At 66.5% G+C, this 56408-nt stretch carries 52 protein-coding genes and 1 riboswitch (2 of these 53 cut by a window edge); of the genes, 30 read left to right on the top strand and 22 right to left on the bottom strand.

The window, feature by feature from the left end:
• Nucleotides 1-542, top strand: the 3' portion of a protein-coding gene (locus ASD28_RS29970) for a glycoside hydrolase family 31 protein (RefSeq protein WP_056137201.1). It extends 1732 nt beyond the left edge of the window; only the last 542 of its 2274 coding nucleotides appear in the window; its start codon lies off the left edge, out of view; its stop codon occupies nt 540-542.
• Nucleotides 543-550: 8 nt separating this feature from the next.
• On the opposite strand, the gene ASD28_RS29965 is transcribed toward ASD28_RS29970, so the two are convergent.
• Complete coding sequence (locus ASD28_RS29965) at nt 551-1354, bottom strand: YoaK family protein (protein WP_056137200.1); 804 nt, start codon at nt 1352-1354, stop codon at nt 551-553.
• A 106-nt stretch (nt 1355-1460) separates the two neighbouring features.
• On the opposite strand from ASD28_RS29965, the gene dapC reads away from it, so the two are divergent.
• The 8 genes from dapC (at nt 1461) to ASD28_RS29925 (ending at nt 10328) form a co-directional block, all read left to right on the top strand.
• Nucleotides 1461-2681, top strand: coding sequence for a succinyldiaminopimelate transaminase (dapC, locus tag ASD28_RS29960; RefSeq protein WP_056137199.1), 1221 nt, complete (start codon nt 1461-1463; stop codon nt 2679-2681).
• A 25-nt stretch (nt 2682-2706) separates the two neighbouring features.
• A complete protein-coding gene (gene dapD / locus ASD28_RS29955; protein ID WP_056137198.1) occupies nt 2707-3531 on the top strand; it encodes a 2,3,4,5-tetrahydropyridine-2,6-dicarboxylate N-succinyltransferase in 825 nt (274 codons plus the stop codon).
• A 163-nt stretch (nt 3532-3694) separates the two neighbouring features.
• Nucleotides 3695-4837 carry a PilT/PilU family type 4a pilus ATPase gene (locus ASD28_RS29950; RefSeq protein WP_056137197.1) on the top strand — a complete coding sequence of 381 codons (1143 nt, stop codon included), beginning with the start codon at nt 3695-3697 and terminating at the stop codon, nt 4835-4837.
• A gap of 1 nt (nt 4838) precedes the next feature.
• Nucleotides 4839-5519 (top strand): hypothetical protein, encoded by a 681-nt coding sequence (locus tag ASD28_RS29945; protein ID WP_156404011.1) that lies wholly within the window; start codon nt 4839-4841, stop codon nt 5517-5519.
• 303 nt (nt 5520-5822) lie between these two features.
• Complete coding sequence (locus tag ASD28_RS29940; protein WP_056137195.1) at nt 5823-6185, top strand: ArsC family reductase; 363 nt, start codon at nt 5823-5825, stop codon at nt 6183-6185.
• Nucleotides 6182-7333 carry a succinyl-diaminopimelate desuccinylase gene (gene dapE / locus ASD28_RS29935; RefSeq protein WP_056137194.1) on the top strand — a complete coding sequence of 384 codons (1152 nt, stop codon included), beginning with the start codon at nt 6182-6184 and terminating at the stop codon, nt 7331-7333. The genes ASD28_RS29940 and dapE overlap by 4 nt, the downstream gene beginning before the upstream one ends.
• Nucleotides 7334-7348: 15 nt before the next feature.
• Complete coding sequence (gene prmB / locus ASD28_RS29930) at nt 7349-8236, top strand: 50S ribosomal protein L3 N(5)-glutamine methyltransferase (RefSeq protein WP_056137193.1); 888 nt, start codon at nt 7349-7351, stop codon at nt 8234-8236.
• Between the two features lie 124 nt (nt 8237-8360).
• Nucleotides 8361-10328, top strand: coding sequence for an ATP-binding cassette domain-containing protein (locus ASD28_RS29925; protein ID WP_056137192.1), 1968 nt, complete (start codon nt 8361-8363; stop codon nt 10326-10328).
• A gap of 124 nt (nt 10329-10452) precedes the next feature.
• Here ASD28_RS29925 and ASD28_RS29920 read toward each other — a convergent pair whose 3' ends face one another.
• On the bottom strand, nt 10453-10917 hold the full coding sequence (locus tag ASD28_RS29920) for a chemotaxis protein CheW (protein ID WP_056137447.1): 465 nt from the start codon (nt 10915-10917) through the stop codon (nt 10453-10455).
• A gap of 152 nt (nt 10918-11069) precedes the next feature.
• On the opposite strand from ASD28_RS29920, the gene ASD28_RS29915 reads away from it, so the two are divergent.
• Entirely contained in the window at nt 11070-12101 is a 1032-nt protein-coding gene (locus ASD28_RS29915; protein WP_056137445.1) for an HDOD domain-containing protein, read from the top strand.
• Here the strand turns inward: ASD28_RS29915 and ASD28_RS29910 are convergent.
• The 3 genes from ASD28_RS29910 to ASD28_RS29900 form a co-directional block, all read right to left on the bottom strand.
• On the bottom strand, nt 12098-13966 hold the full coding sequence (locus ASD28_RS29910) for a M2 family metallopeptidase (RefSeq protein ID WP_082577670.1): 1869 nt from the start codon (nt 13964-13966) through the stop codon (nt 12098-12100). The two genes, ASD28_RS29915 and ASD28_RS29910, sit on opposite strands and share 4 nt — an antisense overlap.
• Nucleotides 13967-14041: 75 nt before the next feature.
• A complete protein-coding gene (locus ASD28_RS29905; RefSeq protein ID WP_229412324.1) occupies nt 14042-15925 on the bottom strand; it encodes a flagellar assembly protein A in 1884 nt (627 codons plus the stop codon).
• Nucleotides 15926-16042: 117 nt separating this feature from the next.
• A complete protein-coding gene (locus ASD28_RS29900) occupies nt 16043-16423 on the bottom strand; it encodes a hypothetical protein (RefSeq protein ID WP_156404009.1) in 381 nt (126 codons plus the stop codon).
• Between the two features lie 219 nt (nt 16424-16642).
• On the opposite strand from ASD28_RS29900, the gene ompR reads away from it, so the two are divergent.
• The 5 genes from ompR to ASD28_RS29875 all read left to right on the top strand — a co-directional run bounded on the left by ompR (nt 16643) and on the right by ASD28_RS29875 (nt 20674).
• A complete protein-coding gene (gene ompR, locus ASD28_RS29895; protein ID WP_056137191.1) occupies nt 16643-17407 on the top strand; it encodes a two-component system response regulator OmpR in 765 nt (254 codons plus the stop codon).
• 29 nt (nt 17408-17436) lie between these two features.
• The gene (locus ASD28_RS29890; RefSeq protein ID WP_056137190.1) at nt 17437-18783 is read left to right on the top strand and encodes an ATP-binding protein; all 1347 of its coding nucleotides are present in this window, start codon (nt 17437-17439) and stop codon (nt 18781-18783) included.
• 107 nt (nt 18784-18890) lie between these two features.
• Nucleotides 18891-19250, top strand: a complete 360-nt coding sequence (locus ASD28_RS29885) for a YXWGXW repeat-containing protein (protein ID WP_056137188.1) — start codon at nt 18891-18893, stop codon at nt 19248-19250.
• 250 nt (nt 19251-19500) lie between these two features.
• A complete protein-coding gene (locus ASD28_RS29880) occupies nt 19501-20229 on the top strand; it encodes an AraC family transcriptional regulator (protein WP_056137186.1) in 729 nt (242 codons plus the stop codon).
• 61 nt (nt 20230-20290) lie between these two features.
• Nucleotides 20291-20674 carry a hypothetical protein gene (locus ASD28_RS29875; protein ID WP_156404008.1) on the top strand — a complete coding sequence of 128 codons (384 nt, stop codon included), beginning with the start codon at nt 20291-20293 and terminating at the stop codon, nt 20672-20674.
• A 71-nt stretch (nt 20675-20745) separates the two neighbouring features.
• Here the strand turns inward: ASD28_RS29875 and ASD28_RS29870 are convergent, their stop codons facing one another.
• From ASD28_RS29870 to ASD28_RS32230, 4 genes are all read right to left on the bottom strand, one after another.
• Entirely contained in the window at nt 20746-21306 is a 561-nt protein-coding gene (locus ASD28_RS29870) for a TadE family protein (protein WP_160410054.1), read from the bottom strand.
• 49 nt (nt 21307-21355) lie between these two features.
• Entirely contained in the window at nt 21356-21850 is a 495-nt protein-coding gene (locus tag ASD28_RS29865) for a TadE/TadG family type IV pilus assembly protein (RefSeq protein ID WP_082577669.1), read from the bottom strand.
• Entirely contained in the window at nt 21847-23364 is a 1518-nt protein-coding gene (locus ASD28_RS29860) for a TadE/TadG family type IV pilus assembly protein (RefSeq protein ID WP_056137176.1), read from the bottom strand. The genes ASD28_RS29865 and ASD28_RS29860 overlap by 4 nt, the downstream gene beginning before the upstream one ends.
• Before the next feature lie 232 nt (nt 23365-23596).
• Entirely contained in the window at nt 23597-24064 is a 468-nt protein-coding gene (locus ASD28_RS32230) for a hypothetical protein (protein ID WP_156404007.1), read from the bottom strand.
• Nucleotides 24065-24345: 281 nt separating this feature from the next.
• On the opposite strand from ASD28_RS32230, the gene ASD28_RS29850 reads away from it, so the two are divergent.
• The 3 genes from ASD28_RS29850 (at nt 24346) to ASD28_RS29840 (ending at nt 26452) form a co-directional block, all read left to right on the top strand.
• Entirely contained in the window at nt 24346-24987 is a 642-nt protein-coding gene (locus ASD28_RS29850; protein WP_156404006.1) for a hypothetical protein, read from the top strand.
• Nucleotides 24988-25094: 107 nt separating this feature from the next.
• Nucleotides 25095-26048: a DMT family transporter gene (locus ASD28_RS29845; RefSeq protein ID WP_056137170.1), complete on the top strand. Its 954-nt coding sequence runs from the start codon at nt 25095-25097 to the stop codon at nt 26046-26048.
• Nucleotides 26049-26110: 62 nt separating this feature from the next.
• Nucleotides 26111-26452: a DUF4124 domain-containing protein gene (locus ASD28_RS29840; RefSeq protein WP_082577668.1), complete on the top strand. Its 342-nt coding sequence runs from the start codon at nt 26111-26113 to the stop codon at nt 26450-26452.
• On the opposite strand, the gene ASD28_RS29835 is transcribed toward ASD28_RS29840, so the two are convergent.
• From ASD28_RS29835 to ASD28_RS29820, 4 genes are all read right to left on the bottom strand, one after another.
• Nucleotides 26449-29409, bottom strand: a complete 2961-nt coding sequence (locus ASD28_RS29835; protein WP_229412323.1) for an EAL domain-containing protein — start codon at nt 29407-29409, stop codon at nt 26449-26451. The two genes, ASD28_RS29840 and ASD28_RS29835, sit on opposite strands and share 4 nt — an antisense overlap.
• Before the next feature lie 100 nt (nt 29410-29509).
• A complete protein-coding gene (locus ASD28_RS29830) occupies nt 29510-30283 on the bottom strand; it encodes a hypothetical protein (RefSeq protein ID WP_056137164.1) in 774 nt (257 codons plus the stop codon).
• A 129-nt stretch (nt 30284-30412) separates the two neighbouring features.
• Nucleotides 30413-31264 carry a PhzF family phenazine biosynthesis protein gene (locus ASD28_RS29825; protein WP_056137163.1) on the bottom strand — a complete coding sequence of 284 codons (852 nt, stop codon included), beginning with the start codon at nt 31262-31264 and terminating at the stop codon, nt 30413-30415.
• 25 nt (nt 31265-31289) lie between these two features.
• Nucleotides 31290-32186 (bottom strand): LysR family transcriptional regulator, encoded by an 897-nt coding sequence (locus ASD28_RS29820; RefSeq protein WP_056137161.1) that lies wholly within the window; start codon nt 32184-32186, stop codon nt 31290-31292.
• Between the two features lie 229 nt (nt 32187-32415).
• Here ASD28_RS29820 and ASD28_RS29815 point away from each other — a divergent pair, with 229 nt between their 5' ends.
• Entirely contained in the window at nt 32416-33624 is a 1209-nt protein-coding gene (locus tag ASD28_RS29815; protein WP_056137159.1) for an MFS transporter, read from the top strand.
• A 16-nt stretch (nt 33625-33640) separates the two neighbouring features.
• Complete coding sequence (dkgB, locus tag ASD28_RS29810) at nt 33641-34447, top strand: 2,5-didehydrogluconate reductase DkgB (RefSeq protein WP_056137157.1); 807 nt, start codon at nt 33641-33643, stop codon at nt 34445-34447.
• A gap of 1 nt (nt 34448) precedes the next feature.
• Here dkgB and ASD28_RS29805 read toward each other — a convergent pair whose 3' ends face one another.
• Nucleotides 34449-35156 (bottom strand): glutathione S-transferase, encoded by a 708-nt coding sequence (locus ASD28_RS29805; RefSeq protein WP_056137155.1) that lies wholly within the window; start codon nt 35154-35156, stop codon nt 34449-34451.
• A gap of 250 nt (nt 35157-35406) precedes the next feature.
• On the opposite strand from ASD28_RS29805, the gene ASD28_RS29800 reads away from it, so the two are divergent.
• From ASD28_RS29800 to ASD28_RS29790, 3 genes are all read left to right on the top strand, one after another.
• Complete coding sequence (locus ASD28_RS29800; protein WP_082577667.1) at nt 35407-36363, top strand: DUF535 family protein; 957 nt, start codon at nt 35407-35409, stop codon at nt 36361-36363.
• A 75-nt stretch (nt 36364-36438) separates the two neighbouring features.
• Entirely contained in the window at nt 36439-37596 is a 1158-nt protein-coding gene (locus ASD28_RS29795) for an iron-containing alcohol dehydrogenase (protein ID WP_056137153.1), read from the top strand.
• A gap of 72 nt (nt 37597-37668) precedes the next feature.
• A riboswitch (TPP riboswitch) is annotated at nt 37669-37768 on the top strand.
• Between the two features lie 85 nt (nt 37769-37853).
• Nucleotides 37854-39986 carry a TonB-dependent siderophore receptor gene (locus ASD28_RS29790; RefSeq protein ID WP_056137151.1) on the top strand — a complete coding sequence of 711 codons (2133 nt, stop codon included), beginning with the start codon at nt 37854-37856 and terminating at the stop codon, nt 39984-39986.
• 55 nt (nt 39987-40041) lie between these two features.
• Here ASD28_RS29790 and ASD28_RS29785 read toward each other — a convergent pair whose 3' ends face one another.
• Nucleotides 40042-40650 (bottom strand): ATP-binding protein, encoded by a 609-nt coding sequence (locus tag ASD28_RS29785; protein WP_082579214.1) that lies wholly within the window; start codon nt 40648-40650, stop codon nt 40042-40044.
• Nucleotides 40647-41264, bottom strand: a complete 618-nt coding sequence (gene pnuC, locus ASD28_RS29780) for a nicotinamide riboside transporter PnuC (RefSeq protein WP_056137149.1) — start codon at nt 41262-41264, stop codon at nt 40647-40649. The genes ASD28_RS29785 and pnuC overlap by 4 nt, the downstream gene beginning before the upstream one ends.
• A gap of 170 nt (nt 41265-41434) precedes the next feature.
• On the opposite strand from pnuC, the gene ASD28_RS29775 reads away from it, so the two are divergent.
• The 6 genes from ASD28_RS29775 to ASD28_RS29750 are packed head-to-tail and all read left to right on the top strand — an operon-like array spanning nt 41435 to nt 48613.
• Nucleotides 41435-42697 (top strand): efflux RND transporter periplasmic adaptor subunit, encoded by a 1263-nt coding sequence (locus ASD28_RS29775; protein ID WP_229412438.1) that lies wholly within the window; start codon nt 41435-41437, stop codon nt 42695-42697.
• Between the two features lie 19 nt (nt 42698-42716).
• Nucleotides 42717-43400 carry an ABC transporter ATP-binding protein gene (locus ASD28_RS29770; protein ID WP_056137148.1) on the top strand — a complete coding sequence of 228 codons (684 nt, stop codon included), beginning with the start codon at nt 42717-42719 and terminating at the stop codon, nt 43398-43400.
• On the top strand, nt 43390-44643 hold the full coding sequence (locus ASD28_RS29765) for an ABC transporter permease (RefSeq protein ID WP_056137145.1): 1254 nt from the start codon (nt 43390-43392) through the stop codon (nt 44641-44643). Before ASD28_RS29770 ends, ASD28_RS29765 begins: the two co-directional genes overlap by 11 nt.
• On the top strand, nt 44643-45839 hold the full coding sequence (locus tag ASD28_RS29760) for an ABC transporter permease (protein WP_056137141.1): 1197 nt from the start codon (nt 44643-44645) through the stop codon (nt 45837-45839). The genes ASD28_RS29765 and ASD28_RS29760 overlap by 1 nt, the downstream gene beginning before the upstream one ends.
• A 9-nt stretch (nt 45840-45848) precedes the next feature.
• Entirely contained in the window at nt 45849-47240 is a 1392-nt protein-coding gene (locus ASD28_RS29755; RefSeq protein ID WP_056137139.1) for a sigma-54 dependent transcriptional regulator, read from the top strand.
• Nucleotides 47237-48613, top strand: a complete 1377-nt coding sequence (locus ASD28_RS29750) for a PAS domain-containing sensor histidine kinase (RefSeq protein ID WP_229412321.1) — start codon at nt 47237-47239, stop codon at nt 48611-48613. The genes ASD28_RS29755 and ASD28_RS29750 overlap by 4 nt, the downstream gene beginning before the upstream one ends.
• Before the next feature lie 4 nt (nt 48614-48617).
• On the opposite strand, the gene ASD28_RS29745 is transcribed toward ASD28_RS29750, so the two are convergent.
• The 3 genes from ASD28_RS29745 to ASD28_RS29735 form a co-directional block, all read right to left on the bottom strand.
• Nucleotides 48618-50756 (bottom strand): S46 family peptidase, encoded by a 2139-nt coding sequence (locus ASD28_RS29745; protein WP_056137137.1) that lies wholly within the window; start codon nt 50754-50756, stop codon nt 48618-48620.
• A gap of 145 nt (nt 50757-50901) precedes the next feature.
• Nucleotides 50902-51558, bottom strand: a complete 657-nt coding sequence (locus ASD28_RS29740; RefSeq protein WP_056137135.1) for a hypothetical protein — start codon at nt 51556-51558, stop codon at nt 50902-50904.
• Between the two features lie 11 nt (nt 51559-51569).
• Nucleotides 51570-53288, bottom strand: coding sequence for a rhamnogalacturonan lyase B N-terminal domain-containing protein (locus tag ASD28_RS29735; protein WP_082579213.1), 1719 nt, complete (start codon nt 53286-53288; stop codon nt 51570-51572).
• Nucleotides 53289-53504: 216 nt separating this feature from the next.
• Between ASD28_RS29735 and ASD28_RS29730 the strand changes: the two genes are divergently transcribed.
• Nucleotides 53505-54497 carry a bile acid:sodium symporter family protein gene (locus ASD28_RS29730; RefSeq protein ID WP_056137133.1) on the top strand — a complete coding sequence of 331 codons (993 nt, stop codon included), beginning with the start codon at nt 53505-53507 and terminating at the stop codon, nt 54495-54497.
• 6 nt (nt 54498-54503) lie between these two features.
• Here the strand turns inward: ASD28_RS29730 and ASD28_RS29725 are convergent, their stop codons facing one another.
• The 3 genes in view from ASD28_RS29725 to ASD28_RS29715 are tightly spaced (at most 8 nt apart) and all read right to left on the bottom strand, a layout consistent with a single transcriptional unit that may run on beyond the window.
• Complete coding sequence (locus tag ASD28_RS29725) at nt 54504-54893, bottom strand: hypothetical protein (protein WP_056137131.1); 390 nt, start codon at nt 54891-54893, stop codon at nt 54504-54506.
• 4 nt (nt 54894-54897) lie between these two features.
• Complete coding sequence (locus ASD28_RS29720; protein ID WP_229412437.1) at nt 54898-56343, bottom strand: efflux transporter outer membrane subunit; 1446 nt, start codon at nt 56341-56343, stop codon at nt 54898-54900.
• 8 nt (nt 56344-56351) lie between these two features.
• Nucleotides 56352-56408 carry the 3' end of an efflux RND transporter permease subunit gene (locus ASD28_RS29715; RefSeq protein ID WP_056137126.1) on the bottom strand. Its footprint extends 3183 nt past the window's final position, so only the last 57 of its 3240 coding nucleotides appear in the window; its start codon lies beyond the right edge, outside the window; the stop codon is at nt 56352-56354.

Below are 56408 nucleotides of genomic sequence, written 5' to 3'. Positions count from 1 at the left end.
ACGCGCTCCACATCCCGGACCAGTACATGTTCGGCAAGGCCCTGCTCGTGGCGCCTGTCGTGCAGGCGAAGGCGCGGGCGCGCGACGTCTACCTGCCCGGCAAGGACGCATGGTACGACTTCTGGAGCGGCGCGCGGCTGGCGGCCGGCCAGGTCGTGACGGCGAAGGCCGACATCGCGACCATTCCCCTCTACGTCCGCGCCGGCAGCATCCTGCCGCTGGGCCCCGTGAAGCAGTTCGCGGACGAGAAATCGGATGCGCCTGTGGATCTCGTCGTCTATCCGGGCAAGGATGGCGCTTATGAACTGTACGACGACGGCGGCGACGGTTACGCCTACGAGAAAGGCGAGTATGCGGTCGTGCGGATGACGTGGAACGACGGCGCCAGGCGCCTCGACATCGCGCCGCGCCAGGGCCGCTACGACGGCATGCCGGCCCGCCAGGCGTTCGCGGTGCGTTGCGGTCCCAAGCCCGGCGCCATCGTCAAGGTCGTCTATGACGGCAAGGCGGCTTCCGTCGCGCTGCCGCACTGCGGCGGCTGACGCGCCGCTCAGCGCGCGCGCCTGCCGGCACGGAGGCGTGCGCGCAGGCGCGCGCGGGCGCCGGCCCGCAAATCGTCCAGCGCCGGCACGATGGCGAGGCCGCACAGCAGCAGCGCCAGCGGCACCGTCACCACGTAGCCGAAGATCTTGAAGCCGAGCGCGCCCGCGACGCCGCCGCAGAAGAAGGCCCCCAGCAGGCCGCACAGCAGGACGAGGCGCCCGCGGTTCGCGGTCACGCGCGGGTGCGGAGGGCTGGTCAAGCCATCGTCCACGTTCCAGTACATCATCTTGCCGAGTTCGATGCCGATGTCGGTGACGATGCCCGTCATGTGCGTCGTGCGGATCTCCGCATGCGAGATCTTCGTCACGAGCGCGTTCTGCAGGCCCATCGTAAAGCACAGCAGCATCACCGTGGCCGGCACGAACAGGCCCCGCACGCTGGACAGCTGGGCGCCCAGCACGCCGAAGGCGAGCAGCAGCATGGCTTCGCACAGCAGCGGCAACGCGTATTCGCTGGCCAGCGCACGGCGCCGGCCGTAGTTGACGAGGATCGCCGTGGTGGCCGCGCCCAGCAGGAACGAGACGATGGCGCCGAGCGCGTCGAGCACGAGGTCGAAGGCGCCCAGCGCGAGATTGTCGGCGGCCGACGACACGATGCCCGTCATGTGCGACGTGTACTGTTGCACGGCGAGGAAGCCGCCGGCGTTCACGGCCCCGGCCACGCCCGCCAGTGCATAGCCGAGGTGGCGGTTGGCCCGGGCGCTGCGCGCCTGCGCGGTCAGGGTGCGGACATAGTCGACGGAGCGCTGCATGATGATGGGTTCGATTTGGATTCCTTAAGTCAATACTAACGCACCCGGGGTCACGTGGCTATAATTGCCCTTCTCACCTCGAATATCGCCAGGAAAACACATCGCCGTGAATCCACATCTCGACCGCCTGCACCCGTACCCGTTCGAAAAGCTGCGCCAGCTGTTCGCCGGCGTCACGCCGAATCCCGACTACAACGCCATCAGCCTCGGCATCGGCGAGCCGAAGCACCCGACGCCCGCGTTCATCCAGAAAGCGCTGACGCACGCGATGACCGGCCTCGCCACGTATCCGACGACGCACGGCAACGAGCCGCTGCGCGCCGCGATCGCCGGGTGGCTGGAGCGCCGCTACGGGATTCCGGCGCTGGATGCGGCCACGATGGTGCTGCCGGTGAACGGCTCGCGCGAGGCGCTGTTCGCGATCGCCCAGACCGTGATCGACCCGCGCAAGCCGGGCGCGCTCGTCGTCAGCCCGAATCCGTTCTACCAGATCTACGAAGGCGCGGCCTACCTGGCGGGCGCCGAGCCGTATTTCGTGAATTCCCAGCCGGCCCGCAACTTCGCCTGCGATTACTCCAGCGTGCCGGACGAGGTATGGTCCCGTGTGCAGCTGCTGTACCTGTGCTCCCCGGGCAATCCGACGGGCGCCGTGCTGTCGCTGGACGACTGGCGCGAACTGTTCGCGCTGGCCGACCGCCACGGCTTCGTGATCGCGGCCGACGAGTGCTATTCCGAGATCTATTTCGGCGCCACGCCGCCGCTGGGCGCGCTGGAAGCGGCGCACCAGCTGGGCCGGAGCAGCGGCGCGCGTCCGTACGCGAACCTGATCGTGTTCTCGAGCCTCTCGAAGCGCTCCAACGTGCCGGGCATGCGTTCGGGCTTCGTCGCCGGTGATCCGGAACTGATGAAGAAATTCCTGCTGTACCGCACCTACAGCGGCGGCGCGATGTCGCCGCCGGTGCAGGCCGCGTCGATCGCCGCGTGGAACGACGAGGCCCACGTGCAGGAGAACCGCACGCTGTACAAGGAAAAGTTCAACCTCATCACCCCGCTGCTGAAACAGGTGATGGACGTCGAGCTGCCGGACGCCGGCTTCTACCTGTGGGCCGACGTGCGCCGCACGGGCCTGTCGGACACGGAGTTCGCACGCGGCCTGTACGCCGAATATAATGTGACGGTTTTGCCCGGCAGTTACCTGGCGCGCGACGCGCACGGCAGCAATCCGGGCCGCAACCGCATCCGCATGGCGCTCGTCGCCGAAGTGGACGAAGGACTGGAGGCGGCGAACCGCATCGTCCAGTTCTGCAACGATCTCAAGGCTTCCTGAAACACCACCTGTATAGACCAATATCATGACCCAACAACTCCAGACCATCATCGACACCGCGTGGGAACAGCGCGCGGACATCAGCCCGACCAGCGCCAGCGCCGAAGTGCGCGACGCCGTCGCCCACGTGCTGGCCGGCCTTGACGACGGCAGCCTGCGCGTCGCCCAGAAGGACACCGGCAGCTGGGTCGTGAACCAGTGGATCAAGAAAGCCGTCCTGCTGTCGTTCCGCCTCGAGAACAACGTGCCCGTCGAAGGCGGCGGCATGCAGTTCTACGACAAGGTGCCGACCAAGTTCGCCAACTACTCGGCCGAAGATTTCGCAAAAGGCGGCTTCCGCGTCGTCCCGCCGGCCGTCGCGCGCCGCGGCTCGTTCATCGGCAAGAACGTCGTCTTGATGCCGTCGTACGTGAACATCGGCGCCTACGTCGACGAAGGCGCGATGGTCGACACGTGGGCCACCGTCGGCTCGTGCGCCCAGATCGGCAAGAACGTCCACCTGTCGGGCGGCGTGGGCATCGGCGGCGTGCTGGAACCGATGCAGGCCAACCCGACCATCATCGAAGACAACTGCTTCATCGGCGCCCGCTCGGAAATCGTGGAAGGCGTGATCGTCGAAGAGAACTCGGTGATCTCGATGGGCGTGTACATCGGTCAGTCGACCAAGATCTACAACCGCGAGACCGGTGAAGTGAGCTATGGCCGCATCCCGGCCGGTTCGGTCGTCGTGTCGGGCAGCCTGCCGTCGGCCGACGGCAAGTACAGCCTGTACTGCGCGGTGATCGTCAAGCAGGTCGATGCGAAGACCCGTGCGAAGACGGGTATCAACGAGCTGCTGCGCGGCGTCTGATCCGTCATTCCCGCGGAAGCGGGAATCCATACTGGGCATCAGAAATCGCACAGCCGAACGCACCTCGACAGTTCAGAGATGCGGCGTCGGTGCCTCAGCATGGGTTCCCGCCTTCGCGGGAACGACGTTGGGGGGTATTACCGCAAAGCAAGGGAGAGAGGCCATGATGATGGAACGCCTGTTCCAGTTGATGAAGGAAAAGAACGCGTCCGACATGTTCTTCGCGGTCAATTCCCCAGTCCACATCAAGATCAACGGGAACCTCATCCCGATCAACCAGAACAAGCTCGAGCCGGACAATATCCGCGTGCTGCTGGCCGAAATCGCGTCGCCGGAGCAGATGGACGAGCTGGACCGCGACAACGAGCTCAACATGGGCATCTCGGTCCCGAACCTGGGCCGTTTCCGTCTCTCCGCATTCCGCCAGCGCGGCAGCATTTCCGCCGTGTTCCGTTTCGTTCCCGCCACGATTCCACCGCTGGCCGAGCTGGGCCTGCCGTCCGCGCTGTCCGAGCTGATCATGGAGAAGCGCGGCCTGCTGCTGATCGTCGGCGCGACGGGCTCCGGCAAGTCGACGACGATCGCCTCCATGCTCGACCACCGCAACGAGCAGCGCCACGGCCACATCCTCACGCTGGAAGACCCGATCGAGTACCTGTTCAAGAACAAGAAAGCGATCGTCAACCAGCGCGAGATCGGCAGCGACGCGAAGAGCTTCGACGTCGCCCTGCGCAATTCGATGCGCCAGGCGCCGGACTGCATCCTGATCGGCGAGATCCGCGACAAGGACACGATGGCCGCCGCCCTCGCCTACGCCCAGTCCGGCCACCTCGTGCTGGCGACCCTGCACGCGAACAACAGCTACAACGCGCTGAACCGCATCATCAGCTTCTACCCGATCGAGAACCGCCCCGCGCTGCTGCAGGACCTGTCGTCCGCCGTCAAGGCGATCGTGTCGCAGCGCCTCGTGCGCGCGAAGGCCGGCGGGCGGCGCCAGGCCGCGGTCGAGATCATGGTCAACACGCGCTACGTCGCCGACCTGATCGAAAAGGGCGAGATCGGCCAGATCAAGGAAGCGATGGACAAGAGCCTGTCGCCGGGGTCGCAATCGTTCGAGAAGGCGCTGCTGGAACTCGTGCAGGCCGACCTCATCACGCAGGACGAGGCACTTGCGAATGCCGACTCGGCCACCAATCTGCTCTGGCTGATCAATAACGGGCCGGACAGCAAGGCCAAGGAAGAGGAAGCGCCCAAACCGGCCGAGCCGGATGGGCCGTCGTTCACGGAATTTACGCTGGATAGTTGACTTGACTGACCGTCCGCTATCGGCCGCACTCCTGTGTGGCCTTCTCGTATTATCGTCCTCGAACGTGCATGCCGTGCCCGGTTCGGGCTGCGTCGGCGATGACTTCCTGCTGCATCGCGATATCCTCAAGGCCGCCAAGGTGAGCTTGCCGGTGTTCGCCCACTTCTGCTATCGCGACAAGAGCGGCGCATACGTGGTGTACCTGACCGAAAGCGGCGACCGCCGCTACGATGACGACACCTTGTCGAGCAAGATCGGCGCGCACTTGTTCAAGATAAATGCAGGGCCAACCCTGGCGGCCATGGGCACAGTCAGCGATAGCGCACTGGCGGGGACGGCCGGTGTGCAATGGTGGACCAAGCTGACCGAGTTGAACGATATCGACGGCGATGGCCTGGTCGATCCGATCCTGGTCTACCGCTTCTACGCCAGCGACAACGGCCAGATGCTGCGCGACCCCTATGGAGGCCGGCTGAAGATGATCGCTTTTCATCGTGACGCCAAAGCCGCCATCCGGGCCATCACAGGCGACCTCGACTTGCAACGCTCGACCACCGCCAGCGCGTCGTACTTCAAGCTGCCGCCCGTTCTGCAAACGCATTTAGTGCGCAAGATGAAGCGGATGTATGACGAAAATCAGTTTGGGTTCGACAACAGCCACGCCTTCAGGCCGCAGAAGTAAGCCGGCCTCGCCGGCCAGCGTTTACTCGACGACGGCCGTCCGGCGATGGGCGTGTACCGCCGGGCTGCGCACGGCGACCTGGACGCCGCCGGCAACGCTCTCTATCCCGCCGCGACATTGTTCACCAGGTCGTCGCAGGTCGGTGCGCCGGCGGTATCGAGCGGGCGGGGCGCCGGCATCGACGGTGAGAACCTAGTCATCGACGTACATAACGCCGCCCTCTCTTCGCCATTGGTAAACTGTCGGTGGGATAGCCGGCCTGTGCTATCCTTCGCGCCTTCCCGAACAGCAAGACCACCCGCCATGAAGAAGACCCTCTACGGTATTCCCAACTGCGACACCGTCAAGAAAGCCCGCACCTGGCTCGCCGACAACGGCCAGGCATTCGAGTTCCATGACTTCAAGAAGCAAGGCCTGGACCGCGCCACCGTTGCGCGCTGGCTCGAGCAGATCGATTGGGAAACGCTCGTCAACCGCAAGGGCACCACGTGGCGCAAGCTGACCGACGAGCGCCGCGCGCAGGTCGTCGACAAGGCCAGCGCCCTCGACCTGATGCTGGAAAATCCGTCCGTCATCAAGCGTCCGGTCCTCGAAGGCGGCGGCCGCGTGTCCGTCGGCTTCTCGGCCGCCCAGTACGAAGACCTGTTCGGAGACTGGCCGGCATGAAGCCGTCGCGCACCCAACTCCTGACGGAGGAGCTGATCGCGCTCGATTCCGTCACGCCGCAGGACAAGGGCTGCCAGCAGAAGCTGCAGGCCCTGCTGGCGCCGCTCGGCTTCCGCTGCGAGACGATCGAGTCGAACGGCGTGACGAATTTGTGGGCCCGGCGCGGCGATGCGGCGCCCGTGTTCGTGTTCGCCGGCCACACGGACGTCGTTCCGACCGGTCCCGCGAGCCAGTGGGCGTCGCAACCGTTCGTGCCGACGCGGCGCGACGGCAGGCTGTACGGCCGCGGCGCGTCGGACATGAAGACGTCGATCGCCGCCATGGTCGTCGCCGTCGAGGAATTCGTGGCCGCGCACCCGGATCATATGGGCTCGATCGCGTTCCTGCTCACGTCCGACGAGGAAGGCCCGGCCACCGATGGTACCGTCATCGTCTGCGACCTGCTGGAAGAACGGGGCGAGACGATCGACTACTGCCTCGTGGGCGAACCCACGTCCAGCCACGTGCTGGGCGACATGATCAAGAACGGCCGCCGCGGCTCGCTGTCCGGCTGCCTCGTCGTCAAGGGCGTGCAGGGCCATATCGCCTACCCGCACCTGGCGCGCAACCCGATCCACCAGGCGGCGCCCGCGCTGGCCGAGCTCGCTGCCGAGCAATGGGATGAGGGCAACGAGTACTTCCCGCCGACGAGCTGGCAGGTGTCCAATATCGCGGCCGGTACCGGGGCCACGAACGTGATCCCGGGCGAGCTGAAGGTCGACTTCAATTTCCGCTTCTCGACCGCCAGCACGGCCGAGAGCCTGCAGGCGCGCGTGCACGCGATCCTCGACCGCCACGGCCTCGACTACGACCTGAAATGGACATTGTCCGGCCACCCGTTCCTCACGCCGAAGGGGACCTTGTCGGACGCGATTTGCGGCTCGATCAAGCAGGAACTGGGTGTGACGACGGAACTTTCGACCACGGGCGGGACGTCGGACGGCCGCTTCATCGCCCGTATCTGCCCCCAGGTGATAGAATTCGGGCCACCCAACGACAGCATCCACAAGATCGACGAGCACATCGAAGTGCGTTACATCGATCCGCTCAAGAACATCTACCGGCGCACGCTGGAGCGATTGCTGACCATCCCGCCGTCCGCGGCATAACGACGAGACCAGGCCATGACCACGACCCATTTCTGCACGCCCCGCGACCTGCTGCGCTACGCCGTGACCCGTTTCAACGGCGCCAAGCTGTTCTTCGGCCACGGCAGCGCCGAAGCGTTCGACGAGGCCGCCTACCTGATCCTGCACACCCTGAAGCTGCCGCTGGACAAGCTCGAGCCCTTCCTCGACGCCCGCCTGCTGCCGGAAGAAATCCTGCAGGTGATGGCCGTCATCGAGCGCCGCGTCAACGAGCGCGTGCCGGCCGCCTACATCACCAATGAGGCGTGGCTGGGCAGCTACAATTTCTACGTCGACGAAAGAGTGCTCGTGCCGCGCTCGTTCATCGCCGAGCTGATCCCGAACCTGTTCAGCCCGTGGGTGGCCGATCCGGACGGCGTCGAGAACGTGCTCGAACTGTGCACCGGCTCCGGCTGCCTGGCGATCATGCTGGCGGACGCGTTTCCCAACGCCGTCGTCGATGCCGTCGACATTTCGAAGGACGCGCTGGCCGTGGCCGAGCGCAACATCCGCGACTACAAGCTCGAAGGCCGCGTAAACCCGATCGAGTCCGACCTGTACCAGCACGTCCCGTTCAAGAAGTACGACCTGATCGTGACGAACCCGCCGTACGTGAACAGCGATTCGATGGGCAAGCTGCCGCCGGAATACCTGCGCGAGCCGCAGATTGCATTGGCCGGCGGCGAAGACGGCATGGACCTCGTGCGCAAGATCGTCGACGGCGCGGCCGAGCGCCTCACGCCGGAAGGCGTGCTGATCGTCGAGATCGGCAACGAGCGCGAGTATGCGGAAGCGGCGTTCGGGCACCTGGGCCTCACCTGGCTGACCACGAGCCAGGGCGATGATGCGGTGTTCCTGCTGACGGCGGAACAACTGGCGAAGTAATCCACGTCGTCCCAAGACACACCGTCATTCCCGCGCACGCGGGAATCCATACTGACTCGGCATTCTGATGCTCAGCATGGATTCCCGCTTCCGCGGGAACGACGTTTTTACGGTAGCTACTGAAATGATCCGATTCTCCAACGTCAGCCTGATGCGCGGCACGAAACCGCTGCTGGAAGACGCCGACCTGACCCTCAATCCCGGCGACAAGATCGGCCTGATCGGCGCGAACGGCGCCGGCAAATCCAGCCTGTTCGCGATGCTGCGCAACGAGCTGCACCCGGACCAGGGCGCGATCGACTTCCCCGCGCGCTGGCGCATGGCCTATGTGGCGCAGGAGACCCCGGCGCTGGACCGACCCGCCATCGAGTACGCCATCGACGGCGACGCCAACCTGCGCACCCTGCAGGCCGAGCTGGACCGCCTGGAAGCCCTGCCCCACACGACGGAGAACGGCCTCGCGATCGGCCACGTCCACTCGGCGCTGGCCGACGCCGACGCGTACACGGTGCAGTCCCGTGCCGAGCAGTTGCTGCTGGGCCTGGGCTTCTCGCTGGACCAGATGCGCCAACCGGTCGCCAGCTTCTCCGGCGGCTGGCGCATGCGCCTGAACCTGGCGCAGGCGCTGATGTGCCCTTCCGATTTATTACTGCTGGACGAACCGACCAACCACCTGGACCTCGACGCCATCATCTGGCTCGAGGACTGGCTCAAGCGCTACACCGGCACCCTGATCATCATCTCGCACGACCGCGATTTCCTCGACGAGATCGTGAACGTCATCGTGCACATCGACGAGCGCAAGCTGAAGCGCTACTCGGGCAACTACTCCGCGTTCGAGCGCCAACGCGCCGCCCACCTCGTGCTGGCGGCCGCCGCCTACGAAAAGCAGCAGCGCACGCGCGCCCACCTGCAATCGTTCGTCGACCGCTTCAAGGCCAAGGCGACCAAGGCCCGCCAGGCGCAGAGCCGCATGAAGGCGCTGGCGAAGATGGAAGAGCTGGCCCCGCTGCGCGCGGCGGCCGAGTTCTCGTTCGAATTCCGCGACCCGGTCTCGGCGCCGAATCCGCTGCTGGTGATGGAAGACGTCGACGCCGGCTACCCGCTGCTCGACGCGCATGGCGACAAGGTCGGCGGCAAGACCATCGTCCACAAGGTGAATTTCTCGCTGCAGACGGGCCAGCGCATCGGCCTCCTCGGCGTGAACGGCGCCGGTAAATCCACGCTGATCAAGACCGTGGCCGGCGACCTCGCGCCGCTCGCGGGCACGGCGACGCTCGGCAAGGGCCTCGTGATCGGCTACTTCGCCCAGCACCAGGTCGAGATGCTGCGCCACGACGAATCGCCGCTGTGGCACCTGCAGAAGATCGCGCCGACCACGCGCGAGCAGGAACTGCGCAACTTCCTCGGCGGCTTCAACTTCCCGGGCGATATGGTGACGAGTTCCATCAAGCCGTTCTCCGGCGGCGAGAAGGCGCGCCTGGCGCTGGCGCTGATCGTGTGGCAGCGTCCGAACCTGCTGCTGCTGGACGAACCGACCAACCACCTCGACCTGGAGACGCGCGAGGCGCTCACCCTGGCGCTGGCGCAGTTCGAAGGCACGCTCGTCGTCGTCTCGCACGACCGCCACCTGCTGCGCGCGACGACCGACCAGTTCATCATCGTGGCCGACGGCCGCCTGCAACCGTTCGACGGCGACCTGGACGACTACAAGGACTGGCTGTTCCAGACCAAGCTGAAGGGCGATGCCGGCACGAGCGCACCGCTGCCGTCCTCAAGCCCGGCCGCACCGGCGCCCGCCGTCGACCGCAAGGAACAGAAGCGCCTGGAAGCGGAAGAACGCCAGCGCCTGGCCGCGCTGAAGAAGCCCATCGAAAACCGCATCAAGCGGCTGGAAGAGCAGATGGCCAAGCTGAACGCGACGAAGGCCGAGGTCGACGCCCGGCTGCTGGAGCCGGGCATCTACGAGGCGGACAAGAAGGAAGAGCTGAAGAATCTCGTGGCCGACCAGGCCTTCCTGACGCGGGATCTGGGCAATCTCGAGAACGAGTGGCTGGAATTGCAGGAGCAGCTGGAAAGCCTGGTCGCCTGATTTTTTACGTACACGCTCGAATAACCGTCGCCCCCGCGCAGGCGGGGGCCCAAGTTGCATGCATCTCGACAGCGCAAGCAACTTGGGTTCCCGCCAAGGCGGACGGCTAGTCCGGGAACGACGGTCAGGCGACTTGCCGAGCCCCGTCCTTCTTCGGCCTCCGCACCGACATCAACCGGTCGATATCGACCAGAATCAACCGCCGCGCCCCCATCTGCCCCAGCCCGATCAGGTAATCGACCTGCGCCTGGTCCGCACCGGGCACCGGCGACACCTGCTCTGGCGCCAGCGACACGACGCCCGTCACGCCATCCACCACCATCCCCATCGTGCAGGTCGAGAGCCTGAGGATGATCACGTCCGTCATCGGATCGGGCGCGTCCGGCGATGTGCCGCAGGCGGCGCGCATGTCGACGAGCGGCATGATCACGCCGCGCGAGACGGCCACGCCGCCGACGATCTCGCCGTCCGATGTGAAGCGCTCGAGTGCCTTGAGTACCCGGAGTTCCTGCACCTTGGCGACGTCGAGCCCGTACTCGAGGCCGCCGAGGGTAAAACTCAGGAATTGGGTGGTGGTCGTCGTAGTCATGTGCATGGCGGATCCTTTCCTCAAGATCGCCATGCTAAGGCGATGACGATTGGAAATTGTTGAGTGCAGTCAACAATCAATGAGACATTTCCTACCTTGCGCTCAGCGCTTACGTCCGTACAATGTTCGGAATTGACCTAAAGGGGATGACGATGTTCCGGTGGCTGCAAAGCCTGTTTTCCAGCCCGTCCGTGGCGCAAACGCAGCCGCAGCCGGCCGTCGAGCCTGTTCCCGCCCCTGCTCCCGCACCCGCGGCACTCGCGCCGCAACCGCGCACGGCCCCCGTCTCGTTCGAGCAGCTGGAACGGATCAACGGCGCCTGGCACGCGTGGCTGTTCGACCGCGCGGACGGCGGCCTCGAACTCTCCGACGCCGAGACGCGCGTGCTGGAAGCGCTGGCGGCGATCGTCGGCACGCAGCAGTCCGGCGCGGCGCTCGTGCGGCGCATGCCGGGGCTCGTCCCGCAACTGCTGCAAAGCCTGCGCAGCGAGACGTTTTCCGGCAGCGCGCTGTCGCGCACGATCGCGACCGATCCCGTGCTGGTGGCGGCCGTCGTCCGTCTCGCCAACAGCTGCTACCGGGGGACGGGCCAGTCGATCACGAGCGTCGAACAGGCCGTGATCCTGATCGGCCAGGAGGGCTTGCGCCAGCTGATCACGACGGTCGCGTTCCGGCCCATCATCGACGTACGTTCGGGATTTTATACGCGCCGGCTGGCGCAGCACCTGTGGGCGCATTCGGAGCGCTGCGCGATCGCCGCGCGCCAGCTGGCCGGCGCCGGCATCGAACCGTTCGACGCCTTCCTCGCCGGGCTGCTGCAGAACGTGGGGCTGATCGTCAGCCTGCGCATCATGGACCAGGAGGCGAAGGACGGCGAGCGCCTCGGCACCGACGTGTTCCTCGCCCAGCTGGCCCGCGCCACGCGCGGCCTGTGCGCAAGCATCGCGCGCGAGTGGAATTTTCCCGACACGGTGGCACAGGCACTGCTGGAACAGGGCGACTTGCGGCGCGGCGCGGTCATGTCGCCGCTGGGGCGTTTGCTCAAGCTGGCGGATTATCTCGGGAAGGTGCGGATGCTCGTCGAGCAGGGACTCGTCGACGAGGCGGATGAACATCTGTTCGCAGGGCTCCCGCCGGAAGCGGCGCAATGCTACGCCGCCCTGACGGAAGCCGCCGCGGATTAACGCTTCGTCAGCTTCGCGTCTTCGACGGCCAGCTGCTTGTTCTGCTCATCCAGCCAGGTCTTGAGCGGCGCGAAGTATTCCAGCATCGCGGTCGCATCCATTCTGTCCGACCCCGTCACGGCCTTCAGCGCTTCCGGCCACGGCTTGCTCGTGCCCATCTCCAGCATCTGCTGGAACTTGGCGCCCGCCTTCTGGTTGCCGTAGATCGAGCAGCGGTACAGCGGTCCCGTGTCGCCCGCTTCCTTGCACAGCGCGCGGTGGAACTGGAACTGCAGCACGTGGGCGAGGAAGTAGCGCGCGTACGGCGTGTCGCTCGCGACGTGGAACTTGGCGCCGGCGTCGAAACCGCCGTCCGCGATCGGTGCGGGACGGGAAACGCCCTGGTACTGCTGCGTCAGCGCCCACCAGGCCTTGTCGTAGTCGGCCGGCTTGACCTGCCCGCCGTAGACCTGCCAGCGCCACTTGTCGACCTTGTACGCGAACGGCATGAACGCGATCTTCTGCAGCGCCGTGTACAGCAGCGGGCCGATTTCCTGCTTTGGATCCGGCTCCGTCTTCATCAGGCCGATCTTCTTCAGGTAGGCCGGCGTGATCGACAGCGCGACGGTGTCGCCGATGGCTTCGTGGAAGCCGTCGTTGGCGCCGTTCTTGAACATGGGCGACTGGTTGCTGTACGCGAGGTCGTAGTACAAGTGGCCCAGCTCGTGGTGGATGACGCGGAAGTCCTCGGCCGTTGGCGTGATGCACATCTTGACGCGCACGTCGTCCTTGCCGTCCAGGTCCCAGGCGGATGCATGGCACACGACTTCGCGGTCGCGCGGCTTCGTCAGCAGCGAACGTTCCCAGAACGTGGCCGGCAGCTTGCGCATGCCCAGCGACGTGTAGAAGCCTTCGGCATAGCGCGTCATCTCGACGGCGCTCGTCTTGCGCTCTTCCAGCAGCGCCGTCAGGTCTTCACCCTTTTCGAGGCCCGCGGGCTTCAGGATCGGGTACAGGTTGTCCCAGCTTTGCGCCCACATATTGCCCAGCAGGTGGGCCGGGATCGGGCCGTCGGCCGGCACGACGTCCGGACCGTAGGCCTGGCGCAGCTTGTAGCGCGTGTAGGTGTGCAGCGAGTCGTACAGGGGTTTCACCTGCTGCCACAGGCGCTCCATCTCGGCCGAGAAGGCATCCGGCGCCATGTCGTAACGCGAGCGCCACAGCGCGCCCGTGTCGGCATAGCCCATCGCGCGGGCGCCCTTGTTCGACAGCTCGACATACTTCGCATAATCCTGCTTGTACGCGGGCGACTGAGCGTGCCAGCCGAGCCAGACTTCCTTCAGGCGCGCGGGGTCGTGGCTCGTGGCCAGCACTTTTTCCAGTTCGCCCAGCGGCATGCAGTCCGGCTTTGCCGCGCCGGCAGCGGCCGCCGGACAGTATTTCGCCTTGCCGTACGCGCCCGTCATGCTGGCGGCCAGGCGCGCGTATGCGCCGCGGTCGTCGGCGCTTTCCAGCATCAGCGACTGCTGCATCAGCATCAGCTTGCGGGCGCTCGCTTCCGGCACCTTCAGGCCGTTGTAGCGGCGCGCCTTGAGGGCGATGTCGCCGCTCACGGTCAGGTATTGTTCGTTGGCCTGCGCGGTCAGTGTCTCGGTGTCGAGCGTGATGAAGTTCTCGGCCACCCACTCGGCGCGGCCGGCGTCGAGGCCCAGCTGGTCGAGCTTCTTTTCGGATTCGGCGACGAAGCGCTCTGCTTCGGCCACGGTCGGCTTGCCCTTGCTGCTGGCTGCCTTGGTTGCAGAATATGCCGGCGCTGCGAATAGCGCGCCGGCACACATCGCGGCGACCAGCGCGCCGATCGGGCGGCGCTGGAGGATGGGACGCATGGTGTTCAAGGTTTCCCCTCTGTCGGATTGGAGTCGTTATGGGTATGGCCTCGCGGCCACGCCCAAGTATAAACTTTACGACGCAGCGACGGTATCGCTGCTCCACGCGACGCTGCCCGCGCCGCCCATGAACAGGAGTTCTCCCGCCTGCGGTCCGCGCAGCCGAGTGCGGATCTCGCGCGGCAACCACCGCCAGGGCTGGCCGCCCGCAGGGCTGTAGGCGAGGATGCGAACCTGCGTCTCGCCCTGCACCGAGGCGATCGCCACGCTGGAAATGCTGGCCGCGTCGCCACGCTGCGCCTGCAGGTTTGCGAGCATGTGCGTGCCCGCCTGCTGCTCCGCTTCCGCGGCCTTGATCTTCGCGGAGACGTCGCCGATCGCCTTCAGCGCCGGGCCCACGTCCTGCGCCATCTTCTGGAACTGGCGCGCCTGCTCGGGCGTCAGGCTGATCTCGCCCTTGCGCACGCGCGTGGCCAGCATCAGGTAGCGGCGCACGTCCGGCTTGCCCGTCAGCGCATCCTGCGCGGCCTTCAGCTGCGCGGCCAGGGTGGCGAACTGCGCGACGCGCTGCGTCACCGCCGCGATCACCTCGTCGATCTGCTGGCCTTCCTCGCGCAGCACGGCCACCAGCATCTCGCTCTGCTTGCGCGGCACCGTGCATTCCACCGTCACGCGCCGGCCCGCGAGCGCGCAGCCCTCGGCCATGTTCACGACGACTTCGTCGCCGACGATCTCGCAGTTGACGGCATGATTGACCTCGACGCGCGTGCCCGCGATGACGCAGTTTTCCGCGCGCTCGACGACGATCCGGCCGTCTTCCGCGCACAGCACCGAAGCCGACGCGACGCCGCGCACGTGGATGTCGCCGCGCGCATTGCGGGCGCTGCCGCCCACGAGGTTCGCGCGCACGTCGACCGTGCCGCCGCGCGACACGAGGCTGCCGAACACGTCGCCGTGGACGGTGATGCTGTCGGCCTCGATCACGCGCTTTTCCTGGACTTCGCCGAACTCCTCGTAGTCGCCGGTGAGGCTCAGGTTACCCGTCGTCTTGGCGCTGACGCCGTCGTGGCTGACGACCTTGTCCTCGACCGAGATGCGGCTCGTCTTCGCATCGACCATCAGGAACCCGGCCGCGCTGGACACGAGGAACTCGCCTTCCGGCGTGCGCTCCACCTTCGTGCCGGTGCCCGCATATGCCGGCAGGTCGACGTCGCGCCCCGGCTCGGGCGGCAGCGCCGCGCCGGACATCTCGAAGCCCATCGCGCCCGCCGTCGCCGGCACTTTCTTCAACAGGCGTACGCCGGCCTGGATCTGCGGGAAGCGGTTCTGGAAGCTGTTCAGGTCGAGGCGGCCATTGCCCAGTTCGAGCGGCGCATCGCTGCGGTGGAGGTCATCCGACACTTCGACGATGTGGGCATCCTCGCCCGGCCTCGGCTCGAGCTGGCGCGCGACCGTGACGCGGTCGGCCCTGGTGGATTCCATCGCGGCGCGGATGGCCGGCAGGTCGAGGCCGAAGCGGATGCCCTTGATCCACACGTCGGCGATGAATTCGTCGAGATCGAGGCGGGTCTGGAAGCCAGGAGCGTCGGGGTCGGCCGGGTCGGGCAGCCAGACGGGCTCGAAGTAATATTCCGCATAGCCGCGTCCGATCTTGACGGCGCGGTACAGGGCACGGCGCGCCGGATCGAAGGTCTGGATGTCGGCCGCGAAGCGCACGAGCGGCGTGCCGTCCGGCCCTTGCGGCAGCTCGGGACCGTGGCCGAACAGCGCCTTCATCAGCACGGGATAATCGATCCCGGTGAAGTAGTTCCCCGCGCGGTAGACGTTGTCGATGGCAGCGACCAGCGTGGTGCCGAGCACGGAGGGATCGGCATACACGCCGTCGTCGCGTTTGGCGATGCAATGCTCGGGACCGGTCGCGGCGAAGCGGGTCGCCGTTACGGAAATGTCTGTGGTCACGATACGCTCCGTGCGGTTGGTGCCGCGGCATGGGCTGGGCCGCGGCAGAATCCGGCTAGCGTATCATGTTGTCACTTGAAAATAAACAACAAGCAACTAAGTTGATGTGGAGAAATTTCAGCGACGCTGAGGGTACAGGTCCATGCCCGCTTCGTTGATCTGGCGGCGCAGGTCGCGCCGTTCGTCCGGCGTCATGCGGCTGCCGCGGCGCTCGTGCTGCTGCTCGCGCTGGTCCTGCTGCTGGGCACGGCGCTGTTCCTCGTAGGCGCGCATGTCGTCGCGCTGGTCGCGGCCCTGCGGAGGCAGGCGGAAACGCGAGAACTGCGGCTGCGATTGCGATTGCAAGTCCCCCCGGTCGCCGCGGTCGTCCCGCCGGTCACCGTTTTGCTGGGCAAACGCGCCGCCGGCTCCCAGCACCAGGGCGCACGCCAGCACAGCGAGGCGGGCCAGGCGGCCGGCCTTTTTCGCTGCGTGGTGATGTGTGAACGCACTGTTCATGGTGTTCCTCATTCGCGTTGCCGTGTCAGGAGTAAGCTGTGGTTTTGAGCTGTGGTGTAAGCTGCGATTCGATGAGGCCAGTGTATGAGGAATCGACTCCGGGCATAAGGCGAATTGGGTAAAGTTTGTAACACAATGTAATGGCTCAACGATACCCCCTTGGCGTCGAGCCATAAGACGTTACCATAGCGACATTAATCTGACAAATCCGACAGAACAATGAATGCAACGAGCTCGAATGCCGGCACGGCCGGCGCGAATGGCGGCCACTCCGCCCGGATCATGGTCGTCGACGACGACGTGCGCCTGCGCGACCTGCTGCGCCGCTACCTGACCGAACAGGGCTTCCAGGTCGTGACCGCCGAAAGCGCGCCGGCAATGAATAAACTGTGGCTGCGCGAGCGCTACGACCTGCTCGTGCTGGACCTGATGCTGCCCGGCGAAGACGGCCTGTCGATCTGCCGCCGCCTGCGCGGTGCCGGCGACCAGACCCCGATCATCATGCTGACCGCGAAAGGCGAGGACGTCGACCGTATCGTCGGCCTCGAGATGGGCGCGGACGACTACCTGCCGAAGCCCTTCAACCCGCGCGAGCTGGTGGCCCGCATCAACGCGGTCCTGCGCCGCAAGGGCCCGGACGAGATCCCCGGCGCGCCGAGCGAGACGCCGCAGACCTTCGAATTCGGCGACTTCGTGCTGGACCTCGGCACGCGCACGCTCAAGAAAAACGGCGAGACCGTGCCGCTGACCACGGGCGAGTTCTCGGTGCTGAAAGTGTTCGCGCGCCATGCGCGCCAGCCGCTGTCGCGCGAAAAACTGATGGAACTGGCGCGCGGCCGCGAGTACGAAGTATTCGACCGCTCGCTCGACGTGCAGATCTCGCGCCTGCGCAAGCTGATCGAGCCGGACCCGTCGAGCCCGCTGTACATCCAGACCGTATGGGGCCTGGGCTACGTATTCATTCCTGAAGGCCAGCCGCGCTAGTGTTCGCATCAACCTCGAAGGAACAGGCCATGCCGCGGATTTTCGGCAGGATGAAGAGTGGCCTGTTCTGGCGCACCTTCTTCCTGCTGTCCATGCTGACGGGCCTGTCGATGGCGTCGTGGATCGGCATGCTCAATGTCTTCCAGCGCGGCCCGCAGGTCGAGCAGACGGCCGAGCTGCTGGTCTCCGTCGTCACCATCACGAAGGCCGCGCTGACGCACTCCGCGCCCGACCTGCGGCGCGAACTGTTATTCGAGTTGGTGTCGAACGAGGGCATCCGCATCTACGACGTGAAGCCTACGGACACGGTCGAACCGCCGCCGCCGAATTCGCTGATGCCGGAAGTGGCCGCCCTCGTGCGCGACAAGCTGGGACCGGACACGCGCTTCTCGCGCATGGTCAACGAGATCCCCGGCTTCTGGGTCAGCTTCGACATCGACGGCGACAAGTACTGGCTCATGCTCGAGCGCGACAAGCTGCCCGGCCTCACGCGCGTGCAGTGGCTCGGCTGGGCCACGGTCGTCGGCGTGCTGTCGCTGCTGGGCGCCGCACTGATCTCGAGCCTCGTCAACCTGCCGCTCGCGCGCCTGACGGCGGCCGCGCGCTCGATCGCCCAGGGCAAGCGCCCCACTCCGCTGCCGGAAAAAGGATCGCGCGAGATCATCGAGGCGAACCGCAGCTTCAACCAGATGGTCGACGACCTGCAGCAGCTCGAGAAGGACCGCGCCGTGATCCTGGCCGGCATCTCGCACGACCTGCGCACCCCGCTCGCGCGCATGCAGCTGGAAGTGGAGATGGCGCCGCTGTCGGACGAAGCCCGCACCGGCATGCAGTCGGACATCGCCCAGATGGACGCCATCATCGGCCAGTTCCTCGACTTCGCGCGCCCCACGGAAAGCGCGACGTTCGTGCCGGTGAACCTCTCGGAACTGCTGGAAGATTGCGCGCACACGGCCGCCCGCCTGCCGGACGTGCGCACGACGACCGACATCGACGCGGACATCCACGTGATGGGCAACTCGACCGACCTGCGCCGCGTGATCAACAACGTGATCGAGAACGCGCGCCGCTACGGCAAGACGCCGGGCGCGGACGTCACCGAGATCGACATGGCCCTGCACGTCAGAATGACGGGCCACGGCCGCCGTGCCGTCGTCGAGATCAACGACCACGGCACCGGCGTCCCGGACGACCAGATCGAGCAGCTGCTGCGGCCATTCACCCGCCTGGACAGCGCCCGCGGCCAGGCCAACGGCGCGGGCCTGGGCCTCGCCATCGTCGAACGCGTGATCACCCGCCACAACGCCGAGCTCACCGTGCGCAACCGCGACGGCGGCGGGCTCGTGCTGCAGTTCGCGTTGCCCCTGGCCACCTGACTCTTTCCCCATCGCACCTTAAGTTGCGGCGTTAAGCGAAACGCCGCACGGTCGCGCCCGCAACGCGGCAGTACAGTCGGTCTACACCTACTTATGAGGAGGCCAAGATGAAAAAACTGCTCATTGCCGCTTTGGTTGCAGGCTCCTTCGGCAGCGTCGCGCTGCCGGCCGCCGCCGACGTCGTCATCCGCACTGCCCCGCCCCCGCCGCGCGACGAGCGCATCCCGGCCGCGCGCCACGGTTACGTGTGGGCCCCGGGCCATTGGGAATGGCGCCACGGCCGCTACGTCTGGACGAACGGCAAATGGCTGCGCGAGCGCCACGGCTACGCCTACCGCGCGCCGACCTGGGTCGAGCGCGACGGCCACTGGGTGATGGAACGCGGCGGCTGGCGCCGCGGCGACCGTGACGGCGACGGCGTGCCGAACCGGTTCGACGACCATCCCAACAATCCGCGCCGGGACTGACGCAGCGGCGGCACCGCGCCCGGACAGGCTGGCCGGGCGCACCTCAAAAAAAAGAAACCGCCTGCGCATTGCTGCGCGAGGCGGTAAATCCAAGTTTGCACTTGGAGGAGACAGAGGAGACACGCGCCCGAAGGCGCTGAATCAGGATGGCAAATTGGGACGGCGGCCGCGCCTGCAAGTGGGTAGGCGCATATATTTTTTCCCGTCGACTTGTAGGCCTTGTCGCACAATCACTGCTAGACTGCCCGCCATGGATACCGACCTCCACCTGCGCACCTATGGCGCCGACATCGTCACCGACCGCCACGTGTTCGCCCAGCTGGTCCTGCCCGTGAGCGGCGCCGTGCTGCTCGACATCGAAGGCCGCCGCGGACGGCTCGACCCGCTGCGCGCCGCCTGCGTCGCGCCGAACACCTGGCACGCCCAGTGCGGCATCGGGACCAACCAGTCGCTGATCCTCGACGTCGAACCGGCCGCCATGGCGCACCCGGCCTGGGACCGCATGCTCGACCGCCCGTTCATGAGCCTCGGCCCGGGCGCGCGCAAGCTGGTCGAATTCATGGGCGTGATGCGTACGCAGGCCTTCGATCGCGGACTGCTGCGGGGCTGGGTCCCGCTGCTGCTCGACACCATCGCGCTGGACGCGCCCCGCCCCGCCTCGCGCCTCGCCGCGCTCATGGCCAGCGTCGAAGCGGAGCCCGGTCTCGCCTGGACGACGGATTCGATGGCGCGCCACGCGGGCCTGTCCGTCAGCCGCCTGCACGCCCTGTTCCGCACGGAACTGGACACGCCCCCGCACGCGTGGCTGCGCGGCGTCCGCCTGACACGCGCACAGGCGTGGCTGGCAGACACGTCGCGTTCCATCGCCGACATCGCGCTGGCGGCCGGCTTTTCGGACCAGAGCGCGCTGACGCGGGCGCTCCGGGATGCGACGGGGATGACGCCTGGGGCGTATCGACGGGCGAATCGGCATGGCTGAGCGTGTGATGTCTTGCGCACGGCTCGTTGCGGTCGTGGCCGGCCTTGGCTGCAGTGCGTCCGTGCTGGCGGATCCCGTGCCGTTTGCCGGACGCTGGCTCGCGGACGACCAGGCGGGATCGCCCTACACGACGCTTACCGTGAAGGGCGACACCATCGCCTGGCATGGGCGGGACAAGTCGGTGCCCAGGTGCGTGCGCCAATTCGCGGTACGACAGGAAAAGCCGGGAACGGTGTACGTGAACGCGCGCGGCACGAAGTTCGTCGCGGGGGCCAAGGGCAGCATACCGACCTATCTGCTCCAACTGGATGACGGTACCTGCGGCAGCGGTGGCTCGGCGGTTCGGATCAATTATCCGTTGATCTACGATACCCAGCATATCGAATTGATCGAGTATGCGGCCGGAAAGCCCATCGGGGCGCGGCGGTTTCATCGCAAGAAATGAAAGCTGCGGGCCGCAAACCGACGTTTCGAAAGCCTGTTGAAGCGTAGCTGGCGCAGGCGATTCAATTTCGCTCAAGGTGAAACTGGATCGCCGGCATGATAGCCCAGCGTCTCGGCGCTGACGAGCGTAGTGGATATCGGCAGCTTTACTCCCAGGTTCACGAGGGGGATCAGAATTTGGTAGTCGACCGCTTCGCAATCGGTATCGGGTTTGCATATCCGGGCACGAACGATGCGAATACAGGTATTGGATGGGCCTGTAGCGCTGCCGTAAGGATTTGTCAGGCAGTTTAGACGGTTCCGGCCGGGGCTGCCGGGCATGGATCCGGCCGAGATAGGTTCGTAAGTCGTCGTTCCGTCCTGTTTCAGGTACAGGTAATCGATGCGGATGTGCTGGTCGGTGATAGGCGCACCGAACGGCAGTTCTCCTGGGGAATCTCGAAAAATCGCGTGCTGCTTCGCACGATCCAATTCGGCGGTGTCGCGCCAGTCGATATTGGCGGCGGCTCGCGCTGCGCTCCGGGTGACTTCGGCAAGTGTGTTGTACATGTACATTACCCGGGCGATCTCGATGGTGCCGAATACGACCGTGAAAAACAGAAGCCCGACAAGCGCAAATTCAACTGCTGCCACACCGCTCTGTGCAGCCCGCATCGGGGGCCGAATGGATGGTCTCCTCACCTCAGCCCCCTACATAGTCCGTTGCCATGACCGCCCTGAGAATGATTGGACTGCCATCGGTAAATAGCTCTGTAAATGGATCGAAGAACGGGTCGGAGACGGAAACGGTGACGCGTACCGAAACCTTCTTCGGGACGTCGTAGCCGTAGCACAGGTCCCAGTACGGGGTCGGGCTACCTACGTAACACAGGGCCGTGGCGCTGATGCCCCCGCCGGGATGCAGTTCTGCGAGCTCATCCATTGCGATTTTCTGTGCCACGACGGCAACGGGTACCACGGGGCCGGCCGACGATGGCGCGATTTCCCGCAGTGTGGTCGCCGCCAGGAACCTGGCGCCGTCATGCGCGGCCTTTTGTGCGACGGTGTAGCACCAGAAAACCCGGGCAAAGAACAACAGGCCGCTTATCAGGAGCAGGAGAATAGGAAGTACGATTGCGCACTCGACGGCAACGCTGCCTCTTCCGCGCAAGGACGGTTTTCGAATCGGTGCGCTCATTGATAGATCTCCACTGGTCCGCCCAGTTGCGCGTCAGTCGCAATGCCGCCGAACTCCGCGTAGATGGCGCTGGAATCGGCCGGTATGGTCATCAAGAATTTCCCGATCCCGAGCACCGTCGCGGTAGAGCCGGTTACTGGACACGAAAGCAGGGGTATGTTCAGGACCCGTCTATTCTTGGCGCCGGGCCGGCGCGCCACTGTTGGTGGAGTCTGAAAATATGAGCTGCCACTGGTCGTGAGATAAGGTGTCGAGCTCGGATAGGTCCCAACCGTCGAAGCGGACCCGTACAACTTGCTCCAGATGAGTGAAGTTGCATTGAAGGACGTATAACCCCCGGCGGGTTCCGGTGCGGCCGGATCTGCAACGGACGACCAGGGAACCGCGCGGGCAAAAGACCAGAGCGCTCCGTAATCCACCGCAGTCGGGTAATTCGTCGGCCCAATCTCGGCAACCGTCTGCAGCATTGCAGTAGTCGAGGTATCCGTTTTTGCAACCTGGACCGTAGCCTTCGTGGACATCCAGCTCACGCCGGCAAACGCGTATTGCTTGACATTGCTGTCCGGCGGCGAGGTGTTGACGTCGCAGGTCCCCGAATAAGGGTCAAATCGGGAGTTGAGGTGACTGTAGTACGTACCAATTGGAAATGGGCTCTGGACGGCAACCGTCGCACCCGTCACTTTCGGGACGGCCATCGTTCCTGTGCAGATATACGGCTCGTAAATCGATTGGTTGAAATTGGTTGTAGCGCCGCCTGCCAATGAAACCGGGTCGACCTGGAAACTCATTGCTGTCGGCCCGTTCGGATTGAGGTTCATGAGGTTATAGCCGACACCGCGGCGAAAACCGTACTCGGCCAGTTCGTCGTATTGGGTTCCGTTCGCGTTCTGGCGCCTTGCTCTCGCCGTGGGAGACATAGCGCAAATGGCCAGCGGCGTAACCTGAAGGCGCGCCTTGCCTGCAATGGTAATGTGGCCGGTTTCGACGGAACTGAAAGATGAGGACAGTATGGGAGCGAAGAACATGTCGACTTTTCCGTAATGTCCGCTCAGCAGCCCGGTGTCCACTTTTACGAACACCAGCCCGGCTGGAGAAGCTGCCGCCTCTCCATCGGATTTCCAGCCCGAGTTACTGTCAGGTGAAGCCCCAAATTTTATCGCGGCATTTTCCCAAGTAATATTGTTCAGATAGTCGTACTTGGGACCATTCGCCGGGTCTTCCACGACGCCCTGCGCAGCAGCCAGCGCCGCGCTGATTCCAGTGGTTGTTCCATCCAGTTTTTTCGCTGCGGCGATCGCAACGGCGTCAGCCAAGGTCTGCATTTCCACTTTACGGTTGTAAATCCGCGAGAAATCGAGAGCAAGCATAAAAAAGCCAAAAATTACGGGCAGTAGTATGGCGGTCATGATGGCGATTGCGCCGGTTTCCCGATTCATGCTGCGGCCGGAACAAGAGAATGACCCGCCTGTCAGGAAAGGGGAACGCCGATCGAGCGTGGGCATCTTTTCTTTCATCACGTTCCTCCTTCATCTGGCGATATTTGCGACAGATCAATTAAATAGAGCCAAGGTAGATTTTAAGGTTGAGCAACACTGTGGCATTGATTCCCAGCAATCTCGATTGGGATGCGGAGAACGTACAACACTGCCTGCGCCCAAGCGGCGCGCCTCAATTGGGCTGGCAACGACTGAGCCACATCAACCTTGGGCAGGCGTTTGCTTGAGGCAAATTTCGTAGGCGACCAGACTAGGGGTTCCTGTGATTCAACAACGTCGAACCCGTCGCCCATTGACTTTGGAAAGCCATCATCATGGTTTGCAGAAAAATTGATTCGGCAACGGCAAACCTGACATTCAGCGTATTTTTCTGCTCGATTCTTGGTTGGGGCGTATTTGAAATCCTGCTTTTCCAGCACGGCGGGGGAATACGCTTGCATCTCACAGTCGCACTCATCGGCGGCATGATTTCTTCCCTCGCACTACGCAGGTGCAGGGCATGGTGGCCTGGATTCGGCAGTTCCAATCCCGGCGCCCAGGTTTCATCAGGTGGCCATAGCGGCAGCGACGTGTTGCCGTGCCTGGCATTGGCAGGGATCGGGGGACTTTGGGGGCTGTCCATAAAATCCGGTTCCTGCACCCTTTTCACGTTCTGCATGGCTGGACTGATCTTTTTTCCCTGGTCCAGGATCAGCTTCTGCCTGCGGCACTTCTTCATATCCAGCGCAGTGCTGGCCCTGGGCGCCGGAGCGCCCCTGGTGTCTGGAGGCGTCCTGGCGCCTGGAGGGAATCCAGTGGCCCTGTTCCCCTACATGCTTGACGCATGGGCACTCTGGGTTATCGCCGTTTTGCTCGTGGGGCTGACTTATCGGAAGCATGGCGCGACAATGGCGGAAAGGGCCGAACCCGGCCGCTTGTTTCAGTAAGACAAAACAGCCTGAGCCTCCATTTTTGATGATTTTTTGTTATTATTAATCATCGACACATCTTTTGGCGGCCATGGCTCTCGTGATTCACCCTGATCGACGCTCGGGAGATCGACGTACCGATGGCGTCACCGCAAAAATCCTGCGCACCATGTTCGCCATGCGGCGCAGTTTCGGCAACGCCGCCGCGAAAAATCTACTCCTGCGCAATGGCCTCGACGAGGCGCTGGTCGAGCGCGTGCTGGCCATTCCCGAGGAACGCCGCGCGCAGCGACGTCGTATCGATGAAGCGCCGTCTGGGTCCGCAGACCCGCATCCAGCGTCAACCGACGACGACGAACCGGTCACGCTCGACGCGGCGGCGATGGCGATCCTGCACCGTCTTCGCTTCGAAGCGGACACGGGCATGCACAGGATGACGATTGCCGAGTGTCCCGTTGAATTGCGCCGGTTTGGCCTGATTCAGCTGGATGACGACGGCAAGCCCGTGATCACTGTGAAAGGCCGGCAGGCGCTGAAGCATTATGCCTGCGTGCGTGCGCTCAACAGCATTCAATGCGGCCTGGATGCGCCCATGATGAGCGAGGAAATCCGGACCTGGCTGGAATCGAATATGTTTTTGCAGCGTATCGGCAATGACTACCAGATCACGGCGCTCGGCAATAGCTGGCTCGAATTCAACCGGTCGATTTCGCAGAATCGGGCAGTGCTCTAGCGCGCAAAGCAGACATCGGGAGACGCGGTCAATTCGCCAGTAGTTCCAGCCAAGACACCCCGTCGCCCTCCCCCGACAATGGATGCTTTCCGCATCTGGAGCATCCCGTGACCACCAACAAAACCCTCCTCGGCATCGCGGCCGGCATCGTCGCCGGCGCGTTCTGGGGACTCGTCTTCCTGGCGCCCAGGCTGGCCGCCGATTTTCCGCCGCTGCAGCTGTCCGCCGGGCGCTATCTCGCCTACGGGCTCGTCGCCGCCGTGCTCGTCGCGCCGTCGTGGCGCCGGCTGAAGGGCGCGCTCGGCTGGCGCGAGTGGCGGGCCCTTGCGTGGCTCAGTGTCATCGGCAACATCCTGTACTACGTGCTGCTGGCCAGGGCCGTGCAGACGGGCGGCGTCGCGATGACTGCCTTCGTGATCGGCCTGCTGCCGCTCGCCGTGACGCTCGTCGGCAGCCGCGAGCACCATTCTCCGACACTGCGCGAACTGCTGCCCTCGCTGGCCTGCAGCATGGCCGGGCTCGTCTGCATCAGCTGGCAATCGCTGGCCACCTCCGGCTGGAGCTCCCTGACAGGCTTGCTGTGCGCCGGTGGCGCGCTCGTGTCGTGGACGACGTATGCCGTCAGCAACAGCCGCTGGCTCGCGCGGCTGGCCCACGTGTCGGCGCAGGACTGGAGCCTGTTGACGGGCGTTGTCACGGGCCTCGAAGCGATCGTGCTGGCGGTGCCCGCGTTTTATGGCGACACACTCGTCCACACGAACTCCGACTGGCTGCGCTTCGCCGGTCTCGTCGGCGCGATGGCGCTGTTCTGTTCCGTGCTCGGCAATGGACTGTGGAACGTGGCCAGCCGCGCGCTGCCGCTCACGCTCACGGGGCAGATGATCGTGTTCGAGACCATCTTCGCGTCGCTGTACGGCTACCTGTGGGAGGGCCGCTGGCCGACGCCGCTCGAAGCGGTCGCGCTGGCGCTGCTGGTCGCGGGGGTCGTCCTGTGCACCCGGGCACATCGCGAAGAAACCCGCGTCACGACGGCGCTGGAGGCCGACATGCGCACTGGGTGAGGCACCGAACAGAGGCAGGCGGCCGCGCGGGGCACGATGGGAACCTAGCACAGGAGAACACCATGAAACGCCCAGTTAGACTGCTGAGCATGATCGCCGCCGCGGTACTGGCGGCGCCGGCATGGGCCGGCGAGATCGTCAAATGCGTGGACAGCAATGGTCACGTCACGCTGACGGACCAGCCCTGCGCGTCCGGTTCCGTCTCGACGCCCGTGTCGCGCGACTCGGGCCCGCTGCCACCGCAGCGCCACGTGCTGCCCGCGGCCGAGCTGCCGCGCGTTACGTGGAAGCGGCCGAATCTCGCGGCGCCCGTGAAGCTGGCGCGCGACATCGCCACGCTGAAGGAAGCGCGGCGCATGCTGATGCTGCAGGACGCGCGCCCGCGCCTGGCCGGTTTGAATTAGGACAGGTGCCCGTCGCAGGGCGCGAATCCGAGCAGGTCGGACTCATTGGCCGACGTACCCAGCGTGCGCACGAGCTGCAGCACGTCCTCGCCCTGGATGAAGCTGGCCGACGAACTCGCGGCGAGCAGTTTTTCCGGCAGTTGCGAACGCGCCACCGCATAGCCCTGCACGTAGTCGACGCCGATCTCCGCCAGCGTGCGGATCGTGGCCGCGTCCTCGGCCCACTCCGCGATCGTGCGCATGCCCAGGTTGCCGGCCAGGCTGACGATCGCTTCCACGATGGCCACGTTGGCCGGGTGCGCGTTGATGTTGACGATGAAGTTGCCGTCGATCTTGAGCACGTCCGCCGGCAGCTCCTTCAGGTACGAGAACGACGTGTAGCCCGCGCCGAAATCGTCCAGCGCCACCTTCACGCCGAAGTTGCGCACCTGGTCGATGAAGCGGCGCGTGTTGTCCAGGTCGTGCAGCGCCACGCTTTCCGTGATCTCCATGCACAGGCGGCTCGCCACGTGCGTGTAGCGGGCCAGGACTTCCAGCGTGTCCTGCACGAAGCGCTCGTCGTTGAGCGACGCGCCGGACAGGTTCATGCACACGAAGCGCGTATTGGTCAGCGATTCCAGGTTGTCCTCGATCCACGACAGCGTCGTCGACAGCACCCAGCGGTCGATCACGCCCGCACGCCCGCTCTTCTCGGCGGCGGCGATCAACGGGCCGGCCGGGGCCACGCGGCCATCCGCCTCGCGCATGCGCAGCAGTACCTCGAAGTTCAGCGATTCGTACGGCGCGGAGAGCGACATGATCGGCTGCATCTCGAGGAACATGCCGTCGGTGGCGTCCGGACCCGACAGGCGCGCGACGAGGTTCAATTCGTTGGCGCGCTCCTGGAACGCGTTCGAACCGCGTTCGTACACGACGAGGCCTTCGTGGTGCCCGCCCTTCGCCTCGCGGCAGGCGCGGTCCGCGGTGGACACGGCGTCCTTCATCGGCATGCCCGGCGAGACTTCGATCAGGCCGACGGAGCCGCGCACGTGGAACGCCTTGTCGCCCACGCGGTACGGCGTGCCGCCGATGCGGTCGACGATGCCGCGGCAGATCAGCGACGCCAGCGGGATCGCGGTATCCGGCATGACGATGACGAATTCGTCACCGCCCACGCGGCCGATCTTCTGGCCGCCGGCCAAGGTCAGTTCCATGCGTTCGCACACCTGCTTCAGCACTTCGTCGCCGGCCGCGTGGCCGAACAGGTCGTTGATCAGTTTAAAACGGTCGAGGTCGATGTAGGCCAGCGCCAGCGGCTTGCCCGCGCCCAGCAGCTGGGCCGCGCCCTCGAACATCTTTTCGATGCCGCGCCGGTTGAAGACTTTCGTCAGCGGGTCGTTGTTGGCCATGAAGCGCAGTTGCTCGGTGGCCTGGTATTGCTCGGTGACGTCCTGCAGCACCGCCTCCACGCGGCCGCGCGCGAGCGTGGCGCTGACCATGAAGCGCTGGGCGCCGTCGCGGCTGGCGATCTGCATCTCGGCGTTGCTGCGCAAGTGCACCTGCTCCAGCAATTCCGACCACAGGCTGTCGGCGAAGAATTGCTTCCACGACGTGCGGCCGGGGACGATCTCGGTGATGCCCAGCATCTTGCGCATGGCCGGGTTGGCGCTCACGATGTTGCCGTACATGTCCAGCGTGAACAGGCCGACGGGCATCGCTTCGTAGGCATGTTCCAGCTTTTCCTGCGCTTCGCGGCGCTTCTGCGTTTCCATGCGCATCTGCTCGGCGACGGCCAGCGCGGCCAGCAGGCTCGACGCGAGCGCCGCCGTTACGCTGTTGATCACGTTCAGCACCTGGTGCATGCCGAGCGCCGCCGACACGACCTCGGCCAGTGAGGCGACATAGGTCAGCGCAAACGAGGCCGCGAACCAGCCCGCCACGCGGTTGCGCGAACGGATGATGATCGTGATGAGGCCCAGCGTCATCAGCGTGAAGCCGAAGGCCATGATGACCCACAGCATCGGCAGGAACGTCCCGTACGGCATGGTGACGGCACCGATGAGCAGCGGGATGCACGCCCATTGCGTGATGCGCAGCGGGATCGCCCAGCGCGTCTTGACGAGCTCTTCGCGGAACAGGGCCTGGTACAGCGTGAGCGTGGACACGCCGTACAACGCGATCGTCAGCGAGCGGCCCAGCAGCATCCATTGCGGCGGCACGGTCATGCCCAGCCACTGGATGTCCCAGCCGGCCGACAGTCCGGCGATGCGCAGGTTCAGCAGCAGCCAGCCGGAAAACAGTACGTACAGCGGCTGGCGGTTGATGAGCGCCGTGATCAGGACGAACAGCGACAGCACGATCATGCCGCCGTCGAGCAGGCCCGACTTGCGGTGGTAGCCCTCGACGGACAGGTCGAACTGAGTCTCCGGCCATTGCACGACGTTCACGCGCGCGGGGCCGGCGAACGTGCCGCGGCACAGGATCTCGCGCGGCAGGTCGGTGAGTTGCAGGGCGAAGCCGGCCTTGGACGGATGCAGATAGGGCGTGCCCTGCTCGCGCGTGGCCATGCCGAGCAGTTGCAGGGTGGCGGCGTCCCAGCAGGAAATATCGACGGCGTGGCGCGACGGGAATTCGATGACGTCGCCGACGATGCTGCCGGGCGCGCGCGGACGCGTGCTGAAGCGGAACCACACGGGCGCTTCGGACAGGTGGGTGTCGAAGTACGACACCGGAACGGCGGCATGCAGGCGGGCGTTGGCCGCGGGCGGGCTCAGCGGAGCGGTTTCCTTCAGGACGCGGATGTCGCGCGCATCGCTGCTGCCCGACACGTACTGGCTGTCCCAGCACACGAGGGCGACGATGGAAACGACACCGATCACGATCGGAATCAGATAATAGGCGAACGCCTTGAACGTCAGGTCCAGCGCGGACTGCGCCATGCCCGGCAGTTTCCAGCGACCGGATGATGTGAATTGCATGAGTATCTGAAAAGCTCGTATCGCGGCCCGTTGGCGCGGGCGGCCGTTATCGTTTCGCAAGGATACAGCTTTACAGTAATGCCGTCATGCAATTAATGGATCAGGCAACAAGTTCGTGCCATTCCGATGCCTGCCTTACAACACCCATCCCACCCGCATTGGGTAACGGCGGCCGCACACCGGCATGGCCCCGGACATCGATGTCCGGGTGGTGCGTGTGGCAGAAGAAGTTCAGCAACGGGTGCTGAGCGGCCGTCCAGCGTTCCTCGATCGTCGAGATGTCGAACGCCATGATCCGGTGCGGAATATTGCCCACGTGGCGCAGCGGGATGAAGCCCAGTTCCGGGAACACGTCGACGAAGGTCAGCTGTTCGTACTGGCGGTCGATCGGCGCGCGGCCTGTCGCCAGGGCCCAGTGGATGCCGTTCTGCTGGCAATACATGACGCCGGCCTTCAGCAGCGCGGTCTTGACCATGCGGCCGATGCGGCCGTTGTCCACGCCCAGGCGGCTCATCTCGGCCAGCGGCTGGCCACGCAGCCAGTCGGGCAACTCGACGGACGCTTCGACATGCAGCGGCTCGTCCAGGTTCGTCTGCATCCGGGCCGTGCCCAGCGGTGCGCCGTCCAGCTTGGATTCGGCGAGGAAAACGATTGCGTCGTCGCCGTAGTCAGACGATTCGGGCTTGACGAGCTGCCGCGCGAAGTCCGGGACGTGGCGCGCATACGCGGCGTGACGCACGCGGACGGCTTTCCACAAGTCGGCCTCGTTGTCCACGCGGCGGATGGTGAAGGGCAGGCGTTCGGTCGGCTTGCCCACGCCGGCGGCGGGGCCTGAAACGGCGGGGCGAAGAACGCCGGGGTGGCGCATTTCCATGTTGACTCCTGTGTTGATGTTCAGAAACGGATGTTTTGAACTTTATCAACGTTGCAGGGGTTAACAAATTGTCGAAAAAGCGTGTCTTTTGCCCCTATTTCAATTTTCAATAAATCATGATCAATTTCATTAGTCTTTCATCAACATTCTTGCGGTCCCGCTAACGCGGATCGAACCGCCCTGTTCCGGACCGATTTCGGCCCGCAATAACGACCGCATGCCCATGTCTTCGCCCTGCACGACGTCGATCGCGCCGCCGTGCGGCCAGCCGAGGTCGCGCAGGTAGCCGGCCAGTGCGGCCGTGCCCGCGCCCGTGGCCGGGTCCTCGTAGACGCCGCCGATCGCGAATGGATTGCGGGTATGAAAACGCCGCGGGGACTCCACCCAGGCCAGCACGATCGTCGTCAGGCCGTGCTTCTCCATCAGCGCGCGGCCCGCCTCCAGGTCGTAGCGCATGGCGGCCAGCAGGTCGCGGCTGGCCAGCGCCAGCACGAGGTGGTTCGCGCCCGCGTGGGCAAGGCCGGGCGGGATGCGCGGGTCGAGGTCTGCGTCGTGGTAACCGAACAGCATCAATGCGTCCGCGACGAGTTCCGGCGCGGCCGGGCGGCTCCACGTCGGCGGCGATTGCAGCGCGGCGGCCACGCGACCGCCTTCTCGTCGCCCTTCGACCGTAATGTCGCCATCGTTCAGCGCCAGCGCATACACGCCGTCGCCGTCGCGCCGGGCCAGCGCGGCGCCGAGCGCGATCGTCGCGTGGCCGCAGAACGGCACTTCGGACGCCGGCGAGAAGTAGCGCACGCGCCAGCCCTTTCCTTGCGGCTCGGCGAATGCCGTCTCCGAATAGCCGACGGCGTGGGCCAGGCGCTGCATCTCGTCGGCCGGCGGCAGGGATTCCCCGATCCAGACGCCGGCCGGATTACCGCCGGCGTCGCCGTCCGAGAATGCGGCGATGCGAAGGATGTGCGAAGTCGTGATGGTCATGCGGTCTCCTTGTCGGGATGGATGGTCAAGGTTCGAGCACGCCGGCCAGCCGGTCGGCGAGGAAGTCGACGAGCGCCTTCACGCGCGGCGCCAGCGCGCCCTGCTTGTAGAACACGGCCCACACGGGCTGGGTCCACGGCAGCGCCGCCTCTTCCAGCACAGGCACGAGGCGGCCCGCGGCGACGTCGGCGCGCGTGAGGAAGTCGGACAGGCTGACGATGCCCGCGCCCTGCAGCGCGAGGTGGCGGACCGTCTCGCCGCTGGTGGCCGTCACGTGCGGCGCGATGCGCCAGCCCTCTTCCGTGCCGGCGCGCAGCGGCCACGTATTCAGCGACGCCGGCGCGACGAAGCCGACGAGGCGGTGCTTCATCAAGTCTTCCACTTGCCGCGGCGTGCCGTGGCGTTCGAGATAGCCGGGGGCGGCGAGCACGCGGATGCGGCTGCGGCCCAGGCGGCGGGCATTGAGCGTCGAGTCGGTCAACTGGCCGATGCGGATCGCGACGTCGGCCTTCTCCTCGATCAGGTCGACGACGGTCTCGCCGCTCGTGAGTTCCACCTGCACCTGCGGGTACGCATCGAGGAAGTCCGCCAGCTGCGGGGCGATCAGGTGATCCAGGGTCGGCGTCGCGGCGTTCACGCGCACGAGGCCCGCGGGCTGCGCGCGCGCGAGGGCGGCCTGCGACTCCGTCTCTTCCAGGTCGGCGAGGATGCGGCGCGCGCGGGCCAGCAGCCAGTTGCCTTCCTCGGTGAGATCGAGGCGGCGCGTCGTGCGGTGGATGAGGGTCATGCCGAGCTGCTGCTCCAGACGCGAGATGGTACGCGACACGCCGGACGGCGTCTGCCCCAGCCGCTCGGCGGCATTCGAAAACGAACCCGTGTCGATCACGGCGACGAATGCGATCAACGCGCCCACGTCCAGCATTTTTGCTCCCAGGTCAAAAGTCTATTGTACGGCCACGGGTTTTTCTTTGTGGACGGGACGGCCAGAATGCCCCCTCGACCCACCCGTCGTCCCCGTGAAAACGGGGACCCATGCTGAGCTTCCGAAGTCAGTTTTCAAGCATGCCGCGATACGTCCGAAGTATTGCATCCGGATGGTCGGCATGGGTTCCCGCCTCCGCGGGAACGACGGTACTTTTAGGAGAACAAGAATGCCACTCGCTTTATGGGCCCTTACACTGAGCGCCTTCGCCATCGGCACGACGGAATTCGTGATCGTCGGCCTGATCCCCACCATCGCTTCCAGCCTGCACGTATCCGTGCCGTCCGCCGGCCTGCTGGTGAGCCTGTACGCGCTGGGCGTCGCCATCGGCGCGCCGGTGCTGACCGCCCTCACCGGCAAGGTGCCGCGCAAGACGCTGCTGCTCGGCCTCATGCTGCTGTTCACGGCCGGTAACCTGACCGCGTGGATGGCCCCCGGCTACGCCGCCCTGATGGCCGCCCGCGTGCTGACGGGCCTCGCCCACGGCGTCTTCTTCTCGATCGGTTCGACGATCGCGACGAGCCTCGTGCCGAAAGAAAAGGCGGCCAGCGCCATCGCGCTGATGTTCAGCGGCCTGACCGTGGCCCTCGTGACCGGTGTCCCGCTCGGGACGTTCATCGGCCAGCACTTCGGCTGGCAGATGACGTTCCTGGCCGTCGCGCTGCTGGGCGTGATCGCATTCGCCGGCATCGCCCTGCTCGTCCCGCGCGGCATCGCCGGCAGCAAGCCGGCTAGCCTTCTCACGCAGTTGTCCGTGCTGAAGAAACCGCGCCTGCTGCTCGTGTATGCGATGACCACGCTGGGCTACGGCGGCTCGTTCATCGCCTTCACGTATCTCGCGCCGATCCTCGAACAGGTCGCCGGCTTCTCGTCGAACAGCGTGGGCCTCGTGATGCTCGTGTACGGCGTGTCGGTCGCCTTCGGCAATATCTGGGGCGGCAAGCTGGCGGACCGCAAGGGCCCCGTGCGCGCCCTGCAGATCGTGTTCGCGTTGCTGGCCGGCGTGCTGTTCGTCCTCGACTTCACGGCCGCGAACAAGATCGCCGTCCTCGTCACCGTGCTGGCCTGGGGCGCTGTCGCCTTCGGCAACGTGCCGGGCCTGCAGGTCTACGTCGTGCAGCGCGCCGAGCGCGATGCGCCGGGTGCGGTCGATGTGGCGTCGGGCCTGAACATCGCCGCGTTCAACGTCGGCATCGCCATCGGCGCGTGGGGCGGCGGCCTGATCGTCGCGCACCTCGGCCTGATGCACACGCCGTGGATCGGCGCCCTGATCGTCATCGGCGCGCTCGCCCTCACCACGCTGGCCGGCTGGCTTGACCGGCGCGATCCGGCGCCGCAGCACGCAGTCCACGGCGAACGCGCCGTCGCCATGCATTGAATTGAAAGGAGAAACCATGCATACCACTATCCCGCAACTGGGCCTCGGCACGTTCCGCCTGAAGGAACAGCAGGCCATCGATGCCGTCGCCACCGGCCTGGAACTGGGTTACCGCCACATCGACACGGCGCAGATCTACGGCAACGAGGCCGAAGTCGGCCAGGCGCTGGCAGGATCGGGCGTGGCGCGCGGCGACGTCTTCGTCACCACCAAGATCTGGACCGAGCACCTGGCCGCGAACCGCCTGCGCGCCAGCCTCGAAGAAAGCCTCGTGAAACTGCGCACGGATTACGTCGACCTCACCTTGATCCACTGGCCGTCGCCGGGCGCCGCGGTGTCCGTCGCGGAATCGATGGAAGCGCTGCTGGCCGCGCGCGAGGCGGGCCTGACGCGCGCCATCGGCGTGTCGAACTTCCCGATTGCGCTGCTGCGCGACGCCATCGCGGCCGTGGGCGCGGACAACATCGCGACGAACCAGGTCGAGCTGCACCCGTTCCTGCAGAACCGCGCAGTGGACGCGTTCATGGTCGATGCCGGCATCCACCTCACCGCCTACATGCCGCTCGCCTACGGCAAGGTGATGGACGACGCCACCATCGCCCGCATCGCGCAGGTGCACGGCGCGACGCCGGCCCAGGTGGCGCTGGCCTGGGCGATGGCGAAGGGATATGCCGTGATCCCGTCGTCGACGAAGCGCGCGAACCTGGAGAGCAACCTGCAGGCGCGCGACCTGATCCTGTCGCGGCAGGACATCGCCGACATCGACGCGCTGGACCGGGACGAACGCCTCGTCAGCCCGGACTTCGCGCCGGCGTGGGACTAGACTACCTGTCCAACTCCTTGTAGTGGCGGAAGATCCCTTCCTCATTGAAGGGAATCCGCCGCCCGGACTTCAGGTAGGCCGCGATGCGCGGCCGCGCGGCCACCCGGTCGTGCAGCGCCGTCAGCAGCGGATAGCCCGCGTCGATACGGCCCAGCGCCTTCGGGAAGGCGTAGCGCAGGCCCGCGACGAGCTGGAACAGCGACAGGTCCGCGTACGTGACCGCGTCGCCCAGCAGGTAGTCCTTCGGTTCGGGCCGGGCCAGGATGTTCTCGAACCAGTCGAAGAATTTCGGGATGCGCGTGTCGATGAAATCGGCCGACCGGCGCTTGGCTTCCGGGCGCTGGTCTTCGAAATACAGCGACGTCGCGATCGGATGGTGCGTGTCGTGCGTCTCGGCGACCAGGTCCGCGATGGTCAGCTGGATCTGGTTCACCCAATATTTACCTTGCGCATCCTGCGGCGCCAGTCCGTGGCGCTCGCCCAGGAACATCAGGATGTTGGCGGTCTGGCCCACCGTCACGTCGCCCGCCTTCAGGAACGGCGGCGCGAACGACGGATGGTCGGCGCCGTCCATCGCCGCGATCATGCGCGCCATGCCGCCCGGCTCGCGCGCCACGTCCAGGTATTGCACCCCTGCCTCTTCCAGCGCCAGGCGCACGAATTCGCCGCGGCCCTGGATGCTCGGCCAATAAAAAAGTTCATACACCATGCCATGCTCCTCAACTTGTTCGGTCTGACTCAATTATCGAGCAGGATTTTGATGTTCGGCGCGGCAATCGTGCTAGTCTTGCGTCTGGCGCTTGCCTGACAAAAGATTAATAAAAAGAGAGACATGAAAACAAGAATTGATAACGGGATGGGGCATCGGAGGCTCCGATCTTGATCTGCTGAACGATTTATTTCCGTTAAGCAAACCAACAAGACGCAACCACCGATAACGATTTTGCCCGGAGCGCATTATGATTTTCGCTCACCTGACCAAACACTGGATGGCCCGTCGCCGCCAGTACAGCCTGTCGTCGTGGGTGCTGTGCATCGCGCGCAGCCTGCGCGTGCTGGCCTATTACCGCGACCACCGCGCGCTGTGCCAGTTGGGTGTCTACCGCAACCACGTCGCGAAAGACGCCGGCGACGACCTGTTCCACCACCTCAGCCACCGCGACTACCTCATCAAGGACTTGAGCCCGCGCCAGCGCGTGCAGGCCGTGCTGAGCCACTACCGGTTCGAAGAAACGACGTTCAACGACAGCTACCTGGACGCCGTCTACGGCCAGCGCTGCCTGCCCCTGTGGCAGCAGGAGGCCGAGGGCAGCACGTTCATGATCCAGCTCGAGATGGCGTCGCGCAGCAATGCCGAAGGCGACCTCACCCTCGCCCTCATCGCGGACGGCAAATGCCTGCACCGCCTGTCCTTCAGCTGGCTCGAAGGCGACATGGTGGGCGTCAACATGCCCGTCGTCCCGTTCATCGCGCGCAACCAGGGCCGCTGGATCGATTCCGGCGCCGCGTTCGAAGCGTTCGAACGGGTCTTCCCGAACAACTCGCCCAGCTTCTTCTGCTTCGCGGCCATGCAGGGCATCGCGCTGGCGCTCGGCATGGACAAGGTCGTCGCGATCCGCAGCGAAGCGCACATCGCCTATGATCCCGATCCGGAAAAACATTTCGCCAACGCGTATGACGGCTTCTGGAAGATCCTCGGCGGCGAGGACATGCCGGGCCGCGACGGCTACCTGATCCCGCTGCCGTTCTACGTGAAGCCGTTGTCCGAGATGCCGTCCAAGCACCGCAAGCGCGCGGCGCTGCGGCGCGAACACTGGCGGCTGATCGGTGACGCGTCCCGCGCCGTCGTCCAGCGCCATCTGCTGCATGCGCGCGTGCACGTGGCGCATCCGGCCGCGGTGCCCGAACCGGCCTGAATGCCTGCCGGCCTGGCCCACGCCGGCAGGACACCTGCGCGATAATGATCCTCTGAGCAAAACCAGAGGATCACCTTGCACAACTTCGACTTTCATAATCCCACCCGCATCCTGTTCGGCGACGGCCAGATCGAGCGCATCGGCAAGCTGGTGCCGTCCGAGGCACGCGTCCTCGTGCTGTACGGCGGCGGCAGTATCCGCGCCAACGGCACGTTCGACGCCGTGATGGCCGCGCTGGCCGGCCGCACCGTGTTCGAGTTCGGCGGCATCGAGCCGAATCCCACGGTCGAAACGTTATCCGAAGCGATCGCGCTCGTCCGCCGCGAACGCGTGGACTTCCTGCTGGCCGTGGGCGGCGGCTCCGTCATCGACGGCACCAAGTTCGTCGCGGCGGGCGCCCTGCTCGACGCCGATCCGTGGACCATCCTCGAACAGCACGCGAAGAACGTGCGCGCGGCGCTGCCCATCGGCGTCGTGCTGACCCTGCCGGCGACCGGGTCCGAGATGAACGCGGCCGCCGTCATCACGCGCAAGCGCACGCAGGAAAAATTCGCGTTCGTCTCGCGCACCGTGTACCCGCAGTTTGCCGTGCTCGACCCGACCCGCACCTACACGCTGCCCGCGCGCCAGGTGGGCAACGGCGTCGTCGACGCGTTCGTCCACGTGATGGAGCAGTACATGACGGTCCCGGCCCAGGCCAAGGTACAGGACCGCTTTGCGGAAGGTTTGCTGCTGACGCTCGTCGAGGACGGTCCGCGGGCGCTGGCCGCGCCGGAGAACTACGATGTACGCGCCAACCTGATGTGGACGGCCACGCTGGCCTTGAACGGCCTGATCGGCACCGGCGTGCCACAGGACTGGTCCACGCACACGATCGGCCACGAGCTGACCGCGCTGTACGGCCTCGACCACGCGCAGACGCTGGCGATCGTGCTGCCGTCGATGCTGCGCGTGCGCCGCGCGGCCAAGCGGGAGAAACTGCTGCAATACGCGGCCCGCGTGTGGGACCTCCGCACGGGCGACGAGGATGCGCGCATCGAGGCGGCCATCGGCCGCACGGAAGACTTCTTCCGCGCCATGGGCGTAGGGACAAAGCTGTCCGACTATGGCCTGGGCCGCGATGCGATCCCGGCCGTGATTGCCGCACTGGAAGCGCATGGCATGACGCGCATGGGCGAGACCGGCGAGGTCACGCTGGACGTGGCGCGCGCGGCGCTGGAAGGGGCCGCCTGAGCGCGGAACCATCCGCTTTACAACATGTCTATTGGCTGAAGCATCACGACAAGGCGCGTTGTGCTACACTCGCGCCTTCGCTAGGGGTCCTGGGAGTTCGCTTCCCGGGTGAGAGATACCCTTCGTACCTGATCTGGATAATGCCAGCGAAGGAAAGCGCAACGCAGTTCCCATCCTTGTTTGCCCTTCCCCCCGTTGGCTCCGGCTTTTAAGAAAAAGCAGCGCGCCCATCGCCGGCGCGCGAAAACGAGCAAACCATGAACCGTCATTTGAAGTACACCGCAGTCGCGTACGCCATCGCGCAAGCCTTCATCGCGAACGCACATGCACAGGACACCACCCACCCCGTCGCCGAAGTCGTCGTGACGGGCAACCGCTTCATCGCCGTCGACCGCGCCAGCGTCGGCGGCTTCGGCGAAGCGTCGCTGTTCGACACCCCGGCCTCCATCGTCTCCATGGGCCGCACGCAGATGCAGGACCTGTCGATCCGCTCGACGACCGAGGCGGTGCGCTTCGACGCATCCGTCGCCGACGCCTACAACGCCGTCGGCTATGCCGAGCAATTCTCCATCCGGGGCTTCGCCCTCGACAACAACTACAGCTATCGCAAGGACGGCTTCGCGATCCCGGGCGACACGCAGATTCCGCTGGAGAACAAGGAACGCTTCGAAATCCTGAAGGGCCTCGCGGGCCTCACGGCCGGCATCGCCACGCCGGGCGGCATCGTCAACTACGTGACCAAGCGCCCGACGAATGCGCCGCTGCGTTCCGCGACGGTTGAAGTGTCCGAGCGCGGCACCCTGTACGGCACCGTCGATCTCGGCGGCCGCTTCGAGGACCGCCGTTTCGGCTACCGCATCAACGCGGCCGCCGCCGACCTGCATCCTTACGTGCGCGGCGCGAACGGCGACCGCCAGTTCGTGTCGGCCGCCTTCGACTGGCAGATCACGCCGGATGCGCTGCTGCAGCTGGACATGGACTACCAGCGCAAGGCCCAGATCACGGCGCCCGGCTTCCAGCTGATCCAGGGTACGACGCTGCCGACCGGCGTGTCGGCCAAGATGCTGCTGAACGACCAGCCGTGGACGCGCCCCGTCACGACCAAGGACAGCAACGTGGGCCTGCGCTTCGAATACAAGCTGGCGCAGGACTGGACCGCCACCGTGTCCGGCAACAAGCACTGGTTCAAGCGCGACGACTTCACCGCGTTCCCCTACGGCTGCAGCAACGAGGGCGCGGGCTATTATCCGGGCTACTGCGGCAACGGCGACTACGACGTCTACGACTACCAGAGCACGGGCGAGCGCAAGTCGCCGTGGGGCGTGCAGGCGCAGGTGCAGGGTAAATTCGCGACCGGCGCGCTGCGCCACGCGCTCACGCTGGGCGCGTCGTATTCGGAGCGCCACGACAGCTTCGGCGACTACGTCTACGACTACGTCGGCTACAGCAACATCTGGCACCCGCTCGTGACGCCGCACGTGCCGGCCGACCGCGTGACGGGCCCCGTGTTCGAGCGCCGCAGCGACGAGGAACGCGCCGTGTTCGCGCAGGACATCGTGAGCCTGACGAACCAGCTGACCCTGCACGCGGGCCTGCGCCACGTCCAGATCAAGCGCAGCGAATTCGTCGACGACGCCACCGGCTACGTACACGCCGACGACTCGTTCCTGCTGCCGAACGTGGGCCTCGTCTTCAGCCCCGCGCGCGACTGGAACGTGTACGCCGCCGTCAGCCACGGCCTGCAGCACGGCGGCATCGCGCCGATGCAGACGACGAATGAGAATTCGGTGCTGGCGCCGCAGCGTTCGCACCAGGTCGAGATCGGCGCCAAGGCCGCGCTGGACAATGGCCTGAACCTGTCGGCCGCGCTGTTCCAGATCCGCCAGGGCCTGGAATACACGAACGCGAACAACACGTTCGTCCGCAACGGGCGCGAGACGCACCGCGGCATCGAGCTGACCGCCCAGGGCCGGGCGACGCCGGCGCTGGACTGGAGCGTGTCGCTGATGGCGCTGAACACCCGCCAGGAAGGCACGGGCCAGGCGAGCATCGACGGCAAGCGCGTGACGGACGTCCCCGCGTTCAAGTCGACGGCATGGGTGCAGTACGCCGTCGCCGCGATCCCGGGCCTGAAGCTGGACGGCACGTGGCAGTACTCGGGCAAGAAGGCGTTCGACGTCGAGAACACCGTGTTCGTGCCGGACTACCACGTGTTCGGCGTGGGCGCGTCGTACGGCCTGAAATGGGGCACGACGAACGTCACCTTGCGTGCTCGGGCGGAGAACCTGTTCGACAAGTTCTACTGGCGCGATGTGACGCCGGCGCTGGGCGGCTATCTGTTGCCGGGCGCGCCGAGGACGTTCCGGGCGTCGGCGCAGTTCGACTTCTGACCTCGTCGCCCCCGCGAAAGCGGGGGCCCATGCCGACTCTCCGGAGTCTGCCCGTTTAAACAGATCGCGTTGTATCCGACGGACCGGATTCGGTAGCTCGGCATGGGTTCCCGCTGTCGCGGGAACGACGGGCGTCGGGTGGTCCTATCAATGCTTCCACCTGCCGCACCCGCGCGTCCAGCTCCCCCGTCAGCAGCGCAAACGGAATTCCCCGCGCATCCAGCACGTCCACGAGCTGCGCATGCACGCGCTGCCTCACCTCCTCCGACTCGCGCTGCAACCCATCCGGCACCCATGGCAGATCGGGCGCCGCGACGAGCGTGAACGCGTAGTCGTGTTCCGCTTCCAGGGCGAGCAGGTCCGGCGGCACGCGGCCCCAGTAGATGCGGCTGTACACGGCCGTCATCAGCGGCGTCGTGTCGACGAACAGGAAGTCCCGCACGCGCGGGTCGCGCGCGAGCAGCGCCTCGCGGGCACGCTGCGTGCGCGCGATGGCGGGCTGGTCGTCCTCGCGCGGCACGCGCGCGTTCACCTCGACGAATTCGCGCAGGTATTCCGGCACCCACAACGTGCCGTAGCGCGCCGCCAGCGCCTGCGCCAATGTCGACTTGCCCGTCGATTCGGCGCCCAGCAGCGCCACACGGTCCACCGGTGCCACGGTCATCGCGCGCCCTCGGCGACCGACAGGTCCGCGTCGTGCGCGGCGTTCGTCCAGGCACGCAGGCCCAGCACGGCCAGCACGACGAACACGGCGTACAGGATCGCCGTCAGGTGCAGGCCCTTGTAGATGTACAGGCCCACGTACAGGATGTCGACGACGATCCACGTGTGCCAGTTCTCGATCTTCTTCTGCGCCGTGAGCAGTTGGCCCAGCAGGCTGCCCGCGGTGAGGAAGCCGTCCATGTGGGGCACGTCGGTGTCCGTGCACGCCTTCAGGAATGCCGACAGCGCGAAGAACCCGACGGCCCAGCCGAGCAGCGACGCGAGCCGGCCCGTGTGCGACAGGCGCGTCACGGGCAGCGGCCTGCCCCCGGCGCCGCGCAGCCACTGCCACCAGCCCCAGATCGAGGCGGCGATGAACACGCCCTGCAGGCCGGCGTCGCCGTACAGGCGGGCGTCGAAGAACACGACCCCGTACGTGGCGGACGACACGATGGCGAAGAACCAGCCCCAGTGATTGCGCAGGATGGTCAGGACGACCGTCGCGACGGACAGCACGAAGCCGAGCAGTTCGAGCGGCGTGGTGGAAAAGCCCAGCAGGACCAGGGTATCGTTCATGGGCGGACAATGACAGGTGAGTCGGCGATTATGGAAGGTGGCGCGGGTTTATGCAACCCGACGGCGAGTGTCCGTTTCCGGACACCGCTGCCCGCCAGCGGGCAATGCGGCAGTCCGCCCCCAGAGGGAAACCCTGCTGGCACGGGGCTTGCAGTACAGGCAGCATCACAATGCCCGCTTTGATCATGGACCAGGCCATCCCGCTCGACATCCTCCGCCGCCGCACCCGCATGCGGCTCGCCTCCACGCTCCTCGTGCTCGGGGCCCTGTGCGCCGCCGCGTGGGGCCTGAACCGCGCGCTGCGTCCGAGCGTGTCCGCGGCCGACGTGGTCGTCGCGGAAGTCCGGCGCGGGAACGTGGACAACACGGTGGGCGCGGCCGGCGTCGTCATCCCCGTGCACGAGGAAGTGGTGGCCAGTCCCGGCGCGAGCCGCGTCGCGAAGGTCCTCGCCAAGCCCGGGCAGCAGGTCCGCGCGGGCGACCTGCTGCTCGAACTGGACGACCGCGACATCCGCCTCGCGCTGGAAGCGCTGAAGGAACAGCTCGCGCAGCAGGACAACCGCATCGCGACCTTGAAGCAGGAACTGGAACAGAAGCGCACGCAGATCACGAGCAGCCTCGAACTGCTGGAGATCGATTTGCAGGCCGCGCGCGCCACGCTGGAACGCAACGAGAAGCTGCGCTCAAGCGGCCTCGTATCGGGCGAGAACCTGCTGACCGCGCAGCTGAACGTGAAGCGCACGGAGATCCAGCTGCGCCAGCAGCGCGCGCTGCTCGAGGCCACGCACCGCACGACGGCCACCAATATCGCGGCGGCCGACCTGCAGAAGGCGATCCTGCAAAAGCAGATCGCGCAACAGGAGCAGCTGCTGGACCGCACCCGCGTGCGCGCCCCGTTCGGCGGCATGCTCACCTGGCTGTTGGAGGAAGAAGGCGCGAGCGTGGCGGCGGGCCAGCTCGTCGCGCGCGTCTCCGAATTGAACAACTACCGCGTCGAGGCGACGTTGTCCGACTTCCACGCGCGCCAGCTCGCGCCGGGACAGGCCGTGCGGGTGGAGCAGAACGGCGAGGTCATGGCCGGCACCGTCCACACGATCCTGCCCGAAATCCAGAACGGCACCATCAAGCTGCTCGTCGACCTCGCCCAACCGCGCAATCCGCACCTGCGTAACAAGATGCGCGTCGACGTCGCCGTCGTCACCGAGCGCCGCACGAACGTGCTCGTGGTCGACGGCGGCCCCGCGTTCAACGGCCGCGGCCCGCAGCCCGCGTTCGTCGTGCGCGACGGCGTGGCGCGCAGGACGACCCTCGACCTGGGCGCCGGCGACGGCAAGGTCGTCGAAGTCGTGGCCGGCGCGCACGCGGGCGACCGCGTCGTCGTCTCCGACACGGCCGACTTCAAGCACCGCGACAGCATCCGCATCACGAACTGAATCCAAACGAGAGGACACCATGATCAGACTGACCCAGGTCAGCAAGACCTACCGCACCGACAAGGTGGAAACGCTGGCCCTGAAAGATATCGACCTCGTCGTCGAGCGCGGCGAATTCGTCGCGCTGATGGGCCCCAGCGGCTGCGGCAAGAGCACCCTGCTGAACCTCATCGGCCTGCTCGACCGGCCCAGCCAGGGCGCGATCGACGTGGACGGCATTCCGATCAAGCGCTACGCCGACCGCCAGCTCGCGAAGCTGCGCAACCAGACGTTCGGCTTCATCTTCCAAAGCTTCCACCTGATCCAGGACCTGCGCGTGATCGACAACGTGGAACTGCCCCTGCTCTACCGCAGCGTGTCCGGCGGCGAGCGGCGCCGGCTCGCGCGCGAGGCGCTGGCCCGCGTGGGCCTGTCCGCGCGCATGGACCACTACCCGAACCAGCTGTCCGGCGGCCAGCAGCAGCGCGTGGCGATCGCGCGCGCCATCGTCGGCCAGCCGCACGTGCTGCTCGCGGACGAGCCGACGGGGAACCTGGACAGCCGGATGGGCGCCGAGATCATGGACATCCTGCTGACACTGAACGCGGAAGGCACGACCATCGTGATGGTCACGCACGACGAGCGCGAGGCGTCGCAGGTCGGCCGCATCGTGCGCGTGTTCGACGGCCAGCTCGTCCAGCCGGAGCATCTCCATGCTGCGTAACTACCTGCTGACCGCCTACAAGGTCTTCATGCGCCGCAAGCTGTTCACGGCCATCAACCTCGCGTGCATCGTGCTCACGCTCGTCGTGCTGATGGTGATCAGCGCCCTGCTCGACACGGCATTCTGGCCGACCGGCGTGGAAGGGCGGAGCGACCGCCTGCTGCAGGTGTACGGCATGCGCAGCGAGAGCGTCAACGACAAGGGCCTGCCCACCGGCCTGCGCACCGGCCTGCTGGGCTACAAGACGATCTCGCGCTACCTCATGCCGTTGACGAGCGTGGAGCGCGTCTCCGCCATCACGACGACGAGCGAGGTCTCGGTCTACCAGGGCGACCGCGTGAGCCGGCTCGACATGCGCCGCGTCGACGCGAACTACTGGAAGATCATGCAATTCAAGCTGCTGGCCGGCCGCCTGCCGGACGAGGACGACGACCGCCTGGGCCGCATGGTGGCCGTCGTCAACGCGACGACGGCGCGCCAGCTGTTCCCCGGGGCCGCCGCGGTCGGCCAACGGATCAGCGTGAACGGCCAGGCGTTCGAGATCATCGGCGTCGTCGCGGACGTCATCCACATCAACGCGTACGCGGACATCTGGGCGCCCCTGTCCACGTTCCCGTCGTCGAACTACCGCGACGAATACACGGGCATGTTCGCCGCGCTGCTGCTGGCGCGCTCGCCCGCCGACCTGCCGCGCGTCCGCGCCGACGTCGAACGGGTTGCGAAGACCATCCAGCCGGTCGGCGACCAGATCTTCGGCAAGACGACGTTCTGGGCCGATACGAAGCTCGACGTCGTCGCCCGCGCATTGCAGGGCCGGGAGAGCCATGTCGATTCCGGCGGCAACCGGCTCCTGGCGATGATCGCGGGCGGCATGCTCGTGTTCATGCTGCTGCCCGCGCTGAACCTCGTCAACCTGAACATGGGCCGCATCATGGAACGCAGCGCGGAGATCGGCGTGCGCAAGGCGTTCGGCGCCACCAGCCTGCAGCTCGCGGGCCAGCTCGTCGTCGAGAACGTGCTGCTGTGCCTCGCCGGCGGCCTGCTCGGCCTGGCCTGCGCCCAGGGTGTGCTGTGGTGGCTCGAAGCATCGCAGCTGATCCCGTACCTGGAAGTCCACATCAACCCGACCGTGTTCGGCTGCGGCATGCTGCTCGCCTTCGTGTTCGGCCTGCTGTCCGGCGCGATCCCCGCGTGGAAGATGTCGCGCCTCGATCCCGTCCATGCCCTGAAAGGAGCCGCGTGATGCTGCGCCACCTGTTGCGACTGACCTGGAAGCGCAAGTCCAGGAACCTCATGCTGAGCCTCGAGATCCTGCTCGCCTTCGTCATCGTGTTCGGCATCGCCGCGTTCGGGCTGCGCTACTGGCAGCTGTACCGCCAGCCGGTCGGCTTCGACGGCACCGACACGTGGTCCGTGCAGATGCAGATGGGCGAGGCACCGCCCAAGTCCATCGCGCCGGACGTCTACGACACCATGCGCCGCAGCCTGCTGGAACTGCCGGAAGTGCGCGCCGTGACCTTTGCCAGCTATGCGCCGTACACCCGCTCGACGTGGACCACGACGTTCGCATCGCCGCAGACCGGCGCCGCCGTGCAGACCAATACCATCGAAGCGGGCGACGACCTGCCGGAGGTGCTCGGCATGCGGCTCGTGGCCGGCCGCTGGTTCGGCGCCGCCGACGACGGCCAGGACGCGCGGCCCGCGGTCGTGAACCGGCGTGTGGCCGCCGACATGTTCCCGGGCCGGCCGGCGCTGGGCCAGCGCTACACGAGTACCGACTACGGCGTCACGCGCACCTTCCGCGTGATCGGCATCGTGGACACGTTCCGCAACCAGGGCCCGCTGATGGTGCCGACGAACTTCGTCCTCATGCGGTTCACGCCGCACACGACGGAATCGCGCGTGCGCACGATCCTGCTGCGCGTCGCGCCCGGCACGCCGCGCGGCTTCGAGGCGAAGCTGAACGAGCGGCTCAAGGCGGTCCGCAACGATTGGGGCTACCAGATCGCGCCGCTGCAATCGCTGCGCGCTTCGCTGCTGAAGGAGCAGCTCATTCCGCTGGCCGTGGCGGGCGTGATCGCGTCGTTCATGCTCGTCATGGTCGCCTTCGGCCTGTTCGGCGTGCTGTGGCAGAACACGACGCGCCGGATCCCCGAGATCGGCCTGCGCCGCGCGATCGGCGCGCGCGCCGCCGACATCTACCGCCAGATCGTCCTCGAACAGCTGCTCATCGGGTCCCTGGCGATGGGCGTGGGCCTCGTGCTGCTCGTGCAGCTGCCGCTCACCGGCGCGCTGGGCGACACCTTGAACTGGTCCGTGTTCGCCGGCGCCGTGGGGCTGTCGATGGCCGTTATCTATCTGCTATCCTTGGCGTGCTCGCTCTACCCCGGCTGGCGCGCGAGCCGCCTCGATCCGGCCGCGGCACTGCACTACGAATAAAAGGCTGACATGGAACCACAACGCAGGCGACGCGTACTGGTCGTCGACGACGACCACGCCGTCCAGGTCTCGCTGGCCCTGCTCCTCAAGCAGGCCGGCTTCGACGCGGCATGCGCGGACGGGCCGCGCGAGGCGCTGGCGCAACTCGACGCAACGCCGTTCGACCTCGTCTTACAGGACATGAATTTCTCGCTGCAGACGAGCGGCGAGGAGGGCCTCGACCTGCTCGCGCGCGTCAAGGCGGCGCATCCGGCGCTGCCCGTGCTGTTGATGACGGCGTGGGGCTCGATCGCGCTGGCCGTGCGCGGCGTGAAGGCGGGCGCCGCGAACTTTTTCACCAAGCCCTGGGACAACGCCCAACTGGTCGACCTGATCGAAGCGACGCTCGATCTCGGCACGCCGCCGGCAGCAAGCAGCCGCACGCGCGCCGCGCTCGATGCCAGGTATGACTTCACTGCCATCGTCGGCGCGCACCCGAAGCTGCTGAAAGTGCTGGAGACGATCGCGCAGGTCGCGGCCACGCGCGCCCCGGTGCTGATCCTCGGCGAGAGCGGCACCGGCAAGGAGTTGATCGCCGACGCCATCCACCGCAACAGTCCGCGCCGGGCGGCGCCTATCGTCAAGATCAACATGGGCGCCATCACGACGTCGCTGTTCGAAAGCGAGATGTTCGGCCACGTGCGCGGCGCGTTCACGGATGCGCGCGACAACCGCAAGGGCCATATCGCCAGCGCCGACGGCGGCACGCTGTTCCTCGACGAGATCGGAGAACTGAACCGCGGCGACCAGGTGAAACTGCTGCGCGTGCTGCAGGACCAGCGCTACCAGCCCGTCGGCGCGAGCCGCGCGGAGCAGGCCGACGTACGCGTGATCTCGGCCACCAACCGTGAACTGGCGGAGCTCGTCGCCGCCGGCGACTTCCGCGAAGACTTGTTCTATCGCCTGAACCTGATCACGATCCGCCTGCCGCCGCTGCGCGAACGGCGCAGCGACATCCCGCTGCTGGCGCGCCATATCGTGGAGCATGTGGCCGACAGCTATGGCCTGCGAGCCGTCGCCCTCGCCCCGCAGGCGCTGGACTGGCTCGCGGCGCAGCCGTGGCCCGGCAACATCCGCCAGCTGAAGCAGACGCTGGAACGCACCCTCCTCCTGGCCGGCAAGGACGTGCTCACGCAGGCCGACTTCCTCGCGACGAGCGCCGTCGACGAAGGCGTGTCCGGCGGCCGGCTCGGCGTTGACGGCATGACGCTGGACCAGGTCGAACGCCTGATGATCGAACAGGCGCTGCGCCAGCACGCGGGCAACATCTCGCGCGTGGCGAAGGCCCTGGGCCTGTCGCGCACGGCGCTGTACCGCAGGCTGGAACGCCACGGCCTCGCCGGCGCGGACGGCGCCGCATGATGCGGCTGCGCCCGCGCCTCGGCACGTACATCCTCGCGCTGCACGTGCCGCTGTTCGGCTGCGCCGCCCTGCTGCTGCCCGCGCGGCCGTTGCTGTTCGTCGGCGCGGAAGGGCTGCTGCTCGCGAGCCTGGGCCTGGGCTGGCGGCTCGTGCGCCAGGCGCTGGAACCGCTCGGCTACACGCGCCGCTTCCATGAGCTGCTGCAGGACCAGCACTACGCCAACCGCCTGGCCGCGCCCGCGTCGCGCGAGCTGGACGACCTCGTGGACACGTTCAACACGATGCTGGCCGCGCTGCACCGCGAACGGCTTGCGATCGGCGAGCAGCAGGGCTTCCTCGACCGCCTGCTGGAAGCGACGCCGGTCGCCGTCCTCGTGTTCGACTTCGACGGCGCGATCAGCCTCGTGAACGCGAGCGCGGGCGAACTGCTCGGCCTGGACCGGCCCGAGGGCAAGCGCTTGTCCGCCTGGGCCGACGGCGCTGCCGGATTCGCGCGACACCTCGACGCGCGCGGACACGCGCGGAGCCGCCAGCTCGCCGCGCAGCTGGACGCCCTGCCGCTGGGCGAATCGCGCCTGCTGACGGACCCGGACGGCCGCCGCTACCGCGCCCAGCGCGGCCAGTTCTACGACCGCGGCTTCGCGCGCCACTTCATCATGGTCGAGGAACTGACGGCGGAACTGGAAGACTCGGAGCGGGCCACGTACGCACGCCTGATCCGCGTGCTGGCGCATGAAGTCAACAACACGGTGGCCGCGACGGGCTCCGTGCTCGACTCGCTGCTGTACTACCGCGACCAGCTGCACGAACGGGACGCGGGCGACTTCGCGACGGCCATCGTCGCCGTCAAGCGCCGCAATGCAAGCCTCGGCGAATTCATCGACCGCTTCACGAAGGTCGTCAAGATGCCGCCGCCGGAACCGCGCCCGACGGATCTGAAAGCCGTCGTCGACGACATCCTGTGGCTGAACCGCGAACAATGCAGCAGCCGCGGCATCGCGCTGGGCTGGCACCGCTGCGATGCCGTCGCGCCGCTCGCGCTGGATGCGCAGCTGATCGAGCAGGCCCTCATGAACATCGTCAAGAATGCGATGGAAGCGATCGAGGCGGCCGGTCAATCGAGCGGCGCGATCAGGCTGGAACTGGCGGACGAAGGCCGGCGCGTGCGGCTGTCGGTCGTCGACTCGGGCAACCTGCTGGCCAGCGGACCGGCGCGGCCGCTGTTCACGCCGTTCTTCACGACGAGAAAGGGCGGCCAGGGGATCGGGTTGATGTTCGTGCGCGAGGTGCTGCAGCGGCACGGGTGCACGTATTCGCTGGCACCGGGGGCGCCGGGAGAGACGCGGTTCGACATCTGGTTCCCGGCGCCGTGACGCATTACCCCTTCGGGTACTTGATCGTCATTTCCTTCAGCAGGTTGTCCGCATGGTCGACCTCCTTCATCACCCACAGCATGTAGCGGATGTCGACGTGGATCGCGCGCGTGATCACCGGATCGAAGTACCAGTCCTTCGTGATCGACTCGTAGGTCGAATCGAAGTTCAGGCCGACCAGTTCTCCGCGCTTGTTCATCACGGCGGAACCGGAATTGCCGCCCGTCGTGTCGGCGCTCGACAGGAAATTCACCGGCACCGTGCCCAGCGCCGGATCCCGGAACTGGCCGTAGCGCTTGTCGCGGATCGCCTGCAGCAGCGCATTCGGCGCGTCGAACGGCGCCTTGCCCGTCTGCTTTTCGAGGATGCCTTCGACGGTGGTGAACGGTCCCTTGACGATGCCGTCGCGCGGGCTGTACGGCGCCACGGTGCCGTAGGTCACGCGCAAGGTGCCGTTGGCGTCCGGGTAGACCGGCTTGCCCTGCGACTTCTTCCAGGCCACGACGGCGTCCATGTACAGCGGGACGACGCGTTCCAGGTTGCCGTCGACTTCCTTGCGGTGCTCTTCCAGCGCGAGGCCGACGTCGTGCAGGTGCACGGCCAGCTGGATGAACGGGTCGTTCGATTTGCGGAACGCGTCCGCGTCCTTGCCGATCCAGGCCAGGCGCTTCGCCGTGTCGCCCAGCTCCGTGCCCTTGTACAGCGGGGCCAGCCCGTTCTGCGCGGGCAGCAGCCCGTCCAGCCCGTGCGGCCGCACCTTCGTGTCGATCTTGCCGTAGCGGACCAGCGCGGACTGCCAGCGGGCCTGGTCGACGCTGGGCACGAACGATTGCTCGAGGCGGGCCAGGCGCGCCTTGATGAACGAGACGTCGCGGTCCTGGAAGCCCGTTTCGCGCTGCGCGTCCGGCCTCTGGTGTTCCAGCGCCAGGCGGTACAGGGTGCGCGCGCTCTTCAGCAGGTCGCTGTGCGTCGCCTCGAGCCATGCGGTCTCCTGCTGCGTCGTCGCCATGTCGGCGGCGATGGCGGCGTCGAGGTCGGCCAGCAAATTCTTCGGTCCAGTGCCGTGTTGCTTGTACCACGTGCGGAATTCGGCGTCCTGCGCATCCTTGATCGAAGCGATGTCCTTGCGCGCGAAGCCGTCCAGCAGGCCGCGCGTCTTTTTCAGCACGTTGTTCAGGCTCTTCGCCACGCTCGCGTAGCGGACGGTGTAGTCCGGGTTGCCCATCGTGGCGGCCGCGATGACCGACAGGTCGGCCGTGATCGATGCCACCTTGGCCGGATAGTCGACGTCGCGCGCGAAGCGGATCTCGGCCGGCAGCTTGTAGCGGCTCGTGCGGCCCGGGTAGCCGGCCAGCAGGATCGGGTCGCCTGCCTTCAGGCCTTCGGCCGAGACGACGAGGAAGCTCTTCGATTTGTACGGCACGTTGTCCGGCGACGGATCGGCCGGGCGGCCATCCTTGCCGACGTACGCGCGCAGGAAGGAGAAGTCGCCGACGTGGCGCGGGAACTCGTAGTTGTCGATGTCGCCGCCGAAGTCGCCCACGCTGTTCGCAGGCGCGTAGACGAGGCGCACGTCGCGGATCAGCAGCTGCTTGATGCGGTAGTACTCGCCGCCGCGGTTGAACGCCGGGACCGCGCAGCGGTAGGCCTTGTCGCTCTCGCACTCCGCGATCAGCGCCTTGATGCGCGCCCCGACCTGCTCGTGGCGCTCCTTGCCCGACATGCCGGCACCGAGGCCCTTCAGGACGCGATCCGTCACGTTCTCGACCTTCTCCGTCACGTAGACGACCGTGTTCGGACCGCCCGGCAATTCTTCCGCGCGCGTCTTCGCGAGGAAGCCGTTGGCGATGTAATTGTGATCCGGGGTCGAGTTGCGCTGGATCGCGCCGTAGCCGCAGTGGTGGTTCGTGACGACGAGACCGTCCGGCGACACGAACGACGCCGAGCAGCCCGGCGTCGCCACGATGGCGCTCATCGGGTGTTTCGACAGGTCGGCGAGCCGCTCGGCCGGAATCGTGATGCCGATGCGTTTCAGCTCGGATTTCAGCTGCGGCAGCTGGTGCGGCTGCCACTGGCCCTCGTCGGCGAGCGCACCGGCGCTCGCCCCCAGCAGGGCGACGGGAAGGACGACGGATTTGAACAAGACAAACCTCGCGAAAAAAAGCAAACACGAGTATATCGTCTAGCCGTCTTGTTTCGGAAACAAAATTGTCACGATTCGCCCAGGGAGAGTATGTACAGCCCCCATAACGGCGTCGCGCGGACGCCACATCCCGTAATTCCACCGATCAGGCGTATTTACTTTTGCGTCGCCGCAGCGCCGCCGCCATCCCCGCCAGCGCGGCCGCGCACAACGCCGGCGACGCCGGTTCCGGCAGGCCGACGCGCACCTCGTCCAGCGCGGGCGCGCTGTAGCCCGCCTGCCGGTTCGCGGTCGAGAAGGCGAAGTAGCGCACCTCGTCGAAGCCGTTCCCGTCGACGAGTCCCAGGATCGCGCCGCGCGGAGAGCTGAAGTTGCCGCTGCCGGTGCGCTGGCCATCCGCATACGTGGCCCAGTAGCCGTTCAGGGACTGGTAGCCGCTGCCGGCCGCGAACTCGATCCGGTAGATATCTGCGCCGTCCGCGCGGCGCACGCTGATGTACGCGTTCGTGCCGGACGTGGCGAGGTAGTTGCCGTCGAACGCGGGACTCAGGTCGGACACCGCGTCGTAGCAGTCCACGCCGGCATAGCCGCAGCCGTTGTTGGCGCCGTAGCCGCTTGCGTGGAACAGCAGGCCGTCCTCGACCCAGTCGTTGGCGAGCGCCGTGTTCAGGTCGAAGTGCGCCGCGTTGGTGACGGTGCCGACGGCCGTGCCGGCACCGAGGGTCTGCAGCACGGCGGCGCCGGCCCATTGCGCGACCAGGGTTAGCGCGGCTGCGCACAGCAGGCGGTTCTTGACATGCATGGTCGTCTCCATCATGGCGTGGGAATCAGGTCGAGCGCGTCGTAGCTGTAGCCGGGGCTCAGGAAGCGGATGCCGCTGGAGCCGCTGATCGCCGTCAGCGTCAGCACGTTCTGGCCCACGACCAGTTCGGTGGCGGGGATGTCGAACGTATACATCGTGTTGTTGCCGCGGTAGGTGCCGACCGTCAGCGTGCGCGACGACGGCTGCGTGGATGCGGGCGGATTCGCCGACACCCAGCCGTTCACCTGCGCCTTGGGCCGTCCGCCCGCGAAGGCGTCCGTGATGCCGACGCGCAGCCGCAGCGGCACGATCTGGCTCGCGCGCAGGTTGAAGCGCACGGTCAGCGTGCCGTTCACGTCCTTCCACTGATACGCGGGGAAGCCGGTCGCCGGGGTCGACGTGCCGACCACGTAATCGCCCGGCGTCCACGACGCCATGCGCACGTCGGACGGGTGCATCGTCGCGACCTTGCCGCCGTTGATGAATTCCGCCGGCGTGCCGTCCCACTCGCCGATGCGCCAGAGCGCGGCCGCGCTGCCCGGATCGCCCGTCACGGCGACGGTGCCCGCGTCCGTCGTGGCGCCTGCGCCGACCGTCACCGTGCGCGTGTCGACCGCGAGCTCGTTCTTGTAGACCTTCATCGTATAGGTCCCGGGGATCATGCCGGTGCTGGCGAAATGGCCGTCCGGGGCGTCGGCCGCCGTCCAGTACTGGGCCGTCGCATTCGCGAAGCCGACCGTGTAGGCGAAGCGCGGATCGCGGCCCGTGATGGCGGCCCCGCTCACCGCACCGCGTGCTTCCGGTCCCACCCAGCCCGTGAGGCCGAGGGCGCCGAGCCAGGACGTGTCCACCGGTGCCGGTGCGGAACCGTCGTTGAACACCATCGTGTACGTGTTGAGGATCTTCGTGCGCAGCGGCTCCGTCTGGCCCTCGCCGTAGTTGATGATGTAGGTGATCTCCTGGTTCGTCGCCGTGGCCTGGTTCAGCAGGCTGCGGTAGAACGGGCCGCCCGAATTGCCCTCGTTGTCGTCGCGGACGATCCACAGGCCGACATCGGTCCCCGTCGCGCCGATGAACTGCCAGTCCTTCAGGCGCATGTTGGAGTAGTGCTTGGAGCGCGTTTCGCCGTTCGGCATGCCGAAGACGTCGCTCGCTTCGATCGCCCCGCTGGTGCCGCGCAGGTCGGACGGCGCCGGACCGTTGGGCAGCCGTGCGATCGGCACGCGCACGATGAAGCGCGCGAGGTTCAGCGTATCGGGCTCGCTCGTGAAATACGTCCCCATGTAGATCTTCGCCTCGCCGCGGCGCGCGATGTAGTAGTGCGTGAGGCCGCCCGCCCGCACGGTCACCTTGACGACGTCGCTGCCGATCGTCTCCGCGTTCACGTCCACCGCGGAGATGCCCTTGTACAGGTAGTCGAAGCCGGAATTGACCTGCGTGCCGCGGCCCTGGTCCTGGTACTCGACGCCGTTGTAGACCAGCGACGCGAGGTCGCCGGCCGACTGCGTGCTGACGCCGTTGTCGAGGCGCCGCACCTTGAAGACGAGGCCCGCGCCGGTGTCGATCGTGTAGAAACTGGCATCCTGCGTGAGGCCGAACGCGGATGCCGTGGCGACGGTCGCCAGCGTCCGGGTGGCGCCGGCGGTGGCGGTGTTGCCGGCGTCGCCGCAGCCTGCGGCCAGCAAGCATAACGTCGAGGCGAACGCGGTCCTGCGCATATACATGTGCATCGTCTGTCTCCTGTTTGTCGGTTTGTCGGGACGTCGGTCCCGTTTGTCAAATCTGTGCGCGCCCGGGTTTGCACATCAGTATTGACGGGCTGCGCGCGGCGGGTCAACGGCGTGGAATGCTTGCCACGCAAAGAATCACGCGCTTGAGCGGAGGCCGGCAGATGCAGATAGAATGGCGGGTCCGGCGCCGTCCGGAGCTTCTCGCCGACCATCACCATGCCCAGTCTCCTCGCACCCGTTTCCGCCCTCCTCCGCCGCCTGTCGATCGACACCTTCACCATCCTGCTGCTGTGCACCGTCGCCCTCGCGAGCGTGCTGCCGTGCGCGGGCGAGACGGCCGTCGTCCTCGGCAAGGTCACCACCGTCGCCATCGGCCTGTTGTTCTTCCTGCACGGCGCGAAGCTGTCGCGCGAAGCGATCGTCGCCGGCATGACGCACTGGCGCCTGCACCTGCTGGTGCTCGCGTCGACCTTCGTCATGTTCCCGCTGCTGGGTCTCGCCCTGAAGCCGCTGGCGGGCAACGTCGTCACGCCCGAGCTGTACGTGGGCATCCTGTTCCTGTGCACCCTGCCCTCCACCGTCCAGTCGTCGATCGCGTTCACGTCGATGGCGCGCGGAAACGTGGCGGCGGCCGTGTGCAGCGCGTCGGCGTCGAATTTCGTCGGCATCTTCGTCACGCCGCTGCTCGTGTCGACCCTCATCGTGCAGGGCGCGGCGGGCGGCTCGTCGCTGGACGCCGTGATCACCATCGTCGAGCAGCTTCTGCTGCCTTTCCTGGCCGGGCAAGTCCTGCGTCCGTGGATCGGCAAATGGGTGGACAGCCACAAGCCGATGCTGAAGATCGTCGACCAGGGCTCGATCCTGCTGGTCGTCTACACGGCGTTTTCCGAATCCGTCAACGAAGGCCTGTGGCACAAGCTGTCGGGAAAATCGCTCGTTGCGCTCGTCGTCATCAGCTGCGTGATGCTGGCGATCGCGCTGGGCCTCGCCACGTGGACGAGCCGGCGCCTGGGCTTCAGCCGCGAGGACGAGATCACCATCGTGTTCTGCGGCTCCAAAAAGAGTCTCGCGAGCGGCGTGCCGATGGCCAAGGTGCTGTTCGCGCCGAGCGCGCTGGGCATGGTCATCCTGCCCGTGATGCTGTTCCACCAGATCCAGCTGATGGTCTGCGCGGTGCTGGCCCAGAAGTGGGGCCGAGAACAGCGTTAACACCGTTTATTTGGCCAAAGCCAGTCCGCCCCACCATACCTCCGGCAACGCGGCTGCGAGCATCATGCCGGGGCCCAGCGCCGTGATGAGCCAGCGTCGGCGCGGCGGCAGCCAGGCCGTGCGCGGATCATGCAGGCTCGCGCGGATGTCGCGCCAGCCGAAGCTTGCCAGCGCCACCATCCCGAGCGCGAACAACGACCACAGCGCCGCATTGTTCAGCAGCGCCGCGAAATCCATGTCGAGGTAGGCGAGCGCCGGCAGCGCGAGGCTCACGCTGCCCAGCAGTTCGGCCGTCGCGACGACGGCCGCGCGGCCGCGGCGGCGGAAGTCCCGACGCAGCATCCAGGCCGACAGCGCGACGTCGCCGGCGAGGTACAGCGCGCTCCATGCGGGCATGGTGTTACTCCTGCGCGGTGAGCTGGTCCGCGTGCCAGCCACCGCCCAGCGACTGGATCAGCGCCACGGCCGTCGTCTGCCGGTTGCCCTGCGTCTGCACGAGCGCGCGGCGCGCGTTCAGGGCCGTCACCTGGGCCTGCACCACTTCCGAATAACTCACCTGGCCGGCCTTGTAGCGGTTCAGCACCTGCTCCTCGACCTTGTCCGCCGCCGCCGATGCCTGGCGCTGCAGCTCCTGCTGCTGCGCCAGCACGCGCGTGGCGTTCAACTGGTCCTCGACGTCGGCGAAGGCATCCAGCACCGTCTGGCGATAGCGCGCGACGGCCTGCTCGCGCGCGGCGTCGGCGCCCTGCACCGCCGCGCGGTTGGCGCCGCCGTTGAAGATCGTCTCGGTGGCCGACAGGCCCAGTGCCCACGCCATGCTCGATGCCTTGAACAGGTCGCCGATGGCGCTGGCGGACGGGCCATACGACGCCGTGAGGCCGATCTGCGGGAAGTAGGCGGCGCGCACGAGTCCGATCTGCGCGTTGGCCGCGGCCACCGCGCGTTCGGACGCGGCGATGTCGGGCCGGCGCTCCAGCAGCGTGGACGGCACGCCTACCGGCACGTCCGGCACCGTCACTGTCCACGGCGCCGGCGCCAGCGCGAAGTCGGCCGGCGCCTTGCCGACGAGGACCGCGATCGCGTGCTCCAGCTGCGCGCGCTGGCGGGCCAGCGTGAGGTCGTCGCTCTGCGCGCTGGCGAGCTGGGTCTGGGCCTGGTAGACGTCCGAGTGGGGCACGATGCCCACGTCGAAGCGGTTCTGCGTGATCTTCAGCACGCGCTGGTAGCCTTCGATGGTCGTGGCCAGCAGCGCGCGCTGGGCGTCGACGGAGCGCAGCGAAAAATAGTCGGCCGCCAGTTCGCCCTGCGCGGACAGGCGTGCCGACGCGAGGTCGGCCGCGCTGGCCTGGGCATTGGCCTGCGCCGCGGAGATGCCCGCGCGCAGGCGCCCCCACACGTCCGGCTCCCAGCTCGATCCGATGTTCAGGCGGAAGCTGTTCGACGTGCGGCCGTTGTTGTTGTCGTTGCCACCGCCGTTGCCGTTCCGGTTCGCGCCGCCGGTCAGCGTCACGGTCGGGAACAGCGCCGCGCGCTGCTGCGCGACGAGCGCGCGCGCCTGGCTGTACGCGGCGACGGCCGCCGCCACGTTCTGGTTGCTGACCTCGACCTGGCGCGCGAGGCCATCGAGCACGGGGTCGTTGAACAGGGTCCACCACGGACCGCGGTCGAGCGCATCTGCCGGTGCGGCGGGCGCCCATCCGGCGGACGCCGAGTCTTGCAGCTCCTTGAACGCGGCCGGCTGCGGCGTCGCCGGGCGCTCGTACGTGGGCGCGAGCGCGCAGCCGGACAGCACGGCGGCGGCGAGCAACGCGGAGATCAGCGGACGAATGGTCGTGGTAAATCGCATGGTTCGGTTCATGGCTGGGAAGTCGTGGGCTGGTCCTCGAGCGGATGGCGGACCAGGTGGTGCTC

This window comes from Massilia sp. Root133 (assembly GCF_001426525.1).
Taxonomy (GTDB): domain Bacteria; phylum Pseudomonadota; class Gammaproteobacteria; order Burkholderiales; family Burkholderiaceae_D; genus Telluria; species Telluria orientalis.
This window is presented reverse-complemented; position numbering and strand designations above follow the sequence as displayed.

Excerpts from the sequence above, each read along its gene's own strand:
- ASD28_RS29965 (WP_056137200.1), bottom strand. The coding sequence starts at position 1,354 with ATGCAGCGCTCCGTCGACTATGTCCGCACCCTGACCGCGCAGGCGCGC.
- dapD (WP_056137198.1), top strand. The coding sequence starts at position 2,707 with ATGACCCAACAACTCCAGACCATCATCGACACCGCGTGGGAACAGCGC.
- ASD28_RS29950 (WP_056137197.1), top strand. The coding sequence starts at position 3,695 with ATGATGATGGAACGCCTGTTCCAGTTGATGAAGGAAAAGAACGCGTCC.
- ASD28_RS29940 (WP_056137195.1), top strand. The coding sequence starts at position 5,823 with ATGAAGAAGACCCTCTACGGTATTCCCAACTGCGACACCGTCAAGAAA.
- dapE (WP_056137194.1), top strand. The coding sequence starts at position 6,182 with ATGAAGCCGTCGCGCACCCAACTCCTGACGGAGGAGCTGATCGCGCTC.
- prmB (WP_056137193.1), top strand. The coding sequence starts at position 7,349 with ATGACCACGACCCATTTCTGCACGCCCCGCGACCTGCTGCGCTACGCC.
- ASD28_RS29925 (WP_056137192.1), top strand. The coding sequence starts at position 8,361 with ATGATCCGATTCTCCAACGTCAGCCTGATGCGCGGCACGAAACCGCTG.
- ASD28_RS29920 (WP_056137447.1), bottom strand. The coding sequence starts at position 10,917 with ATGACTACGACGACCACCACCCAATTCCTGAGTTTTACCCTCGGCGGC.
- ASD28_RS29915 (WP_056137445.1), top strand. The coding sequence starts at position 11,070 with ATGTTCCGGTGGCTGCAAAGCCTGTTTTCCAGCCCGTCCGTGGCGCAA.
- ASD28_RS29910 (WP_082577670.1), bottom strand. The coding sequence starts at position 13,966 with ATGCGTCCCATCCTCCAGCGCCGCCCGATCGGCGCGCTGGTCGCCGCG.
- ASD28_RS29900 (WP_156404009.1), bottom strand. The coding sequence starts at position 16,423 with ATGAACAGTGCGTTCACACATCACCACGCAGCGAAAAAGGCCGGCCGC.
- ompR (WP_056137191.1), top strand. The coding sequence starts at position 16,643 with ATGAATGCAACGAGCTCGAATGCCGGCACGGCCGGCGCGAATGGCGGC.
- ASD28_RS29890 (WP_056137190.1), top strand. The coding sequence starts at position 17,437 with ATGCCGCGGATTTTCGGCAGGATGAAGAGTGGCCTGTTCTGGCGCACC.
- ASD28_RS29885 (WP_056137188.1), top strand. The coding sequence starts at position 18,891 with ATGAAAAAACTGCTCATTGCCGCTTTGGTTGCAGGCTCCTTCGGCAGC.
- ASD28_RS29880 (WP_056137186.1), top strand. The coding sequence starts at position 19,501 with ATGGATACCGACCTCCACCTGCGCACCTATGGCGCCGACATCGTCACC.
- ASD28_RS29865 (WP_082577669.1), bottom strand. The coding sequence starts at position 21,850 with ATGAGCGCACCGATTCGAAAACCGTCCTTGCGCGGAAGAGGCAGCGTT.
- ASD28_RS29860 (WP_056137176.1), bottom strand. The coding sequence starts at position 23,364 with ATGAAAGAAAAGATGCCCACGCTCGATCGGCGTTCCCCTTTCCTGACA.
- ASD28_RS32230 (WP_156404007.1), bottom strand. The coding sequence starts at position 24,064 with ATGAAGAAGTGCCGCAGGCAGAAGCTGATCCTGGACCAGGGAAAAAAG.
- ASD28_RS29850 (WP_156404006.1), top strand. The coding sequence starts at position 24,346 with ATGGCTCTCGTGATTCACCCTGATCGACGCTCGGGAGATCGACGTACC.
- ASD28_RS29840 (WP_082577668.1), top strand. The coding sequence starts at position 26,111 with ATGAAACGCCCAGTTAGACTGCTGAGCATGATCGCCGCCGCGGTACTG.
- ASD28_RS29835 (WP_229412323.1), bottom strand. The coding sequence starts at position 29,409 with ATGCAATTCACATCATCCGGTCGCTGGAAACTGCCGGGCATGGCGCAG.
- ASD28_RS29830 (WP_056137164.1), bottom strand. The coding sequence starts at position 30,283 with ATGGAAATGCGCCACCCCGGCGTTCTTCGCCCCGCCGTTTCAGGCCCC.
- ASD28_RS29825 (WP_056137163.1), bottom strand. The coding sequence starts at position 31,264 with ATGACCATCACGACTTCGCACATCCTTCGCATCGCCGCATTCTCGGAC.
- ASD28_RS29820 (WP_056137161.1), bottom strand. The coding sequence starts at position 32,186 with ATGCTGGACGTGGGCGCGTTGATCGCATTCGTCGCCGTGATCGACACG.
- ASD28_RS29815 (WP_056137159.1), top strand. The coding sequence starts at position 32,416 with ATGCCACTCGCTTTATGGGCCCTTACACTGAGCGCCTTCGCCATCGGC.
- dkgB (WP_056137157.1), top strand. The coding sequence starts at position 33,641 with ATGCATACCACTATCCCGCAACTGGGCCTCGGCACGTTCCGCCTGAAG.
- ASD28_RS29805 (WP_056137155.1), bottom strand. The coding sequence starts at position 35,156 with ATGGTGTATGAACTTTTTTATTGGCCGAGCATCCAGGGCCGCGGCGAA.
- ASD28_RS29800 (WP_082577667.1), top strand. The coding sequence starts at position 35,407 with ATGATTTTCGCTCACCTGACCAAACACTGGATGGCCCGTCGCCGCCAG.
- ASD28_RS29790 (WP_056137151.1), top strand. The coding sequence starts at position 37,854 with ATGAACCGTCATTTGAAGTACACCGCAGTCGCGTACGCCATCGCGCAA.
- ASD28_RS29785 (WP_082579214.1), bottom strand. The coding sequence starts at position 40,650 with ATGACCGTGGCACCGGTGGACCGTGTGGCGCTGCTGGGCGCCGAATCG.
- pnuC (WP_056137149.1), bottom strand. The coding sequence starts at position 41,264 with ATGAACGATACCCTGGTCCTGCTGGGCTTTTCCACCACGCCGCTCGAA.
- ASD28_RS29775 (WP_229412438.1), top strand. The coding sequence starts at position 41,435 with ATGCCCGCTTTGATCATGGACCAGGCCATCCCGCTCGACATCCTCCGC.
- ASD28_RS29770 (WP_056137148.1), top strand. The coding sequence starts at position 42,717 with ATGATCAGACTGACCCAGGTCAGCAAGACCTACCGCACCGACAAGGTG.
- ASD28_RS29765 (WP_056137145.1), top strand. The coding sequence starts at position 43,390 with ATGCTGCGTAACTACCTGCTGACCGCCTACAAGGTCTTCATGCGCCGC.
- ASD28_RS29760 (WP_056137141.1), top strand. The coding sequence starts at position 44,643 with ATGCTGCGCCACCTGTTGCGACTGACCTGGAAGCGCAAGTCCAGGAAC.
- ASD28_RS29755 (WP_056137139.1), top strand. The coding sequence starts at position 45,849 with ATGGAACCACAACGCAGGCGACGCGTACTGGTCGTCGACGACGACCAC.
- ASD28_RS29750 (WP_229412321.1), top strand. The coding sequence starts at position 47,237 with ATGATGCGGCTGCGCCCGCGCCTCGGCACGTACATCCTCGCGCTGCAC.
- ASD28_RS29740 (WP_056137135.1), bottom strand. The coding sequence starts at position 51,558 with ATGCATGTCAAGAACCGCCTGCTGTGCGCAGCCGCGCTAACCCTGGTC.
- ASD28_RS29735 (WP_082579213.1), bottom strand. The coding sequence starts at position 53,288 with ATGCACATGTATATGCGCAGGACCGCGTTCGCCTCGACGTTATGCTTG.
- ASD28_RS29730 (WP_056137133.1), top strand. The coding sequence starts at position 53,505 with ATGCCCAGTCTCCTCGCACCCGTTTCCGCCCTCCTCCGCCGCCTGTCG.
- ASD28_RS29725 (WP_056137131.1), bottom strand. The coding sequence starts at position 54,893 with ATGCCCGCATGGAGCGCGCTGTACCTCGCCGGCGACGTCGCGCTGTCG.
- ASD28_RS29720 (WP_229412437.1), bottom strand. The coding sequence starts at position 56,343 with ATGCGATTTACCACGACCATTCGTCCGCTGATCTCCGCGTTGCTCGCC.